We start from the raw sequence: 57671 nt of genomic DNA on the forward strand, positions 1-57671 counted from the left end.
TCAAAAGTAGAGTGGCGAAGTACAACATTGATTGTGATTTAAAATTTGGTCATATCCAGACGGCCTATCGCCCCACACATATGGCAGAGTTACAGCAAATGTTCGACGAGGCTAATCGCCGTGGCATGGGGGAGTTTATGACCTTAGTGCCTGAGCAGGAGATGCCCACCTATTTAGCCTCGCCCTTGTACCACGGCGGTTTAGTCAATCGGCGCAATATGCATCTGCATTCGGTAAATCTATGCCTTGGTGAGGCTCGAGCCGCGGCTTCATTGGGCGCTAAGATTTTTGAACATTCACAGGTGCTGGATATTCAGCAAGGAGAGCTTGCAACCGTGCTCACGCCAAAGGGAAGGGTAAAGGCAAACAGCGTGCTCATCGCGGGCAATGCCTACCACAAATTGGGCCGTCCCAAGCTACGGGGCATGTTATTTCCTGCCTCCCTTGGCAATTGTGCGACAGCCCAATTGCCGGCTGAGTTAGCTAAGCAACTTAATCCGCAGGATTTGGCCGTGTATGATTGCCGCTTCGTGCTGGATTATTACCGCTTAACTGCCGACAACCGTTTGATGTTTGGCGGTGGCACCAATTACAGCGGCCGCGATCCTAAAAACGTTGCCGCCGAGCTGCGCCCGGCGATTGAACGTACTTTCCCCCAGTTAAAGGGCGTCGACATTGAATTTGCCTGGGCTGGCATGGCGGGGATAGTGATTAACCGTATTCCCCAGTTGGGCAAAATTACTCCGAATATCTTCTATTGTCAGGGATATTCGGGCCATGGCGTGGCAACTTCCCATATCATGGCCGAGATCATGGGGCAGGCGATTGATGGTCAAATGCGAGAGTTCGATCTCTTCGCCGCCATGCGTCATATCCGGATCCCGCTGAATGAATGGTTTGGTAATCAGGCACTGGCCCTAGGTATGTTGTATTACACCCTCAGGGAAAACTGGCGCTAAACAGGTGGGGCGTCTGACGACAGCGAGATGATTGTCACTCATATTGGATTAATTGTTGTGAGTTAGCTGCTCGCCAGTTTTTCAGCTAAATAATCCACTAAAACCCGCACTTTGGCGCTCAGATGACGATTTTGGGGGTAGAGCGCCCAAATGCCTTCTTTGGCTTCGCGGTGTGCGTCGAGGAAGGAGATAAGTTTGCCTGCATGAATATCTTCTTCAATATAATAATCAGGGAGTTGTACTATCCCTATGCCCTTTAACGCCGCATCCCGCAGGGCATAGCCGCTGTTGCAGATAAGGTTGCCGCGTACCTTAATATTGCGCTCGCGGCCATGTTCAATAAAGCGCCAGTAATTGTGATTCCCGATCAGACAATTATGTTGATTTAACTCCGAAAGCGTATGGGGCTCACCGTATTTTTCAACATAACTGGGCGAGGCGGCCACATAATGGGTGCGGCTACTCAAGGGTTTGGCCATTAGGCTGGAGTCGGCGAGTTTGCCAAGGCGAATGGCTAAATCATAGCCGCCCTCAATCAAATCTAAGGTTCTGTTGGTCAAGTCAACATTACATTCCACACTGGGATACTGCACCATAAAGTCATTGAGTAACGGCATGATAAATTTTTCACCGTAGGCTACGGGCGCGGTGAGTTTTATCAGCCCTTGAGGCGAGTCTTTAAGATCGGTAATCGCTCGCTCAGCTTCCTCTAGTCCAGTTTGCAATTGGCGGCAATGGCGATAATAAATCGTGCCTTCTTCGGTGAGCGATACCTTGCGCGTCGTACGGTAAAACAGCTTAGTGCCGAGGCGATTTTCCAGCGCGCCGACTTGCCGACTCACGTGGGCGGTGGATACATTGAGGCGCTGTGCGGCCAAGGTAAAGTTCTCGGCCTCGGCCACTGCTACAAATTCTGATATGCCATCCCAAAGGTACATTGTTGCTTCTCAGTAAAAATGAATTGCCAAAATGCTAGATTATCAATCCTCAGGAAATAAATACAATCTAGTGACTGCATTACCGCACACTATTTTTAAGCTTATCCGTCCGCCTCAATCTATGCTTACAAGCGAGTAGGGCATGAGGTAAGCCGTAAATTGATAAGCCCATTGATTAAAAGAAGGAAAGACAAGCATGTCGAACGAAAAACCACAGTTTATCAAGTCAAAGGCCGCCGTGGCCTGGGGGCCGGGACAGCCGCTCAAGATTGAAGAAGTCGATGTGATGTTACCTAAAGCCGGCGAAGTATTAGTTCGCATCGTGGCGACTGGGGTGTGCCATACCGATGCGTTTACCTTAAGTGGTGACGATCCAGAAGGCGTGTTCCCAGCGATCCTCGGCCATGAGGGCGGTGGTATTGTTGAGCAAGTGGGCGAAGGCGTGACCAGCGTGCAGGTGGGCGACCATGTGATCCCTCTCTACACGCCTGAGTGTGGTGAATGTAAATTCTGTTTATCGGGTAAAACCAATCTGTGCCAGAAGATCCGCGCGACTCAAGGCAAAGGTTTAATGCCTGATGGCACCACGCGATTCTATAAAGATGGCCAGCCCATTTTCCATTACATGGGCTGTTCTACCTTCTCTGAATACACGGTATTACCTGAAATTTCATTGGCTAAGGTTAATAAAACTGCGCCATTGGAAGAGATCTGTCTGCTGGGTTGTGGTGTGACGACAGGTATGGGCGCCGTAATGAACACCGCTAAGGTGGAAGAAGGCGCGACTGTGGCGATATTCGGCCTAGGTGGTATCGGTCTTTCGGCCATTATTGGTGCGACCATGGCAAAAGCCAGCCGGATTATTGCCATTGATATCAACGAATCTAAATTCGAACTTGCCCGTAAATTAGGGGCAACCGATTGTATTAATCCGAAACATTTCGACAAACCCATTCAAGAGGTGATTGTCGAGATGACCGATGGCGGCGTGGATTACTCCTTCGAATGTATCGGTAATGTTAATGTGATGCGCAGCGCGCTTGAGTGTTGCCACAAGGGCTGGGGCGAATCAGTGATCATTGGTGTTGCGGGTGCAGGGCAGGAGATCTCCACCCGTCCGTTCCAACTGGTGACAGGTCGCGTATGGCGAGGTTCTGCCTTCGGTGGCGTGAAAGGACGTTCGCAATTACCTAAAATCGTTGAACAATACCTTGCAGGTGAGTTTAAGCTCGATGACTTTATCACCCACACTATGGGACTTGAACAAGTCAACGAAGCCTTCGACTTGATGCATGAAGGCAAGAGCATTCGCAGCGTGATCCATTTCGATAAATAATTGCGCTCTTTGTCATCACAGCAGCAGATAACCGCTAACGACTTATCTGCTGCTTATGTGTTTTAAGCTTGTGATAGGGTCTTGAACGGCAAGCTAACCACTGAAAGTGAACAGGAAAGGGATTGACATGACAATAGAAAATATCAGCTGTAATAAGAGTTTTGGTGGTTGGCACAAACAGTATCGCCATCAATCTCAGGCGCTGAACTGCGAGATGCGCTTTGCGATTTACCTGCCACCCGAGGCGGCCAACAAATCAGTGCCTGTGTTGTATTGGCTATCTGGACTCACCTGTACCGATGAAAACTTTATGCAGAAGGCGGGCGCGCAGCGTATTGCGGCGCAGTTGGGAATGGCTATCGTCGCTCCCGATACCAGTCCTCGTGGTGATGATGTTGCCGATGCACCGGATAAAGCCTATGACTTAGGTCTTGGCGCAGGGTTTTATGTGAATGCGACCAGAGCACCTTGGAATCGCCACTATAAAATGTACGACTATATCGTGCATGAGCTGCCAGCGCTGATTGAAGCGAATTTCCCCGTAACCGGACAGCGCGCCATCTCTGGCCACTCCATGGGCGGGCATGGCGCGTTAGTCATTGGATTAACCCATCCCCACAGATATAGCTCCATTTCGGCCTTTAGCCCTATCAGCAATCCAAGTAATGCGCCTTGGGGGATTAAAGCCTTTACCGAGTATTTAGGGGAAAATCGTGAGCACTGGCGCCAATATGATGCCTGTGAGTTACTCAAATTGGCGATCAGCGAAGTGCCTATTTTAGTCGACCAAGGCGATGCGGACAGTTTTTTAGAAACACAATTAATGCCACACACGCTCAGTGATATCGCCAAAACGAAAGGCTATCCCTTAGATTTGCGTATGCAGGCGGGCTACGATCATAGCTATTACTTTATTGCGAGCTTTATTGAAGAACACCTTAAATTCCATAGCTTGTATTTTAAATAAGGCTGTTTAGCGTTAGCCCCTCTTTGCATTCAACCTCAGAGTTAAAGCCTAGGGTTAAATATTAAAAAGCGCGGAGAACTCAAGTTTACCGCGATTTTATTTTCTATAGATTAATTGCGATGTCATTCAGGATGTCTTGTTGACCCATTGCGCCTGAATGATTTGAACGCCGCGGCTATATCTCAAAAGAAAAAAAGCTGTTAAGTTCTCGAAATTAAAGATGATTCATTCTCTATATTCTCATCACCCAATATTGGCGAATAAATATACGCAAGGATAGGAGTTCAATATGAAATGGATGTTCGTGCTGTTACTGGCGATAACGAGTACCGCCAATGCCATGATTATTAGGCATGATGTCGATGACGCGAAATATCAAGCGGCGGCGCAAAGCGATAATTCGACGGTCACCTTTTTAGGACTTTATAAAGGTGATGAAATCGTGCTTGGCACTGGCAGCCTTATCGATAAGCAATGGATTGTGACGGCGGCGCACGTGGCTAATGAGCTAACGGTCGGCAATAAGGTGCAATTTAAAACGCATTTTTACCCGATTAAAGACGTGATAAAACATCCACTTTGGAAAGAGAGGCACTTTCCCTACGATATTGCCTTGGTTCAATTGGCTTCTTCCATTGAGGATGCAACACTCGCTAAATTGAATCATGCCACAACCGAAACGGGCAAAATCGCCACCTTCGTCGGACGTGGCGATTATGGTAATGGGCTAGTGGGCGTTGCGGGGGCCGATAAACAGTTGCGTGCGGCACACAATGCCGTGGTCGGAGTGCAGGAGCAATGGCTGCAATTTATCTTTGACCGCGACGCGAATGCCTTACCATTGGAGGGGATAAGTGGCCCAGGAGATTCAGGTGGTCCAGCGTATCTCGTCTCCACCGATTCAGTTTGTCTTATCGGTGTCAGCTCATGGCAAAATGCTGAGTCAACCAATTGGGAAGAAGGCAAGTATGGCGTGATTGAGCATTACTCACGCATTTCCTATTTCAGGGATTGGATTGAGAAAACACTTTGGAAGATATCAGGGATATCGCCAGAAATCTGTCCTGATTAAGGTATTAGATTGTACTTTTGCGATAAATTGCCGCTATTTCACTACTCTCTATTGTTTGCTCTCATAAAAACGGATGTGTACATCGGTGAGTTTGGCCTAATTTAACCTGAGCTCGGGATAAGTAGAGCCGCTGAATAGGCATCTTTTCTGGCCTCTCTGCGTTGCTCTGTCTCACCATCGCTCGCTATGGCATACGACAGAGCGCCTTGATATACACAAAAAATCTGCGCATTCAGTCAGAAAAAATATTTTTCTTTCAAAAGAATCATTTATGGCATTGATTTAGTTAGGGCGTGTTGACGTTTCGAGATTAGATTTTGTTCGTTCTGGCAAGCATGTGCTCGGAGGAATGATGTGTAGTTTACTCAAATGACGAGCGGCTCTTATGACTGAAAGTAAGAGCAAGGGCTTGCCAGACGAACCCTTCGGGCAGCATTTGGCTGGCTTTTCTGCCGCGTTATCGTCCGTTTATGTAGAATAACTACACTGCACGGACTTTGCCTTGCATAAAAGCCAGCCACATTGCTGCAAAAATAACCCTGAAACGTCAACACGCCCTAGTTAAATTTAGATTTTTTCGACACTCGTTACCCCGAGTTCAGGTTAATTTACTTTTTGAAGAGCATCATATTTCGTTTATTTAATTGTTTGGATAAGTGAGCCTGTCGTGTTTTGAGGAATAATTTGAAACAATGTATTTTAGTGATTAGATAGTAAAAATTTATTTTAAACAGTAAGTTATTTTTCTATTCATGGGAATGAAGTGTGTTTAATGGAGGGATAATGAAAAAGATAAAGCTTGTGGCGTTTTTGAGTTTAATGTTGTTGGGCGGTTGTGCTTCTTACACTACGCCTGGTGGCAGTGTGGCTATCGGCAGCTTAGCAGATTCGGATATTAATGCGCTGATGTCGGTGCAAGCGGCTGCAACATTCCCTGCACATTTTGCCGTGGCACGTATTCAGGCGCCGGGTTATGCATCCTACCGTTTAAGCAGTTTTGGCACAGGCCGTTACAGCGTGGTCACTACTCGTGAAGTCGAAACCGAAGCCGATTTTGCTCAATTAGGTAAAATGCCGCAGGTGGCAGGGATTGCACCGTTAAATCGTATTTTGTTGCCGGAGCAGTTAGATTCCATCAAATCATTGCGGGAAGCTGCGGCAAGACTCAAAGCGGATATCTTACTGATTTATACCTTTGATACCTCTTTCCATGCGGGTGAGCAGCAATTTGCGCCACTGAATGTCATTTCCCTTGGGTTTTTAAAAAATAAAGAAGTGAGCGTGACGACAACCGTCTCGGCGGCTCTGTTTGATGTACGCACCGAATATTTGTATGGATTAGCGGAGTCGACGGCAAAGGAAAGTCGAAACGCATCGGTATGGAGCACCTCTGATGCAGTCGATGATTTGCGCCGAGAGACTGAAAAACAAGCGTTTTCGCAGCTTATTCCTGAAATTGAAAAAACATGGTCGGGAGTGATTTCGCAATATGTGAATTCATCAATGAAGGCGACGAACTAAACGTTGTACTCGTTTTAAGATAAACAAATGCCGCGCTTAATCGTTTAGGTTTGAACGGTTAAGTGCGGCATGACAGTGCTAAAGACTTAAGTTAATTAACAGCTTGAGTGGATTAACACTCAACAATGTTCACCGCAAGGCCGCCTTTGGCGGTTTCTTTGTATTTACTGCGCATATCTTTACCTGTATCCATCATGGTTTTAATCACTTTATCCAGTGATACCTTGTGGTTACCGTCGCCGCGCAGCGCCATACGTGAGGCGTTAATGGCCTTGATTGCGCCCATTGCATTACGTTCAATACAGGGCACTTGCACTAGACCGCCAACGGGATCGCAGGTCAAACCTAGGTTGTGTTCCATACCGATTTCGGCCGCGTTTTCAACATGTTCCACTGTGCCGCCCATAATTTCGGTTAAGGCGCCAGCCGCCATCGAGCAGGCTACGCCGACTTCACCTTGACAGCCAACTTCAGCGCCTGAGATCGAGGCATTTTTCTTATACAAGATACCAATTGCAGCGGCGGTTAACAGGTAACGGGCACAAACGTCGATATCGACTTCTTGCACGAAGGTATCGTAGTAACAAAGCACGGCAGGAATAATACCTGCGGCGCCGTTTGTTGGTGCAGTCACAACGCGATCGCCTGCTGCGTTTTGCTCGTTTACCGAGAGGGCGAATAAATCGACCCAATCCATTGCGGTTAATGGATCGACGTTGTTACGGCCTTCGGCTTTGAGGCGACGATAGAGTGCTGGCGCACGGCGACGAAGTTTTAAACCGCCTGGCAAAATGCCTTCTTTTTGGTAACCACGTTCAATACAGGTTTTCATGGTTTGCCAGATATTCCACAGCTTGGCTTTGACTTCTTCTTCACTGGCTAGGCTAAGTTCGTTGGCCATCATTAAGGATGAAATGCTTAAGCCATGTTCAGTACAAAGTTCGAGTAATTGGGCGCTGCTGTTAAAATCATAAGGTGCTGATTCAATTTGCGATGCTGGTGAGGCATTACGTTGGTTGATTTCATCTTCATCTAAGATAAATCCGCCACCGACAGAGTAGTAAGTGCGCTCAAAAATACATTCGCCTTTGCTGTAGGCATACAGTGTCATGGCGTTCGCATGGGCGGGAAGGGTTTTACGTCTGTGGTAGGTAATGCCGTCTTCACGGGTAAACTTGACTACTTTGCCGCAGCTGAGGGTAAGGGTCTCATTTTTAGACACTTGCTCAAGAATGCCATCGATGCTGTCGGTATCGACGGTTTCAGGATCTTCACCCATCAAGCCTAAGATGACCGCCTTACCTGTGCCGTGGCCTTTGCCGGTTTGGCCGAGGGAACCAAAGAGTTCGGCTCTTAATTCATCCACTTGGGCAATCTGGCCCGAATCAGCAAGGTGCTGCATAAAAATTTTGCCCGCTTTCATGGGGCCAACAGTGTGTGAACTCGAAGGGCCAATGCCGATCTTGAACATATCGAATACGCTAATCATGATTGAAGTCCTGTTGTGTCTCGATTTTTATTTTAGTGTGTGCGGATGAACTTTGCAGTTATCGTGTTAATACGCTGGTTTTTAGGGCATCAACTCTGGCAAACTGCAGGCATTATCCACGTAAAAATAGGCTTGTGTGATACGCTTATGTTCAGTATCCCATAAATCAGTATCAAGATTCACATTAGTTTTTTTTATTAGAAAGTCTTCGGATAAGCTGAGCTTAATTAGCGGATCATTAATGTCGATTTAATGGCCTACATTATCGGTTTTGGGTAAAATTTGACGGTAAATGGCTCGCTTTTTGGGGATTTTTGTGAACCCTGTAGCCAGTATCGCTATGGTTATTTTTTGAGTATGAATAAGAAATTTTAGGGAGAATTATGAGTTATCTAATGCTGGATCTGCTGTCTTTAGAGGTCAGTGAGGCTGAAGCTGAGATGCTGCGCCATCCGCAAGTGGGCGGTTTGATCCTGTTTTCCCGCAACTTTACTAGCCGTGAGCAATTAATTGCCTTGGTGCAGCTGATCCGCCAAATTCGTCCCGAGATTTTGATTGCCGTCGACCATGAGGGCGGACGAGTACAACGTTTTCGCGAAGGTTTTACGCTTATTCCGGCCATGGGGGATATTTTGCCAGCGGCTAAGGGCGAGATGGCATTGGCGAAACGTTGGGCCTGTGAGCTGGGTTTTTTAATGGCCATTGAGTTACTCGCCTGTGACATCGACTTAAGCTTTGCGCCTGTGCTCGATCTTAACGGCATTAGCCAAGTCATTGGCAAACGTAGTTTTAGTGCAAAGCCCGATGAAGTGATTGCGTTAGCGCAGAGTTTTATTGAGGGTATGGCCGAGGCGGGCATGGGTGCCGTGGGTAAGCATTTCCCAGGTCATGGCAGTGTGGCGGCAGATTCCCATATTGCGCAACCTATCGATGAACGTGAGGCTGAGGCGATTTTTAATCAAGATATTCTGCCGTTTAAGGAGTTGATCGCTCAAGGTAAATTATCAGGCATTATGCCTGCCCATGTGATCTACCCTAAAGTTGATCCCAATCCTGCGGGCTTTTCAACCTATTGGTTAAATCAGATCCTTCGCCAAGATCTGGGTTTTAATGGGGTGATTTTCTCCGACGATCTGGGGATGAAGGGCGCATCTTTTGCGGGAGATTATATAGGCCGCGCTCAAGCTGCGTTGGATGCGGGTTGCGATATGATTTTGGTTTGTAATGATAATCCAGGTGTTATGTCACTCTTAAACGGTTTTGTATGGCCTTCTGCTGCACCGAAACATCCGGCGAGTTTACTTAAACCTAATGCGGCGCAGACTGCTATCGCATTAGAAAATAGTGCTCGTTGGGAAAATGCTAAGCAGCTGGCCGAGCAAATACAGCTCGCACAACAGGCAAAAGTTTGATGTAGCGCAAGGTTCTGCAATGAATATTTGCTAGGGTTAGTGGCATGCGCCGTGTTTGGCAGATTGTTAAAAGGTCTCAATATGATTTTTTATCTTCATGGATTCGATGCGACTAGCCCTGGTAATCACGAAAAAATGCGTCAGTTGCAGTTTATTGACCCAGATGTAAGGCTTATCAGCTATAGCACTTTGCATCCCAAGCATGATATGCAGCATTTATTGAAAGAGGTCGCCAAGCAAATGCAGTATAGCGACGATCCCACGCCGTTAATGGTGGGCGTCGGTTTGGGGGCGTATTGGGCTGAGCGAATTGGCTTTTTAAATGGGTTAAAGTCGGTGTTGATCAATCCCAATCTTCATCCAGAAGAGACAATGCAAGGGAAAATTGATCGCCCGGAAGAGTATGCCGACATCGCCAATAAGTGTGTTTCAGAGTTTAGGTTGAAGAATACCAACAAAGCGATGTGCATTCTGTCTCGTCTTGATGAAGTGCTCGACAGTCAAGCAACGTCCAGTGAACTCAGTTGTTTTTACCCTATCGAATGGGATGAAACTCAACCCCATAAATTCCCCCAATTAGCGGCCCATTTGCCTAAAATCAAAGCTTTTAAGCTAAACGGTTAATACTCGTTTGCAGACTCATCATTAGACCGCGCATCGCTACTCATTTGTAGGGGAATAGGTTTGGTTTTCGTGTGATTGCCAGCCTTAGCCTTCGCTCATTTCCATATTTCAGTTCGTTATATGTACGGGGTTGCTGCTTATGCTACCGAGCGTCATGTATTGGTATATCGATATATTTCATATTTGGAATGGTTGACGGTATATATTATTGGTTTGGTTGGCTATTTCAGTAAAAAGCATTAAATAAGTACTGTAAGAGTGGATTTATCTATCATTTTGTTGAAATTTGTAATTAATTGTGTAAAGTAGCGCGTCTTAATAGTTTGTTACAAAATGCTACAAACTTTTATGCCATTAGTCCATTTATGGACAACCTTTTGCGTATGTCGCCCGACACAGCTAACAGCGGTCTTGTTAGCTGTTTTTTTATGCGTTTCATTTCATTTGTTTCACTCAGTAAATCCATCACTTAACACATTTATAACGTAACTAAGCTCAAATCTCGGCTATGCTTAAACTCGCATGAGAATAACAAGCTAACCTTGTTCAGGAGTCTTAAATGAAACGGGTGCTAATCAAATTAACGGGAACCGTACAGGGTGTGGGCTGTCGGCATGCGACACTGACAAAGGCTCGAGCCTTGGGCGTTACAGGTTATGTGACTAATTGCGTCGATGGAAGTGTCGAAGTGCTCGCACAGGGCAGTAATCCTGCTGTAGATAATCTTATTGCCTGGTGTGAGTTAGGCGTGCCTTGCACCGATGGATTAATGGTGCAGGTGGAAGAAGACCAAGGCGATGATATTTATTTGGATTTTTCAATAGTGCGCTGACTTGCTGCTAAATTCAGTCTGGGTGAGTCTTGAATGGTCATGGGGCTATTGGTGATAAAAAGCGGTAATTACACTCGTATTACCGCTTTTTATTTAGCATTGATCGGCTGGCGTTTTATGCGCTAGGTTGCGCCATTTTACGGATCTGGATCACCATGCCCATTTCGGGATGATCGAGATAATGAATTTCATCACTTTTCACTCGGCGATTCTGTTCCAGCGGAATAGACATCAGGTAAGGCGTCATCACTTTAACAGGCGTCGCATTAGTATTTGTGCTGGTTTCATCGGTCAGCACAGGCATTAACTTACGTCCTTCTTTGCGAAGATTTAAGGCCGTTTCGATATAGAGGTAGTGGCTGAGGTAAATATTCAGCGTGCCATCAAGTTGCCAAACAGGAGAGGGTAGCAATGGTGCCGAACTTTCTAAAGCCATTCCTTGGGAGCCTTGAGTATTTTGTATCGAACTGTTTAACGCTTGTTGCACAATTTGGCGGCCATCGAAGTGGTAGTTGGCGGAGAAATCCTTACCAGCAAATAGGCGAACAGGCACTGAGCCGCTTTTACCCGTCATAGGTTGCTGCCATGTCATGTGCAGTAGACTGCGATTACCACGTTCTCTGGATAAGCTATTAACGATACTTGCAAACTGACCTTGGTTGCTTGCGAGTAATACCGGGCCACTGCCAAGTTTGGCGTAGGTTTGGCTGCTACTGCCGATTTCCGATGGGATCATGCTTGGGTAACGGTACTGGGTGGTCGTTGTGCTTGGGCCTGTGATCCTTAAGCCGCCACTAGTGCTATTATCGGTGTTATTAGTGGCATTCGTATTTGTGTTTTCTGCGCAATGGCTATTGGCATCGGCATCATAAACAAGTGTGCAAGGCGCAGACTCATTACTCATGGAGACCACAGCCTGACCTACAACCGGTGAGATTAGGTCGATTGCACTATTGGTTTTCGTCTCAATTGGGGCCATAGGCCATTGTTCAGTTGACTGGCTTTGGCGTTCGAAAATATAGACTTCAACCTCGAACCACGCCTCAGCACGGGCAAGTGAACTGTGTGAAAGTGCAATAAGTGTAGCGATAGAGACCGCGAGTTGACGTAACACTATTTATCTCCAAGACGATGTTGCGATTGATGTTGAGATAGTTGTTCGAGCAAGAGCTTGACTAACGCGAGCCTCTCTTTTGCCGTTTCGGCGCTGAGCATGAACTTTAACTTATTCGGCCCGTCCATTCGATAGATTTGTGGCTGACTTTGCAGTAATCCAATGATAAAGCCTGGGTCGATATTATGATCTTGGCTAAATTCGATACTGCCACCCTTGGCGTGTACCTCAATTTTAGTCGCCCCTAGCCGAGTTGCCTGATGTTTATACAGAGTCATTTCCATCAAGTTTTTAGTGGCCTCGGGCAGCAAACCAAAGCGGTCGATAAGCTCAACTTTAAGTTCGTCTAAGGCTTCTTCGCTGTCACAACTGGCGATACGCTTGTAGAGCGACAGACGAATATTCACATCACCGACATAGTCTTCAGGTAATAGGGCCGGAATTCTGAGCTCCATTTCACATTGCTGATTGAGCATTTGCGCCAGAGATGGCTCTTTGCCTTGCTTAAGCGCTTTGACCGCCGATTCAAGCATTTCCATATAGAGGCTAAAGCCAATTTTTGAGATATGGCCGCTTTGCTCATCACCTAAGAGTTCGCCTGCGCCGCGGATCTCTAAATCTTGGGTGGCGAGCATAAAACCGGCACCTAAATCCTCAAGGGCATCGATGGCTTCGAGACGTTTGCGAGCATCGCTAGTCATACGTTTAGGATGTGGCGTCATCAAATACGCATAGGCTTGATGGTGAGAGCGACCCACACGGCCACGTAGCTGATGCAACTGGGCTAAACCAAAGGTGTCGGCGCGTTCGATAATAATGGTGTTTGCACTAGGGACGTCGATACCGGTTTCGATAATAGTGGTACAGACTAACACGTTGAATCTTTGGTGATAAAAGTCCGACATCACCCGCTCAAGATCCCGCTCACGCATTTGGCCATGGGCGACCACAACCCGCGCTTCAGGTAACAAGGTACTAATGTCTTGGGCACATTTTTCAATGGTTTCGACATTATTGTGCAGGTAATAGACTTGGCCACCACGGAGGATTTCACGCAATATAGCCTCGCGCACCGTCGCGGGATCGGATTCGCGTACAAAGGTCTTCACCGCCAAACGCTTAGCGGGAGGTGTGGCAATAATCGATAAGTCGCGCATTCCCGACATCGCCATATTTAAGGTGCGAGGGATAGGCGTAGCTGTGAGGGTCAAAATATCCACATTGGCCCGCAGTGCTTTAATTTTCTCTTTTTGTCTGACACCGAATCGGTGTTCTTCGTCGATGATAAGTAGGCCTAAATTCTCAAATTTAGCCTCGGATTGCAGCAGCTTATGGGTGCCAATCACGATGTCGACTTTGCCTTCTTCGAGCAGTTTCAGCACTTGAGTTTGCTCTTTGGCGGTTCTAAAGCGTGACATCACTTCAATCACCACCGGCCAGTCGGCAAATCTGTCCTTAAAGTTTTCGTAGTGCTGCTGGGCGAGTAACGTGGTGGGTACCAGCACAACCACTTGTTTACCCGCATTCACCGCCACAAAGGCGGCGCGCATCGCGACTTCGGTTTTCCCAAAGCCCACATCACCACAAACTAATCTGTCCATTGCGGTTGGCGATTGCATATCGGCGAGCACGGCATGTATTGCGCTTTCTTGATCGACGGTTTCTTCAAAGGGAAAACCTTGAGCGAATTGGGCGTATTCTTCGTCATTGATTTCGCAACTCTCACCCGGACGAGCTTGGCGACGTGCATAGACATCGAGAAGTTCTGCGGCCACATCGCGGATTTTTTCAATGGCTTTATTTTTTGCCTTAGCCCAAGTGTCGTTACCGAGTTTATTAAGATGCGTTTCCCCATCGGCGCCAACACTATAGCGGCTAATTAAATGTAAATTGGAAACGGGGACATAGAGCTTATCGCCGCCTGAGTACTCAAGTTGCAAATATTCAGCAACAATGCCGCCAGTATCGAGGGTGACTAAACCTTGGTAAAGGGCAACACCGTGCTCTAAGTGTACGATCGGCTGGCCAACTTTCAGCTCGGCTAAGTTTTTGATTAAGGTATCGTTACTGATCTGACGCTGTTTTTCGCGGCGACGCTGCTGTGAAATCCGCTGGCCGAAGAGCTCAGTTTCGCAGATGATGCTGACGGCAGTTTGTGCGCCGAGTCCCAGTACACAACCACGGGATAAGGGCGAAACGATCAAGCCAAGTTTGGTATCAGTTTTAATAAACTCATCAAAATGACTAAATACCGTAGGCTTTAACTGGATTTTACCTAAGAGTTCGAGCAGCGCTTCACGGCGACCTTCAGATTCTGCGCTAAATAATATGCGCGGCGCCTGCTCAGCATAATCCTGCAGTGCGATTAACGGCTGCTTTAATTTGTGATTGGCGCTTACCTCAGGCAAGGCTCTGGCATCAATTTGCGCCGCAGCACCATTGGTGTCAGGATTTGGGGCCACAAATTGATAGCGAGGTAGCGGCTTAAAGGCGGCAAATAATTCTTCTATCAGTAAATACAGTTCTTTAGGGGCAAGCAGTGGTCGTAGCGGATCGACCCGTCGGTCTTCATACCGTGTTTCCACTTCATGCAAATGGGCGCGAGCGGATTTTTCGATATCGCCCAAGGTGACTAACTGAGTGTCCTTCGGCAGGTAATCAAATAGCGTCGCGACCTCATCGAAAAACAGTGGCAGATAGTTTTCAATCCCAGCGGGCATCAAATTTCGGCTCACCAATTGATAAACTGACTCTGGCTCTTTAACGATCACCTCAAAACGGCGGCGATAGCGTTGTCTAAAGCCTTCGATGGCACTGCTATCGGTTGGAAATTCTTTTGCCGGTAATAATCGCACCGCATCGACGGGTGTAGAGGATCGCTGGGTCTCTGGGTCGAAATGGCGAATAGTTTCAACTTCATCATCGAAAAGCTCGATACGCAGCGGCATATTCACGCCGGTAGGGAAGATATCGAGAATTGAGCCCCGAATGGCAAACTCGCCATGTTCGTAAACTTGCTCAACTAAGTGATAACCCGTGTCGGTTAATTGCTGGCGCACATCATGGAGCTGATATTTATCGCCCTTTTTAAGCACAAATACATTGGAGCTTAAATAGGATTTCGGCGGCAAGCGCATCATCAGTGTCGTCACCGGCACGATAACCACGCTGTGCTCGGCATGGCTGATTTGTGACAGGGTTTCTAAACGCTGGGAGATCAAATCCTGATGGGGTGAAAAACTGTCGTAGGGCAGGGTTTCACGGTCAGGAAACAGCCGCACCTTAATGGTGGTGTTCGCTAATAAATAATTAAGCTCTAACTCGAGACTCAATGCCGTTGGTGTGTCACTGGTGACAATGAGCGTGGTGCCTGGGTGTTGGCGTATCAAGCTGGCGAGGGTGACCGCTTGACCCACTCCGGCGATACACGACAGAGTTTGCATTTGAGTGCCATTTTTTACAACGGGCGGTGTTAGGGCTGAAATATGTGTCATTGGCGTGGGATAAACGGATTCATTCACAAATAGTTGCATTTATTGTAGTGACTTGGGCGCGAGGGTGCTAGTGAAAACTCTCGTCTTTATTGGCGTTCGTCCCTAGCTTGTTTACGCAGTTTAAGTTGTTTTTGTTGAACATTTAGGCTCGCTTTGACCAGTTGCTCCACATCCGAATCCAGTATTTGGCTAAATTCGAGGTCGATTAGATAGGGCGACGAGGCGTTGTGCTGCTGTGCTTGCTGCGCAGTTGATAGGGCTTCCTGTGAGAGCATACAAGCGGTGACCTTGGCAAAACATAAAATAGCGACCAGTTCGTCATGGATAAATAAGGTAACTTTAAAATGGCGCCCTAGAGGTAATTTGGTCGTGCTGATTATGCGAATACCGCTACCACCAAACTGACAACCATCATATTTATCACCTTCTTGGACTTCTTTTTCGAGCACGTGTTGCAGGACTAAATCCACCTTGCGTGATTGTAGCTTGAGAAAATCCACCACAACCTTGGCTTCATTATCTAAATGCCGCAATTGTAACAAACAGCTCGCTTCGAGGGCTTTTACTTCACTCAATAGCTGGATCCCTAAGGATTGCATTGATCTTAAAGCCATTTCATTGGGTAGAGGTCGGTTTTCGTCCCAGAGGCTTAAGTAAGCGGTAAAGGGATGAGGCACACTAAAATACGGATTGGTGTCAGTGAACAAGGCTTGCCTCTTTATTTATAGAACCTAAACCCCTATTATCGTGCCCATCTTTATGATTTAGCAAGTTCAGCACACAGGACGCAGCCCTCTTTCAATGGATCTTCGATTCCCTCTCTACGTTGGTTACCGTTATTGGCGGGCCAGAAAAGCAAACGCATTTGCTTCTTTTATTACCTTATTTGCCGTTTCGGGCATTTTTTTAGGGGTTGCCGCCTTGATCGTGGTCAGTTCGGTGATGAATGGCCTCGAAGGGCAATTAAAGCAGCGCATCCTCGGCGCTGTACCGCAATTGACTGTTTATACTAAAGCTCCATTAAGCGATTGGACTATTGCGGCAGAAAAGCTAACTAAGCTGCCCGGCGTGCAAGGGGTGACGCCAAGTGTGTCGACGCAAGCCATGGTGCAGTCGGCGGCGAATATCCGCGCCGTGCAAGTGTTTGGGGTGTTTCCAGAGCTTGCCGAAAAACTGTCTATGGTGGCGCAACATACCTATTCCGGCGCGTTTAACGAGCTAACCAGTGGCCAGTATAAGGTCATTTTGGGCAGCGAGCTTGCCCGTCAATTAAAAGTCAGCCCTGGGGATTCGGTACGCTTATTAAGTGGCGATGGCGTGGTGTACTCGCCGCTTGGCCCTGTGCCCAGCCAACGTAAGTTTTTAGTGTCTGCGGTGTTCGAAATGGGTTCACAAGTGGATGCGGGCGTTGCATATATCCATTACCAAGATGCAAAGCGGTTAATGCGTCAGCCCAGTGATGAAATCAACCAGCTAAGGCTGTATTTAAACGATCCTTTTAACGCGCCTGCGCTTGCCAAGGATGTGCAGCAAATCTTAACAGAGCAGGGTATCGAGGCGACCACGAGCGATTGGCGTGACACCTATGGACATCTATTTAGCGCAGTGAAGATGGAAAAAAACATGATGTCGCTGATGCTCAGCCTGATTGTGGCGGTGGCGGCATTCAATATTGTCTCGGCGCTGGTAATGATGGTTGTCGATAAAACCACCGATGTCGCAGTGCTTAAAACCCAAGGTTTAAGAACCTCTGCTGTGATGGGCATTTTTGTGGTGCAAGGTTTATTGAATGCGGTGTTAGGTTTAGCACTGGGCTTAGTGGTGGGTATTCTAATTACCCTTAATTTGAATGGCATTATGGCAACCCTGGGTATTTCGATTTTAGGGACTGGACAAATGTTGCCGGTAAAACTGGCGCTTGGGCAATTGTCGCTGATTATTGTCGGTACCTTAGTGGTGACCCTAGTGGCAACTCTTTACCCTGCGCTACGGGCTGCAAGGGTGCAACCAGCCACAGCGCTGCGTTATGAATAACGGTGTTTTCAACGACTAAAATAATTGCTCCATCGTAAAAGTGGAGTGTAGACGTGGCACTTTGCCATGTCATATAGAATCAATAGCGAGAATCTCAATGCAAGATGTGTTACTGCAAGTGCAGGCGGTGAGTAAGAGTTATCACGACGGCGATGTAACCACGCAGGTGTTGTCTGATGTGGATTTACAGGTATTTAAGGGTGAACAGCTGGCGATTGTGGGCACTTCAGGCTCGGGCAAGAGTACGTTACTGCATATTATGGGGACGCTTGATAAACCGTCATCGGGAAAAGTGTTGTTGGCAGGTGAGGATTTATATCAAGTGAGCAGTGCGCGTCAGGCGCAGATCCGTAATCAGGATTTAGGCTTTATTTATCAATTTCATCATTTGTTGCCTGAATTTACCGCCCTTGAAAATGTGGCAATGCCGGCATTTATCCAAGGTCGTGATCGCAGCCAAGCGCAAGCCGATGCCAAGGTTTTGCTCGAGAGAGTGGGTCTTGGGCACAGAATGAGCCATATTCCTGCTGAGCTTTCGGGCGGTGAACGGCAACGGGTGGCAATCGCCCGTGCGCTTATCAACAAACCCAAACTCGTACTGGCCGATGAACCTACGGGAAATCTCGATGCGAAGAGCGGCGAGGCCGTGTATGAACTCATTCGCGAATTGGCCAATCAACTTGGTACCGCGTTTGTGGTGGTCACCCACGATCCTAAATTGGCAGCGCGGATGGACAGACAACTCACCATGAAAAATGGTTATCTGCAAGTACCGGAAAGCGCCCAATGAAAGGACCATTAGCCCTCTCAATTGGCTGGCGTTTTTACCGTGCGCGCCAATCCAATAGTTTTATTAGCTTTATTTCCTTTGCATCGACAGCGGGTATTGCTCTGGGCGTTGCCGTATTGATTATCGTGCTTTCAGCCATGAATGGTTTTGAGCGCGAGCTGGAGCAACGTTTACTCGGGGTGATCTCCCAAGCCGATGTGGTAGGCGTGAATGAGCCGATTGCTGACTGGCGCGCTGTTGAGCAAACCGCGTTGCAGATTGAAGGCGTTACGGCGGCGGCACCTTTTATCCGTATGCAGGGTTTAGTGCAAAAGCCCGGTGGTTTTCAGGGGCTTGCTGTTGTCGGTATTGATCCTGAACAAGAGGCAAAAGTCTCTACATTGTCGCAATTTATGACTCCCGAGACTTGGCAGAGTTTGAGTGAAGATGATAATCACATCGTCCTTGGTGAAAGTTTGCTGAAAAAATTAGGCCTCGAAGTCGGCGATACCCTCGCTTTGTATGTACAAGATCTTGACCCTGAACATGCGGGAAGTTTACGTGCGGCAAAAAGCCATCGCTTTGTGGTGTCAGGTGTGTATCGCTTAGGTGGAGAGCTTGAATTAACCACCGCGTATATTCCCATGCGTTATGCGGCAAATATCCTGAATTTACATCAAGGCGTGACGGGGGTTCGCATTAGTGTGGCACAGGTATTCGATGCGCCAGCGAAAATTCGCGAGTTAGGTTATGCGTTGAATCAGTCAGTGTATATTAGTGATTGGACTCGAACACAAGGTCATTTATATCAAGATATTCAATTGGTTCGCACCATAATGTACCTCGTATTAGTACTGGTGATTGGTGTGGCCTGTTTCAATATTGTCTCGACCTTGGTGATGGCGGTGCGCGATAAGGCCAGTGAAATTGCGATCCTGATGACCATGGGACTGAGCCGTTTATCGGTAATGGGCATTTTTATGGTGCAGGGGGCATTAAACGGTTTAGTGGGGTGTGTGCTCGGTGGGGTGATTGGTATTGCGACAGCCATTAATCTCAGTGCTATTGCTCGTGGCATTGAGCAATTACTTGGGATCCAATTGTTATCTGCGGATGTGTATTTTGTGGATTTTCTTCCCTCCGAACTGCATATGGCGGATGCCGGTTTAGTGATTGCCACCGCGTTTATAATGAGCCTGATTGCAACCCTGTATCCTGCATGGAAAGCAAGTCAAATTGGCCCTGCGCAGGCATTGGCGGGCAGATAACTGGCGCTACCGTTCTGCACTTAAAAGCTCAAAAACAAAAGGCCAGTGATAATATCACTGGCCTTTTTGGTCTTGTTTTGCGCTAAACGTGATTAACGCTTTAAGCCTTCATTTAGTAAAGGACGCATGGTTTTTACTAATTCGGTCGTCACTTTCGGAGAACCTGCAACGATATTGCCAGAGATCAGATAGTTATGACCGCCAGTAAAGTCAGTGACTGTGCCACCCGCTTCACGACATAACAGATCGCCAGCAGCGATATCCCATGGCTTTAAGCCAATTTCAAAGAAACCGTCTAAACGGCCTGCGGCTACATAGGCTAAATCTAATGCTGCAGAACCTGTGCGACGTAAGTCTGAACAATGACCAAACACTTCGCCGAAAATGGCCATATAGGTTTCGGTATGTTGACGAGCTTTAAATGGAAAACCTGTACCGATAATGGTTGGTGCTAGTTCGTTAACATTGGTCACGCGAATACGGAAATCGTTTAATTTGGCGCCTTTACCACGGATAGCGGTAAATAATTCTTCACGAACTGGATCATAAACAACGGCAACTTCAGTTTTGCCTTTGTATTGGAGTGCGATAGAAACCGCAAAATGGGGAATGCCTCTAACGAAGTTGTTAGTGCCATCCAGAGGATCGACTATCCAAATATAGTCTTTGTTTTCACCGCGGTTTTCGCCTTTTTCTTCACCCACGATAGTGTGATCTGGGTAAGATTTACGAATTTGATAGGTAATAGCGGCTTCTGCTTCCTTGTCTACACTGGTAACAAAATCGTTGATACCTTTAGCACTGACTTCAACTCGGTCAAGTTCAGTGTAGGCACGCATAATAGTTTGGCCGGCCGCGCGAGCAGCGCGAACAGCAATCGTCAGCATCGGATGCATTGCAATCCCCTGGATGTTAAAGAACGTTAAAAATAGCGGGCGGCATTATACTCGATTTGATTGTTATATCAAATACCGATTTTCATATAAGCATTCGCGCACGCCTGTGATAGTATTCGCTCCCTGTGTTTTGTGAATTAAATTAAGTCGTTTCATGCTAAGTAATATTCGGGTGATTTTAGTGGGGACATCGCACCCCGGCAATATTGGCTCAACCGCCAGAGCGATGAAGACGATGGGGTTATCAACCCTGTATCTTGCTGAACCAAGATGTGAAGTGGACGGTCAATCCATTGCCTTGGCCGCAGGCGCTTCGGACATTTTAAAACATCTGGTTAAAGTGGATTCCTTAGAAGAAGCCATCGCCGATTGCAGTTTGGTGATTGCCACCAGTGCCCGTAGCCGTACCTTAGATTGGCCTATGCTCGATCCGCGAGAAGCAGGACAAAAGCTGGTGACAGAAAGTTTAGCAGGGCCTGTCGCCATCGTCTTTGGTCGTGAAAATCATGGGTTAACTAATGAAGAATTACAGCAATGTACTTACCATGTGGCGATTCCTGCTAACCCTGAATACAGCTCATTGAACCTCGCGCAGGCTGTGCAGATCATTTGTTATGAGACGCGTGTGGCACATTTAGCCCAAACGGAGGTGTCACAAGAGGTTGAAGAATATCCACTCTCTGCCGATCTTGAGCGTTTCTTTGTACATCTTGAAAGTACCTTATCATCGACAGGCTTTATTATTAAAAACCATCCCGGCCAAGTGATGACAAAGTTACGCCGTCTATTCAGCCGTGCACGTATCGAAAGTCAAGAAATGAATATTCTTCGGGGAATTTTGACTTCGATTGATAAAGTGGTGGGTAATAAACAAAAATAGCCAAAGCAAATTTGGTAAATAACGGTAATCGCGAAGGATTGAGTAATGGGTGTGATAGCTAGGCTAAAAGAAGACATTGAATCTATATATCACCGTGATCCCGCGGCGCGTAGCGCCTTTGAGATCTTGGTTAATTATCCTGGCATGCACGCCATTTGGCTGCACCGGATAAGCCATAAATTATGGAAGCGTGATTGGCGCTTAATGGCTCGTTGTTTATCGACTTTTTCGCGTTGGTTGACCGGAGTGGAGATCCATCCTGGTGCTACTATTGGCGATCGTTTCTTTATCGACCATGGTATGGGCGTGGTGATCGGTGAAACCGCTGAAATTGGCGATGATTGCACCTTGTATCACGGCGTGACATTGGGCGGCACCACTTGGCAAGCAGGTAAGCGTCACCCAACACTGGGTAATAACGTCGTTGTTGGTGCTGGCGCCAAAATCTTAGGTCCTATCACCATGCATGATGGGGCGCGTGTCGGCTCAAATTCTGTTGTAGTAAAAGATGTGCCTAAGGATACGACAGTGGTTGGTATTCCTGGGCGTGTGGTAGCAACGCCCTCACCACAATCAAAAGAAAAATCCGAACGCCGTAGTGCTATGGCTAAGAAGTATGGTTTCGATGCTTACGCGGTCTCACCTGATAATCCCGATCCCGTTGCTAACGCGATTGGTCAAATGCTGGACCATATGCATTTAATGGACTCAAAGGTGCAGGAATTGTGTCAAGCTATCCAGCGTTTAGGTGGCGATGTCTGCACCGAAAGATTGCCAGAGCTGAATGTTGGCGATTTTAACGATGTCGAAAAGGCGGCTGCTGATAAGCGCCAAAGTGCGCTTGATGAGTTTGATCCAAGTATATAGTCCTGAAAATAGTAGAGTAGAAGCAATTTCATTAGAGTGTCACCACTCTGCTAACGCTTTTATTTCGATAGTGCAAATCCCATTGCATAGCTTTTGAACACTTTGGGCATGCGTGCTCTGCTTTCATTTCAAGATAGTGCGTTAGATCCCGATATCAGGCCAATTTGGGTGATTAATTGCCCCTTTGGCATTGAATCTTAGGGCAGAAAAAGGTTAAATACCCCACCAAGATGAAAGGGTATTGGTTAACGGCGCGCTTAAATACTTGAGTGTTTTACTCGGTTTTATACTTGACTGATTTACTCGGGTATGTTGAAATAGCTCCATACCTGTTCGGGAGCTATGGTAGTTATGAAACTTACATCTAAAGGTCGTTATGCAGTAACCGCAATGCTTGATGTGGCTATCCACTCAGCTTCAGGACCAGTTCCCTTGGCGGATATCTCTGAAAGACAAGGGATTTCGCTTTCCTATCTGGAACAACTCTTCGCAAAGTTACGCAAACATGGCCTAGTGGCAAGTGTCCGAGGTCCTGGTGGTGGTTACCGTTTAGGCCTAGAGGCAAATGATATTTCTGTTGGCATGGTGGTTCATGCCGTTGACGAGTCTGTCGATGCGACTCGTTGTCAAGGATTAGGCAATTGCCAGAGTGGAACTCGCTGCTTAACGCACTCGCTTTGGGGCGATTTAAGCAAACAAATTTCAGATTTTTTAGATGGTATCAGTCTTGCGGGCTTAATGCAGAAACGAGATGTGCAATTTATTTCGCTTAAGCAAGACACTATGCAAAAGGAGCAAAGAGTCAGCTTATAGGCTTTTTGTTATACGATAAAAATTATTTTTGTACGTTGTATGTAGCCTCGGCAGAGACTGCTAAGTACGGAGTGTGTTATGAAGCTTCCTATCTATTTAGATTATGCCGCCACCACGCCTGTTGATCCGCGAGTTGCGGAAAAAATGTTCCAATACATGACGATGGATGGCATTTTCGGTAACCCAGCATCACGTTCTCACCGTTATGGTTGGCAAGCTGAAGAAGCGGTAGATGTCGCTCGCAACCAAGTGGCTGATCTTATCAATGCAGATCACCGTGAAATCGTGTTTACCTCTGGTGCAACTGAGTCGAATAACCTCGCCATTAAAGGCGTTGCGCATTTCTACAATAAGAAAGGCAAGCACATTATCACCAGTAAGACTGAACACAAAGCTGTGTTAGATACTTGCCGTCAACTTGAACGTGAAGGTTTTGAAGTCACCTATTTAGAGCCAGAATCTAACGGCATTATTCCGATGGCGCGCTTAGAAGCGGCTATGCGTGACGACACTATTCTCGTCAGCATTATGCACGTCAACAACGAAATCGGTGTGATCCACGATATCGATGCAATTGGTGAGTTATGCCGTTCAAAAGGCATTATTTTCCATATGGATGCAGCGCAAAGTGCTGGTAAAGTACCGATTGATGTGCAACGCACTAAAGTAGATTTGATCTCCATTTCTGGCCACAAAATGTATGGTCCTAAAGGGATTGGTGCCTTGTATGTTCGTCGTAAACCCCGTATCCGCTTAGAAGCGCAAATGCACGGTGGTGGTCATGAGCGGGGTATGCGTAGTGGTACTCTGCCAACTCACCAAATTGTCGGTTTAGGTGAAGCTGCGGCGATTGCAAAAGCTGAAATGGCAACAGATGACGCGCGTATTGCTAAGCTGCGTGACAAATTATGGAATGGCATCAAACACATTGAAGAAACCTATATCAACGGTGATATGACTCAGCGTGTGAGTGGCAGTCTCAACGTTAGTTTCAACTATGTTGAAGGTGAGTCACTGATGATGGCATTAAAAGATTTAGCGGTTTCATCGGGTTCGGCTTGTACCTCAGCCAGTTTAGAACCGAGCTACGTGTTACGTGCACTGGGCTTAAATGATGAAATGGCGCATAGCTCGATTCGTTTCTCTATCGGCCGTTTTACCACCGAAGAAGAAATCGACCACGCTATTGAAGTTATTACTCAATCTATTGATAAATTAAGAGAAATGTCTCCATTGTGGGAAATGTTTAAAGATGGCATCGACCTGAATCAGGTGCAGTGGGCCCATCATTAATTCGACTAATGACAATAGATAATTTTGGAGCAGTATCATGGCTTACAGTGAAAAAGTGATAGATCATTACGAGAACCCACGTAACGTTGGTTCTTTCGATAAAAACGATCCTTCAGTCGTAACCGGTATGGTGGGTGCACCAGCTTGCGGTGACGTGATGAAGTTACAACTGAAAATCGGCGCTGATGGCATTATCGAAGATGCAAAGTTTAAAACCTATGGTTGTGGTAGTGCGATTGCATCAAGCTCACTGGTTACTGAGTGGGTTAAAGGCAAGACAATTGAGCAAGCTGCAGCGATCAAAAACACTGATATAGCTGAAGAGTTAGCTCTGCCACCCGTAAAAATCCACTGTTCTATTTTGGCTGAAGACGCCATTAAAGCGGCGATTGACGAGTACAAATCTAAACAAGCTAAGTAACATCTGGAGTTAAGATGGCAATTACAATGACCCCAGCGGCAACTGAACGCGTCAGGTCTTTCTTAGCAAATCGAGGCAAGGGCATTGGTCTGCGCCTCGGCTTAAAGACGTCAGGCTGTTCAGGTATGGCTTATGTGCTTGAGTTTGTTGATGCACTGAACGATGACGATGAAGTATATGATATTGATGGTGTAAAAATCATTATCGATGCGAAAAGCTTTATCTATCTTCAGGGCATTGAATTGGATTTTGTTAAAGAAGGACTGAACGAAGGTTTCCAATTTAACAACCCGAACGCAAAAGGTGAGTGCGGTTGCGGTGAGAGTTTCACTGTTTAATTGCCGAATTGACGCATGAATTATTTCGAGCTGTTTAAGTTTTCTCCTACCTTCGATATTGACACCGCATTGCTTGCAGAACGCTACCGCGACCTGCAACGTGCGGTTCATCCCGATAAGTTTGCCAATGATACTGAGCAACAACGGTTGTTGTCGGTGCAACGCACCGCACAAGTTAATGTCGGTTATCAAACCCTAAAAGATCCTATCCGCCGTGCTGAGCATATGCTCTCCCTGCGTGGTATTGATTTAAGTCATGAGACCACGACAGTGAAAGATACTGCATTTTTAATGCAGCAGATGGAATGGCGTGAAGCACTTGAAGATATTCGTGATAGCGCCGATCCCCAAGCCAGCATTGATGAACTGTACGATTCTTTTGCGACTTACCGCGCTCAGTTGAATAAAGCATTGGCTTCACAGCTGAGCAGTGGCAGTGACGAAGACGCCTTGTTAGCGGCAGATCAAGTTCGCAAACTTAAATTTATGGCAAAATTAAACGATGAACTGACGCGTATCGAAGACGCGTTGCTCGATTAATTTTCCTTATTGCAGTTATTTTGCCGATTCCAAGTGATTTGAGTCGGCGTTACTAAGTTGGATACATATGGCCCTTTTGCAGATTGCTGAGCCCGGACAAAGTGCCGCGCCGCACCAACATAGACTTGCCGTTGGCATCGATTTAGGTACAACCAATTCACTTGTGGCCGCTGTACGCAGTGGCGTAACGGCAACCTTGCCCGATGAAAACGGACAGCATTCTTTACCTTCGATAGTTCGTTATACTCATAATGGGATTGAAGTGGGTTATGTGGCGGCGTTAAGTTCAGCGCAGGATCCTAAAAACACTATCGTTTCCGTTAAACGTTTCATGGGGCGTAGTCTTGCGGACATCCAAGCTGGTGAGCAATCTTTCCCATATCAATTCGAAGCCAGTGAAAATGGTTTACCGCTGTTTGTGACGCCCCAAGGTCGAGTGAATCCGGTGCAAGTTTCTGCCGAAATTTTACGTCCCTTAATTGAGCGCGCCGAAAAGACCCTTGGCGGTGAGCTGCAAGGCGCAGTGATCACTGTGCCTGCGTATTTCGATGATGCCCAGCGTCAGGGAACTAAGGATGCAGCATCGTTATTGGGTATTAATGTTTTACGCCTATTAAATGAACCCACTGCGGCTGCGATTGCCTATGGTTTAGACTCTAAGCAAGAAGGTGTTATCGCCATTTACGATCTCGGTGGTGGCACCTTTGATATTTCTATTTTGCGCTTAAACCGTGGCGTATTTGAAGTACTGGCTACGGGCGGCGATTCTGCGCTCGGTGGTGATGATTTTGATCATCTTTTACAAGCACATATGCAGCAAGTGTGGCAGCTGACTGATATCGACTCTCAGTTAAGTCGCCAGCTATTGATTGAAGCGCGCCGGGTGAAAGAAGCCTTAACCGATTCGAGTGATACTGAGGCTAGTCTTACCCTTGCCGATGGTTCGGTGCTCAAACAAGTGGTTACTAAGGCGCAATTTGAGAGCCTCATTGCTGCGCTTGTGAAGAAAACCATCGCAAGTTGTCGCCGCACCCTACGTGATGCGGGCGTAACGGCTGATGAAGTGCTTGAAACCGTCATGGTTGGCGGCTCTACCCGCGTGCCATTAGTCCGTGAGCAAGTTGAAGCCTTTTTTGGTAAAGCGCCATTAACTTCAATCGATCCTGACCGTGTTGTCGCCATTGGCGCGGCCATTCAGGCTGATATTTTGGTCGGTAACAAACCCGAATCTGAATTATTACTGCTCGATGTGATCCCCTTGTCGTTAGGGATTGAAACCATGGGCGGTTTAGTGGAGAAAGTGGTGTCTCGTAACACGACTATCCCCGTGGCACGCGCCCAAGAGTTCACCACCTTCAAGGATGGACAAACGGCGATGGCGTTCCATGTCGTGCAGGGTGAGCGCGAGTTAGTTGACGATTGCCGCTCTCTAGCACGCTTTACCCTAAAAGGTATTCCACCGTTAGCGGCAGGTGCTGCCCATATCCGGGTGACCTTCCAAGTGGATGCTGATGGATTATTAAGTGTGACGGCCATGGAGAATTCCACTGGCGTGCAATCGAGCATTCAGGTCAAGCCTTCGTTTGGTTTATCGGATACTGAGATCGCGACTATGCTCAAAGACTCGATGAAGCATGCTAAAGAAGATATCAGCCGCCGTATGCTGGCTGAGCAGCAAGTTGAAGCGGCGAGGGTGCTTGAGTCCTTGAATACAGCGCTCTCAAAAGATGGTGACTTACTCACAAGCGATGAGCGTCAGCAGATTGATACTGTGATGGCTCAGCTAGTTCACGTCGCTGGCGGTGATGATGCTGATGCAATTAAAAATGCGATCGAAACTCTTGATGAACATACTCAAGATTTTGCCGCAAAACGTATGGATAATTCTATTCGAGTGGCCTTTAAAGGTCAGTCAATTGACAAGATATAGGTGATGTGATGCCCCAGTTAGTCTTTCTTCCCCATGCTGAGTTGTGTCCCGATGGCGCAGTGTTGGAAGCTGAAGTAGGTGAAACGATTCTCGATGTGGCGCTGCGCAATGGCATCAATATCGAACATGCCTGTGAAAAATCCTGTGCTTGCACTACGTGCCATTGCATTGTGCGTGAAGGATTTGATGAGCTAGAGCCAAGTGATGAACTTGAAGACGATATGCTTGATAAAGCTTGGGGACTCGAGCCTGAGAGCCGCTTATCCTGTCAGGCTAAAGTGGTTGATTGCGATTTGGTGATTGAAATGCCTAAATACACTGTCAATATGGTGAGCGAAGGCTAAGTCACTTTTGTGCTGAAATCGCCAAAAACCAGTCCTAGTGACTGGTTTTTGGCTTTTGTAGACTAGCATTTGCGCAAGCAATAATAGCCATGATTGATTTATCCTTAAGCAAGCGTATTATGCGCTCAAAATGAAATGGTTGTCGGAGACCAGAATGAGAATCGCGATCCTATCGCAAGGGCCTGAGCTATATTCCACAAAGCGACTCGTTGAGGCTGCGACATTACGTGGTCACGAAGTCAAAGTGATTAATCCGCTCGAATGCTATATGAACATCAATATGCGCCAATCGAGCATTCATATTGGTGGTGAAGAATTACCGCCCTTTGATGCGGTGATCCCACGTATCGGCGCATCAATTACCTTTTATGGCTCTGCGGTACTGCGCCAGTTTGAGATGATGGGCGTCTATGCGCTCAATGATTCTGTCGGCATTTCACGCTCCCGCGATAAGCTGCGTTCAATGCAGTTGATGTCACGTCGTGGTATTGGTTTGCCGATCACCGGCTTTGCCAATAAGCCAAGCGATATTCCTGATTTAATCGATATGGTTGGTGGCGCGCCGCTAGTGATTAAATTGCTTGAGGGCACTCAAGGTATTGGTGTTGTTTTGGCTGAAACCCGTAAAGCGGCCGAAAGCGTGATTGAAGCTTTTATGGGATTAAAGGCTAATATCATGGTACAAGAATATATCAAAGAAGCTAACGGTGCGGATATTCGTTGTTTTGTCCTTGGTGATAAAGTCGTCGCTGCGATGAAGCGCCAAGCCATGCCAGGGGAGTTTCGCTCAAACCTCCACCGTGGCGGTACGGCGAGTTTAGTTAAACTCACGCCAGAAGAACGCTCAGTGGCTATTCGTGCCGCTAAGACCATGGGCCTGAACGTTGCGGGTGTGGATTTATTGCGTTCCAACCATGGCCCATTAGTGATGGAAGTGAATTCTTCACCAGGCCTTGAAGGGATCGAAGGTGCTACAGCTAAGGATGTCGCTGGGGCGATAATCGAGTTTGTTGAGAAAAACGCAATTAAGACAAAAAAAACAACTCAAGCGTAAAGTGAGTGGTGATTAAGCTAAACTCAGGTGAAATGCGTTGAAATGTCCGTTTGCATAGGGGAAAGAGGATGTCATTAAAGTGGATTGATTCATTAGATATCGCCTTGGAATTACTGGAAAAACATTCAGATGTTGATCCCCGCAAACTGCATTTTACCGAGTTGTATGAGTGGGTGTTAGCGCTAGAGGATTTTGATGACGATCCTAAACATTGCAATGAAAAGGTATTAAAAGCTATTCAACAATGCTGGATCGAAGAAAAATAACATCAGTTACTCACCTTGTTGTTGCGGCAACTTGTCCACGAAAAAACTAATTGGTGTGACATCTATCACGCTTATTTGGCTGTGAAATGGGATTTTAGTCGGAGTTTGATCAGTATCAAATTCCTTTTTATTGAATAACGTACCTTGTTACTTATCGGTTAAGCAGTTAACCGCTTAATATTATTCTCGCAACGCAAGGATGTTCACATGAAACTTTTGTTTGCTATGTTATTCACACTGTTACCCGCGTTGGCATGGGCTCATCCTGGTCATGGCGGTGTCGGTTTATTCCATCATTTGCTCGATTTAGCGCCAGCGGTTATTTTGGTTGCTTTGATTGCTTGGGCAGGAATTTGGGCAAAAAATAGAAAGTAAGCTAATTTGATAATGCTTACTCCTGTATTCATCTCCTTAGAGATATCTCGATAATAAATTGCCAGTTGCCCTTAAATGACAACTGGCGTTTTTTTGTGTGATCAATCTGGTTACAAATCCAGCCAATGTGCGCAATATCTCAGACTTATGTGCTTTAAAGATAGGATTTACTTTTTAAATTTCGTATAATCCGCGCGAATTTTTTCAAACTTGCTGACAAAGGAAGCTTGTTATGGCGATCGAACGCACATTTTCTATCATTAAGCCTGATGCTGTTGCTAAAAACCACATCGGTGCAATCTACAACCGTTTTGAAACTGCTGGTCTGAAGATCGTTGCAGCTAAAATGTTACACCTGACTAAAGAACAAGCTGAAGGTTTCTATGCTGAGCATAGCGAGCGTGGCTTCTTCGGTGCTCTGGTTGCTTTCATGACTTCTGGCCCAATCATGGTTCAAGTATTAGAAGGCGAAAACGCTGTTTTAGCTCACCGCGAAATTTTAGGTGCAACTAACCCAGCTCAAGCAGCTCCAGGTACTATCCGTGCTGATTTCGCTCAAAGCATCGACGAAAACGCAGCTCACGGTTCAGATTCTTTAGCATCTGCAGAACGTGAAATTGCATACTTCTTCAGTGCTGAAGAACTGTGTCCACGTACTCGTTAATCTGAGTGAGAGACCGAAAAAGGGAGCCTTAGTGCTCCTTTTTTATTGGCTGGAATTGGCTAACGGAATCGCGTTGGCGTGTTTGTAATGCACTATTTTTATTTGGTTTTTAAATTTTTTTAAATTTCTTCCTTGAAATCCGCTTTCCTATCCTTATATCTATTGCAGGATCGCTCGATGAGGATCCCAATCGATTCTGTGCCGTTAGGACAGAAGTTAATTTAGGCGAAACAAATGTGTGTTTTCAAGCTGAAAACCGTTCGCCAATTTCCCATATTGCTTAAGATAAGGATATGAATATGCGTACTTATGATTTAACTCCTCTTTACCGTAGTGCTATTGGTTTTGATCGTTTAGCCCAGATGGCAGAACATGCTGCCGCCAATAATGGCAACTCAGGTTATCCTCCATATAACATTGAACTCCTCGGTGAAAATCGTTATCGCATTACTATGGCCGTTGCCGGGTTCTCGATGGAAGAGCTTGAGATCAGTAGCGAAGGTGAGAAATTACTGGTTAAAGGCAATAAAGCCGAAAGCCAAACCGAGCGTAAATACCTATACCAAGGTATTGCCGAGCGCGGGTTTGAACGTACCTTCCAACTGGCCGATTATGTGACCGTATTGGGTGCCAGTTTAGAGAATGGTTTATTGAACATTGATTTAGTGCGTGAGATCCCAGAAGCGTTAAAACCACGCAAGATTGAAATCACCACCTCGCGCTTATTAGATAGTCAATCCTAATCCAGCATCGCGCGGATAAAGAAGGGGAGCTAAATGCTCCCCTTCTTGTTATTTTTTGTCTGGCTCGAATTGGAGATGTTTTCTAAGCGTTATCTTTATAAAAGTTCTTTAGGCTTTCATCGCTTTTTCGCCGCGAGCTAAGCCGACAACGCCCGAGCGTGATACTTCAACGACTTTGGTCACTTCACCCATGGAATGAATAAAGGCATCGAGTTTTTCGGTCGTGCCCACCAATTGAATGGTGTAGAGATTGGCGGTGACATCGACAATTTGTCCACGGAAGATATCGGCGGTGCGCTTAATTTCTTCCCGTAATTCCCCTTGGGCGCGGACTTTAACCAGTGCCAACTCCCGCTCAATATAAGCTGATTCGGTAACATTCGACACCTTAAGCACATCGACTAACTTGTGCAGTTGTTTCTCGATTTGCTCAAGAACTTTCTCATCGGCGACAAGTGATATATTAAGACGTGACAAGGTATTATCATCGGTCGGCGCCACGGTTAAGCTTTCAATGTTATAACCGCGCTGGGAAAAGAGGCCGACAACACGGGATAGGGCGCCGGACTGGTTTTCGAGTAATACAGATATAATTCGACGCATTAGCATTTCTCCGTTTTGCTTAACCACATTTCATTCATCGCGCCGCCGCGGATAAGCATCGGATATACGTGCTCAGTCTCATCCACCATAATGTCGATAAATACCAGTCTGTCTTTCATGGCAAGGGCTTCTGCCATCTTAGACTCAAGCTCAGCAGGATCGCTAATCGTCATGCCAATATGGCCATAGGCTTCGGCAATTTTGGCGAAGTTGGGTACCGAATCCATATAGGAATGGGAATGGCGACCTGAGTAGATCATATCCTGCCACTGTTTGACCATGCCGAGGAAACGGTTGTTTAAGTTGATAATTTTAACCGGCGTATCGTATTGCAGAGCGGTTGAAAGCTCTTGAATATTCATCTGAATCGAACCATCGCCCGTTACGCACACGACGGCTTCGTCTGGCATTGCCATTTTTACCCCCATGGCTGCGGGTAAACCAAAGCCCATGGTGCCAAGGCCACCTGAGTTAATCCAACGACGGGGTTTATCAAAGGGATAATAGAGTGCGGCAAACATTTGATGCTGGCCCACATCCGAGGCGACATAGGCCTCACCATTAGTGAGTTTGTAGAGAGTTTCAATCACTTGCTGTGGTTTGATCCGATGACTTTCCTTATCGTATGCCAAGCAGTTACGCTCGCGCCACACAGTGATTTCTTGCCACCATTGATTGAGCGCCTCGCTATCGTTGCTCTCCTTCGATTCTTCAAGCAGGGCTAACATGCTGTCTAATACAATATCGGCCGAGCCAACGATCGGGATATCCACTCGTACGGTTTTTGAAATCGATGAGGGGTCGATATCAATATGTAAGATGGTGGCGTTAGGGCAGTATTTTTCGATGTTGTTAGTGGTTCTGTCATCGAAACGCACGCCAATTCCGAAGATAAGATCGCAGTTATGCATGGTCATGTTAGCTTCATAGCGACCGTGCATCCCCAACATACCTAAGCTGTTTTTATGGGTGCCAGGGAAGGCGCCAAGGCCCATTAAGGTGCTGACAACGGGGATATTTAACTTTTCTGCTAGGGTTAAGATCTGCTTTTCACTGCTAGAAATAATCGCACCTCCACCCACATAGAGCACGGGTTTTTTCGCTGCTAATAATGCCTGTAATCCTCGACGAATTTGACCTTTATGGCCCGATGTCGTTGGATTATAGGAGCGCATTTTTATGCTCTCGGGGTAAATATAGTCGTGCAGTAATGCCGGATTGAGGCAATCCTTGGGTAAGTCTACCACGACGGGGCCAGGACGACCCGTAGAGGCAATATAAAAGGCTTTTTTAATGATCTCAGGAATTTGAGTGGGATCTTGGACTAAAAAGCTGTGTTTGACGACTGGGCGTGAAATCCCAATCATGTCGCATTCTTGGAACGCATCGTTACCGATTAGATTGCTCGGCACTTGGCCAGATAACACCACCAATGGAATCGAATCCATATAGGCGGTGGCGATGCCAGTAATGGCATTGGTGGCACCTGGGCCTGAGGTCACGAGTACTACGCCTACTTTTCCCGTAGCACGTGCATAACCATCGGCCATATGCACGGCGGCCTGTTCGTGGCGAACCAGAATATGTTCAATACCGGGGATAAGGTGCAGGGCGTCGTAGATATCCAACACTGAGCCGCCAGGATAACCAAATATGTGCTTTACCCCTTCATCAATAAGGGAACGCACAATCATGCTGGCGCCGGATAACTTCTCCATGTGAAACTCCTATTGCATAGTACCGTTACGGTAAACAGTATCTTGTTACAGCGACGGTAATCGCTCTAAAAATAAGCCTGAAGGGTAATTCAGACTACGTTTGCTGAACTTGAAATCATCGATTTCAAGTGCTCATCCCTTTGGATGCAGCAGCTGTTGCAATGAACAGAATTTCATCATATTCAAAAAAGAACACATTTCAAGGGTTTTCTGTAAAAAATAACCAACTTGAGACAATTTCATGTTTAGGCGCGATAAATGCTCATGAAACGGGAGTTTTTGTATGGGGTAATTTTATTTAATCACTTTAATTAGAATGGGTTAAGTGGTTTATAATGAAAAACGGCACCTGAGCGCCGTTTGTTTAGGGAAGGCTTAATTTGTTACAAATCAACCACAAAAGCGATGAAAACTATGATTGCTTCGCTTACGCGGCATAAAGGCGCAGATTATTGCTTTGGTTTGGCTTGATGAGTCTGTCGGTTAAATTGACAGAATCCCACCAATAATACCGCCGTCAACATTAATGCCGAGAAGGGCACTGCGGTGCCATTGTAAAACAGCGCGAGTAATGGTCCTGCAAGGGCGCCAAAGCCGAATCTTAAGGTGCCAATTACCGCCGTTGCCGTGCCGGTTTCCTGCTTAAATTTCATTAACACAATGGCATCAGCATTAACTGACATAATGCCAAGAGAACCCATCAGTGGAATAAGCATTAATACCGTAAAGTGGTAACTGAGACCCAATAAATTCACTCCCAGTAAACCTGCAGCTGCGAGCGCTCCTAAGAAAGTCGACACGTGCAACATCCTTAACGAGCCATAGCGACCAACAATTCGGGTATTGATGATATTTGCCAGCATCAGAGCGCCCACATTGGTACTAAAGAGTAGGGCAAATAAGGATTTATCTAATGAAAAAACCTCCATATAGACAAAGGGCGATGCCGTTAAATAACAGAAAAAGGCAAAGGAGGTGAGCACACCGCTGGCAATATTCATTTTGACGCCTGGGCGTGAAAACACAGTGGCATAGGCGCCCAAAAAAGATTTTTGGCTGCGGCTACTTTGATCTTTATCGCTGGGCATTCTCAGCAGCGTAATGACCAACATCAGTAATAACAGGGCATAGGCTGATTGGATAAAGAAGATCAAATGCCATTCGCCAAGTTCGAGGATAAGACTACCAATACTAGGGGCTAATAATGGCGCTAACATCATGATTAAACTGACATAAGACATACCTTTAGCCGTGTTTTCACCATAGACTTCTTTGATATAGCCAGGGACAACCACAGTGGCCGCTGCGCCGATAAAAGCTTGTAAAAAGCGCAGGCCCAAAAACACTTCAATCTGCTCGGCTAAGCCTAACAACAGGCTAGCTAACATAAAACCTGATAGCCCCATAATCACCATGGGACGACGGCCAATACGGTCAGCAAGCGGCCCAAAGCACAGCATGCCGAGGGCGTAGCCGCCTAAGTAAACACTCAAGGATTGTTGCACTAAGGTGATATCGGTATGAAAGCTATGGGCGAGTGTTGCCATAGCGGGCAAATACATGTCAATCGCGAGCGGTGTGATCGCGACAATGGCGGCAAGCATTGGGATAAGCAAGGCCAAATGGGGAATATTACGCTGTGTGGTTGAATTACTTGACGATTGTAGGTCCACAGTTACCTCGAGTGGCGAAAGAAGGCGATATAAAGTGTTATGTCACTCGAAAATCAAAATTGTAGGGTAACAATTTTGCCTATTGGCGACTCATTTCGCCTCGATTGACATAGCATATCGTGCCATGAGCATTGGAGGAGTATAGGGGAGAAATGAGTGACCAGCGTAGACCCAACCAACAGTTGAACTGAGTGATTGGTCTTGTCATCGAGTATAAGGATATTAAGCCATAACATAGTAAAACGCTCAGCCGAATAAGCCAATCTCGATGACGATATCTTTACACTTAAATTGTAACCAAAATCGATTTACTGCCTTTTTATTGCATTGATGTACCAATGTACGCCTGAGCGTCATTCATTCGACTGGGATTGTCACGTCACCGTCATCTATATGTCATCTAACCGTCTTGAATGCGAATTAGTTTATTGGGCTTTAGCTTAACCCTACGACTAATAACAACACATTCAGGAATGAAGCAATGAACACAAAACGACTGCCGCTGGCTGGTGCGATACTGGCAAGTTTACTCCTTAGTGCCTGTAATGGTGATGACGGTACCAATGGTGAGCAGGGGGATGACGGCTTAAATTCATTAGTTAAAGTAACCCCACTCTCTATTGGTGATGCAAACTGTCCCGCCGGTGGTCAACGTATCGATACCGGTCTTGATGCGAATCGTAATGGTAAGTTGGAAGAGACTGAAATCGATGCGGCGCAAACGCAATTTATTTGCCAACCCCAAGCAGTTGGAGTCAAGGCGGAGCTTATTGGTCGTCATCAAACGGGCGTTTATGGCCTGAGCGCTGCTGAGATTGTTGAATATCACAGTGCATCTCAGCGTATTTTTGTGGTCAATGCGAGAAGCGGTAAAGTCGACATTATCGATGCCAACTTACTTGACAATGCTGCTGAGGCAACTGCGCCATTAGCCTTGAATAATCTTGATAAGCTCGGCGAGCTGGATGTCGCTAAAGATGTGGACTTGAGTTTTATGGGCAGCGTTAACAGTGTCAGTATTTATGGTAACTTGTTAGCGGCGGCCATTGAGCGCGGCGATGCGGCGGGTAATAAGACCCAAGCCAATGGCTATGTGGCTTTCTACCAACTCAATGACAATGAGACACCGCAGTATCTCAGCGCGGTTGAAGTCGGTGCATTACCAGATAACGTAGTCTTTAGTCATGATGGCAAAACGGTACTCGTTGCGAATGAAGGTGAACCAAATCAAGATTATAGTATCGATCCTGAGGGTAGTGTAGCCATTATCGCCATTGCGGATGGTAAACCCGCAGCAACGGCGACGCTAGTGACATTCACCGAGTTTAATCAGGGCAATGCTCGCTATAATGAAATCACCAAGGACATTAAAATCAATGGCCCTATGGCCACTGTCGCGCAAGATTTGGAGCCTGAGTATATCAGTGTCAGCCCCGATAACAGCCGAGCCTTTGTGAGTCTGCAGGAGAACAATGCCATCGCGGTGATTGATATCGCCAATGCCAAAGTAGCGAAGATTTTACCCTTAGGACTGAAGGATTATGGTTTTGATGTGAATAAAATTGATGCTAGCGACAAGGACGATATGGTCAACCTTCAGGCCTATGCGGGCGTGTATGGCATGTATCAACCCGATACCATTGCGAGTTACCGTTGGAATAATGCTGATTTTATTGTTACCGCAAACGAAGGGGATTCCCGTGATTATGCTGGGTTTTCGGAGGAAGCCCGTGCCGGTGACTTAACTTTAGATCCTAATCATCCACAATTGGCCGCCGCGAAAGATAAGACCCAATTAGCCCGTTTGAAAGTGACTAAGAGTATGGGTGATGACGATAACGACGGCGATTATGACAAAATTGTGAGCTTCGGCGCGCGTTCTTTCTCAATCTGGACCGCCGATGGTCAACAGGTGTTTGACAGTGGCAGCGATTTTGAGCGGATCACCGCAGCCTTGTTAGGCAATAACTTCAACAATAACAATGAAGAAAACAAAGGCGATAGCCGCAGTGATGATAAAGGACCCGAGCCAGAAGCCTTAGTTCTAGGCAAAATTGGCCAAAAACGCTATGCCTTTATCGGGCTTGAACGTACCTCTGGTTTTATGATGTACGACGTGACAAATCCTTTTGACGTGCATTTTGTGGATTATGTGGTAAACCGTGATTTTGACGCGAGTTTCAGCATTAATACAGATACAGGTGAAGTGAAAGGTGATGCCAGTTTAGCGGGAGATTTAGGGCCAGAAGGCATGAAGTTTGTGAGTGCCGAGAAGAGTCCTAATGGCCAGCCTCTGTTGATCATTGGTAATGAAGTCAGTGGCACAACCAGCGTGTACCAGATCAAGGTGCAATAGCCAAAGCTTGTGTTCAAGGTGCGATAACTTTAGATCTCAACATCTTAAATGCTTGCTTAAGCAAGCTTAAAACGCCAGAGCATCACTCTGGCGTTTCCTTTTGCTTCTTTCTAGCGATAAAAATACAAGGTTAAACGACTGAATAGGCGTTTTGCTTGAGGGCGTTAAAGGTGGATTCGATGCATTCGAGCGCAATCTGGAATTGGGTATCGTTTTCGGCGCCACCTAAACTTAAACGGATAAAGTTATCATGACAGTTAAAGTCATCCCCATTGCGGATCAGTACACCTTTAGCTGCTAAGGCGGTCACCAGATGATGGGCTTTAATGTCTTCGGGTAACTGGATCCAGCCATTTAAACCCCGCCAGCGCTGAGTTAACCCCAGCTTGTCGCCCAATGCTATGCATTGCTGCTGACGCGCGCGAATAATTGCATCGCGATTGGCCGTGATGTGCCCGCGCTTAATCAGCTGACAGGCTAACTCCACATTGAGCGGTGAAACCATCCAGCATTGGCTATGAATGGCGAGGCGCAATGGCGCGATGAGCGGCTCGGGTACGAGGATAAAACCTTGCCTTAAGCCCCCTGAAAACAGCTTAGAAAGGCTTGAAATGTAAATGACCCTCGGCATATTCAGCGTCTGTGCTAACTGCCAAAGCGGAGGGTGCCACTCTTCAGGGAGACAATAATTCACATCATCTTCAATGATATAAAACTGGTACTGCTCCGCGAGTGCCAACAGTTTTTCTCTCTGTTGCTCACTGTATTGAATGCAGGTGGGGTTTTGATTGTTGAGGGTTAAGTACACCAATTTAGGTTGATGGATTTGTACTAAGGCCTCGAATCTTGCCAGATCGACCCCGTCAGCGGTTAACGGCACGCCAATGCTATTGATACCCAATTGTTTCGCGCAAATACGCACACCGGGATAGCTGTACTGCTCGTGCAGGAGCACCTCGCCCTTGGCTAGGAAGGCACTAAGGCAGGCAAAAATGGCCTGTTGCCCACCATGGGTAAAGATTAGTTGCTCGGGTTGCTGTTCAATACCGCGTTGTAAAAGCCAGTGGTGAAATATCTGTTGATGTTGATCTAACGGGCTGGCGCGATAGCCAAGGAGTTGACTCAGTTTCGCCGGATCCTTAGCCAGTTGGCTTAGGCAATCACTCAGCGTACTTATTTGATCCGTCAGCGGTTGCTGACAAGTCGCCATATTGAGCTGCAAATGACTGAGCTCTGGCACGGGAGAGGCGTTGACATAGGTACCATCACCGATACGCGCTTCCACATAACCGCGTTGCTCCGCTAGAGCATAGGCCCGAGTGACAGTGCCTATGGTCACTCCAAGTGCATCGGCTAAACGCCGCTGTGGTGGGAGTTTTGTGCCATGGGGCAGGGTCTTACACAAAATGCCTTGTTCGATCGCACTGACGAGACGTTGATATTTAGGACCTGTAAATGCCTCTAGATCCGGCGTCCAAATTGTACTCATGACAATAAATCCATTGATCTCCGCTAATCTCCCTATATTATTTATTGTATCTTTTTTGTCAAACATTGTATGCGTACAATTTGGGTGTTTATGGATATTAAACTTTTTAATGATCCACAACTCTGGACATTAATGGCTTCTGCGGCACTTTTTTGTGCAACCATGACCATGACTCCGGGGCCAAATAATATTTTACTCGCCAGCTCCGGCGCTCATTTCGGGGTGATGCGTACCATTCCACATATTGCAGGGATCCGCTTAGGTTCGACCTTTTTGCATCTGTCGGTGTTATTGGGTCTTGGCGCTTTATTCGAGGCGTTTCCCGTGTTGCATCAAGTGCTAAAGTACGCAGCGATATTGTATTTGTTGCACCTTGCCTATCGATTAGTCACCTCTCCTGTTAAGGCGGCGCATTTGGATGACGGTCGTCAGCCGATGAGTGTGATGGAGGCGGCGCTGTTTCAGTGGATTAATCCTAAATCTTGGATGTCGACCATTACCCTTTGTAGTGCGTTTACCTTAGGGGGCGATGGTTTTTGGCTCAGTGCATTACTAGGCGTGTTAGTGTTTAATCTGGTGGGATTTCCGGCTTCATTTACTTGGGTGTTTGTTGGTGCAGCAATCAGTAAAAAACTGAATACGGATAAACGTCGACGCCATTTTAACTGGTTTATGGGCAGTTTATTGTTAGTTTCATTGCCGATGATCCTGCGGTAAGCAGAGCTCATTAGGCTAAAAGCTTAAATATTCTGGGATACTGACTCGCTTAATGATTGGCTTTATGCCATAACCAACATAATATTGATGGCTTTTTTAGATAACGGTTTTATATACCTAAATAAACTGAAGAAGTTGGTGCCGTGGGTATTGCACCGATAGTAAGGTGAGTTATCTAACCATAACAAGTTAGCAATTGACTTGGGAGTATATGGAGGTTAGCGCGTGAAGTTTCCCAGTTTAGTATCATTTATGCCTGGTTTGGCGCAGATGCTGCAGTACGAGAAGCAATGGCTCAGGGATGATGTTCGAGCCGGATTATCCGTGTCGGCGGTCGCTTTACCTGTAGCCATTGCCTATGCACAACTTACAGGGGTCAATGCCGCTGTAGGTTTATACTCCTGTGTGCTGCCAATGTTAGTGTATGCATTGTTTGGTACTTCCAGACAATTAATCGTTGGTCCCGATGCCGCGACTTGCGCCGTGATTGCCGCCGTTGTGACGCCACTTGCTGCTGGCGACAGCATGAAGCACTGGCAACTCGTGATGACCATGACGGCTATGACCGGTTTTTGGTGTTTAATCGCCAGCCGTTTTCGCCTTGGCGTCTTGGCGGACTTTCTCTCAAAACCGATTTTAATGGGGTTACTTAATGGTGTGGCGATCACTATTATCGTCGGTCAATTCTCAAAGATTTTTGGTTTCACCTTCGATGAGCGTTATTTGATTGAGCGCTTATCCGGTGCGCCTTCCTATCTCACCAAAACACACTGGCCCACCTTATTGATGGGACTGGTGACCTTAGCCACCTATGCCTTAATAAAACGTTATCGTCCACAATGGCCTGCTTCAATGTGTGCAATGGCAATGGCTGCATTTTTGGTGTGGGCCTTTAACTTAACCAGCTTCGATATCAATGTGGTGGGCGAGGTGAGTGCAGGCTTGCCTTCGTTTCAAGCGCCGGTTTTTAATATTGGTATTGCCCGTGAACTAGTTGTGCCTGCGCTTAACTTAGCCATGGTGAGCTTTGTGAGTATGATGCTTACTGCACGCAGTTTTGCGGCTAAAAATGGCTATGATATCGATGCGGACAAGGAGTTTCGCGCCCTCGGTATTGCCAATATTGCTTCAGCTTTATCACAAGGTTTTGCGGTCAGCGGTGCTGATTCGCGTACAGCTGTCAATGATGCTAACGGCGGTAAAAGTCAGCTTGTTTCAATCATCGCGGCGTTATTGATTGCGATCGTCGCGTTGTTTTTTACTGCACCATTGAAATATATCCCCAGTTCAGCTCTTGGTGTGGTCTTAGTGATTGCCTCAATTTCGTTGATTGATTTAAAGGCGCTATGGAATCTGCGCGTCAGAGACCGCTCAGCCTTCTTGCTTGCTTGTACCACATTGTTTTCAGTACTGTTTATTGGCGTTATCCCTGGGATTACCTTGGCGGTGTTACTGGGGTTATTCCAGTTTTTAGCGACTGTGATGCGACCAACGGATCAAGTGTTAGGGCTTGATCATAAAGGGGTTATCCGCAGTGTAGATGATTCAGGCAAGGCTAAGTCTGTGCCTGGCGTGTTTATCTACCGTTTTAATTCACCCTTAACCTACTTCAATGCCACTTACTTTAAACGTCGGTTACTGGAGAAGTTTATCCGTGAGCCCGACCCCGTCGATTGCATCATTATTGATGCCGTGCCGTGTTTTACCCACTTGGATTTAAGTGTGATGGCCATGCTTGCAGATCTCCATCAATTATTGAAGAAGCGTGGTATACGTTTAGTCTTGGCGGGGCGAAAAAGGCAGATGCTTGGCTGGTTTGAACAGGCGGGGATCCCGTCAGGCGAAGGCGGCATTTTAATTCGGCCAGATTTATATCTTGCTCTGAAAATGAACCAAAGTTACAAGCAAGCGCTAGCAGAAGGCCAAGCTCCTGTTATCAAAAAAGCGCCTGAGGATGATGTGCTACTTCATAGTCATTTATAGGATGCTATTTTAACGAAAAGCGCGGACATTACCGCGCTTTTCGGTTTATTGTTCAAGTGCATAGAGATATGCACTTTATACTTGATGCCTCGAAAGTATGATGGTTGTGGCGTAAAGAGCCGCTCGTCATTTGAGTATAATAACTATGCGTCATTCATCGTTTCGCGAGCTTGCGCAACATCTAACGCTTAAACATCAACCCGTTCTAGTCATTTTGCAGTTTATCTAAAGGGATTAAACCATGATAGGCATAGTAGCCTATGGGTCCTAGAAATAAGCTTAGCAGGCACCATAAACATTTTTTGTTAGTGCTGAGGTTAACTTGGCTCTTAAATACTCGAGCTGCGAATAAGCAATGCAGTAGGGCTAAACCGATGAGCATCGCTATGATTATAATATCCGTATTATCCAAGTACTTTATCCCTGTAATTCATCGTGATGATTTAGCATAAAATGTTAAAAAGGATTTACTCACTTTACCTAAGTGAGAGCTACTTTACGTGAACATTTTACCGATTGCTATGGGGTATATAAAAATAAACGTTAATTCTTATTTACTTATAGACGTTCCTAACAAGTAATTTGGGGTATTACCAGTCTGCCAGATCACATATTTAGTCATGGCATGTTGAAATATGTCAGTGCTTGTTAGCTCAATTAACCATGCCATAAGCCGTGGGAAATCACCGTTCAAATCCCGTTTGGCATCCACCGTAGTAAATTGGCGGATAAAAGGCATAATGGCAAAATCAGCAAGGCTTAACGCAGGGCTGATAAGATAAGGATGTTGCTGAAGCTGTGCTTCGAGTCGTACCAGAAAAGTGCTGGCCTTGGCGAAATAATCCGCCTGCGAGTATTCAGGATACCGGTCTGCATATTTGTACTTATCCAGCCAAGGTTTAAATTCAACATCATTTTGCACAATAAGCTCATTAATCAGGCTTTGCGCTGAGGTGGTTTGCCCGAGTAACTGCTGTGCGGCTGGCGAGTCAGCCTTATGCAGTCCCCAGAGCATAATATCCAAGCTCTCAGCAATCACCTCTCCAGTAGGGAGCTGCAATACGGGCACTGTGCCCTTGGGGGAGATGGCTAACATCTCCGCGGGTTTCGCTTTAAGGGTGATTTCTCTCACTTCCACTTGGCATTGGCCGAGCAATAGCCCAAGTCTAGCGCGCATAGCATAAGGACAGCGGCGAAAACTGTAGAGTATGGGTAAGGGCATAGTCTTATTCCTTAATGCAATGATAAAAACGATTTAGTCACGACTGTGGGTTAAAAGTTGGCAATAGTAGTGACTTTAAAACAGAAATACTGCGTTTATTACTGATTTTTCCACCGTTTGCCTGTAAATAAGCAATGACCTTGGTTTTTGTCTGTGTTTATCCGACTGTGATTCAGGTATAATTTCGCCCTATTTTTGCGACCTAGCTTAGGCTTGGGTGATTATTGGTTAATGCACTGGAAATTAAGTTCCAGCCAGCAGTTGAGGGTGTTATGTCTAACGTTGTTGTTTGTGCTTTATATAAGTTTGTTTCATTACCGCATTTTGAGTCGCTGCGTGAGCCACTCCTGTCCATGATGGAACAGGCTGAGATTAAAGGCACATTGTTGCTGGCAAGTGAGGGGATTAACGGCACAGTGGCCGGCACTCAAGCGGCTATCGACGCACTGCTGGCTTGGCTGAATAACCAAAATGGCCTTGAAAACATCGTTTACAAGTTATCCTTTGACGACGAAATGCCTTTCTACCGCACTAAGGTGAAGCTCAAAAAAGAAATCGTCACCATGGGCGTCGAGGGTATCGATCCGCTTAAAGTGGTGGGCACTTACGTTAAGCCACAGGACTGGAACGCGCTGATTTCCAATCCTGAAGTCATCCTAGTGGATACCCGTAACGACTATGAGGTGCAAATCGGCACCTTTAAAAATGCCATTAACCCCGTGACCGAAACCTTCAGAGAATTCCCTGAGTATGTTAAGCAGAATCTCGATCCTGCCAAGCATAAAAAAGTGGCGATGTTCTGCACTGGTGGTATTCGCTGTGAAAAATCAACCGCTTATTTAAAAGAGCAAGGCTTTGAAGAAGTGTATCACCTCGAAGGTGGCATCCTTAAATACTTGGAAGAAGTCAAACAGGAAGAAAGCCTGTGGGAAGGCGAATGTTTTGTCTTCGATAATCGTGTAGCGGTCGACCATGATTTAAAGAAAGGGCAATACGATCAATGCAATGCTTGTCGTATGCCAATCACTGAAGCGGAAAAATTATCCCCAGCTTATGTACAAGGTGTGAGTTGCCCACATTGTATTGATAAGATTTCTGAGGAGCAGCGAAAGCGTTTTGTTGAACGTGAACGCCAAGTGAATTTAGCTAAATCCCGTAATGAGGTTCATATCGGTAGTGATGTGAATCATGTGATTGAAGCCCGTCGACAAAAGAAAGAAGCACTGCGCAAACAAGCTGCAGAGAAAAACAAAACCAAGCAAGCTAATACTTAACGCCCGCACAGCTAAGGTGATGCTGTTCAATTATGGACAGCCTCACTTTTTTTACCGGACGATTATGCAGCAGAAATGGCAAGCTAAAGGCTGTCAAAAGGAAGGGCAGGCAAGCTCTGGCCCTTACTTTCTGTCGTGATAGCCGCTTGTCACCTCAGTCAAATGGCGACATGTCACTCTTCGTTTCGTAAGCACGAGCTTGTTAGAACGATCAAAATTTAATTCTGAATGTCTTAAAGAATGCCGTATATGGCAAAATCGATTGGTCGCGCTAATGATAAAAATGACCACTGGTTATCTTTAATGAACATCCGCCCCATTAACGGGGCGGTAAAGCATTTACCAATGGACTTCACTGATATTTAAGAGTGTTCAACGTAATATTAAACGTTATGACGTTTGCCAGAGCGTTTCAGTTTTTCAGCTTCTAGCTTAGCGGCTTTCTCGGCGGCTTTTTCAGCCAGAATGCGTTCCACTTCGGCTTTTTCGATTTCAGCCATCGCAGGCGTTTCAAGGGATAACAGGCCAATTCGACCTGAGCGGTAATCGTGTAATACGACTTCCGAGGCTTTATGCAAATCGATGCGACCACCGGGACGGAGGGCGCCACGTTTACGGCCGATTTCTTCGAGTAACGCCATATCATCCTTAGGTAACTCGCTGATGTTATAACGCTCGCAAATTTCCTTCGGGTAGGCCTTTAAGAAATAACCTGCGGCAAACAGCGCCACATCTTCGTATTCCATGGCGGTATCTTTAATGGCACCCGTGACGGCAAGACGATAGCTACTAGCTTCGTTATCAACCTTAGGCCATAAAATCCCTGGTGTGTCCGAGAGCACAATACCGTTGCGCAGGTTAATGCGCTGCTGGGTTTTGGTGACGGCGGGTTCGTTACCGGTTTTGGCGATAACGCGACCGGCTAAGGTATTGATAATGGTGGACTTACCCACGTTTGGGATCCCCATGATCATAGTGCGAATATCTTTTTCAGTTTTATCGCGACTCGGTACTAACTTACGACAAAGATCCGGCAGCATTTTTAACATACCCGGTTGCAGTGTGGTAATCGCAGTGGCTTTTACCCCTTGTTCACGCTCAAGATATTCAATCCACTGGGCGGTAATGTCGGGATCGGCTAAGTCGGATTTATTCAGTAGTTTAATACAAGGTTTGTCGCCACGAAGCTTTGACACCATGGGGTTTTCACTACTGTAGGGAATACGGGCGTCCAGCACCTCAATGACTAGATCGACCTGAGGCATAGCCTCTTCGATCTCTTTGCGTGCCTTGTGCATGTGCCCCGGATACCATTGAATTGCCATGATAGCGCCTTGTTCTAAGTGACCTAAAGACGGCTATTCTACCTTGAAGGCGACGAATGTCATAAAAAAAGCGCCCGAAGGCGCTTAATTGCTTAATCCTGATGCGAATTTGAGCATGTATTGCTTAAAGTACGCCTAGCTCGCGTAATCTTTCCATTAGGTAGCTGTCGGCGGTATAACGCTCAGATAGCACGACCGAAGGTTTAGGGTGTAAGAATAAGGGCAGTGAAATACGCGACTTAGTCTTATCCGTGCCTTCTGGGTTAATCACGCGGTGTGAGGTCGATGGGAAGTAACCACCCGAGGCTTCCTGCAACATATCACCAATGTTGATGATAATATTGCCAAAATCACTTGGCACATCTAACCAAGAGCCATCTTTCGCTTTGACTTGCAACCCTGGCTCGTTGGCCGCGGGCAGCACAGTGATAAGGTTAATATCTTCGTGGGCCGCTGCGCGAATAGCGCCCATTTCTTCATCGCCTGTCATCGGTGGGTAATGCAGAATGCGCAGCAGGGTTTTGTGGCTGTCGGCAATCATTTCAGGCAGCGGAATCGAGAACTTAGCTTTAACCTCGTCTGGCGAGTAGGTTTCAATCCACTCTAACAGTTCAGCGGCCAGCGCATTGGCTTTTTCATAGTAAGCCAGAATATTGGCACGCAAAGAATCTGGAATACGACCCCAAGGGTACACGTGGTAATACTCTTTGATGTCTTTAACCGTGTGGCCTTTTGCGGTTTCTGAAATCGACGCGGGGAAAAAGCCATCGTGGGTTTCACGATTGAACATAAAATCGTTCTTAGCGTCAGAATTGAAAAAGGCTTGCCACTCAGTGTAAATACTTTCGACCAGTTCCTTATCGATAGGGTGGTTAGAGAGCACACCAAAGCCCGTTTCACGTAGGGATTCGACGAAGTGTTTGGCGCTATCGGCTGCGCGATAATCAATGGTTTCTAATTTCATATTGTTTCTACTTGTTATATATGGTTGTTAACCAAACACTTTCTAAGGATAACGGTAAGGAGTCGTTGCCACTTATCTCATTATCAGTATGGTGCGCTAAGCCCTAGTGCAAAAGCGGCCCAAATAGAAAGGATTTGGGTAGAGAATTGACCCGCAGCAAGTGTAGCTTTGCACTGTGCGCGGTGCAAACATTGAAAACGATAGGCGTAGAGCATTGCTGAATTTTCCTCCAGTTATTTAAGCATTGGCTCAATCAACAGGATTTTATCGACTAAAGCGGCTACTATGCCAAAAAGCCAATTCAAGCCGAGGCGTAATAAACCTGAGGAACAAACGGTCTTATGCAGGCGAATACCTTAGGAGCTAAAGGAGACTTTTATGAACAAACTGACTGATTTTGAACGCTATGTCATAGAAGAAAAGGGCACTGAACGTCCCTTTAGCGGTGAGTACTATAAACATGACGCCAAAGGCGTGTATTTGTGCAAAAAATGCCATGCACCTTTGTATCGCTCAGAAGATAAGTTTAATGCCCACTGTGGTTGGCCAGCCTTCGATGATGAAATTCCGGGCGCTGTGAGTCGTCATGTTGACGCCGATGGTCGCCGTACCGAAATTGTCTGTAGTCAGTGTGGCGGTCATTTAGGCCATGTGTTTGAAGGGGAATATTTAACGCCAAAGAATATTCGTCATTGCGTTAATTCTGTCTCCATGGTGTTTCAAGCGGCCGATGAGGTGACAACATCGACGCATAAAACGGCCTTTGCCACCTTTGGTGCGGGCTGTTTTTGGTGTGTTGAAGCGATTTTTAAGAGCCTGAAGGGCGTGCTGAATGTCAGCTCTGGTTACTCAGGTGGGGATGCTAGCGATGCCGATTATAAGTCGGTGTGTTCGGGATTAACTGGGCATGCCGAAGTAGTGCACATCGAGTTTGACCCCGCGCAAATCAGCTTTGCAACGCTGCTGCAGGTGTTATTTGAGAGTCACGATCCCACCACGTTTAATCGCCAAGGTAATGATAAAGGGCCGCAGTATCGCTCCGTCGTCTTTGCCCACGATGCAGCGCAGATTGAAGAGACCAATGCCATGATTGCAAAATTAACCGAGGCAAGGGTATTTGATGCGCCGATCGTCACCCAAGTGGTGGCCTTTGAGTCTTTTTATCCCGCAGAGGATTATCACAATGATTACTTCGCCCTGCATGGCGAGCAGCCCTATTGCCAAATTGTGGTGCGGCCAAAGGTTGAAAAGACCAGAGCCCTCTTTGCCGAGCTACAAGCATAGGCTTAATGTGCGAGCAAATTGACGGATAAAAAACGCCACCGATAGGGTGGCGTTTTCGTTGATGGCTTGGCTGATAGACTGAAGACTCAGCGCATTAGCGGGATTGCGCTAACCACTCGGCATATTGTTTCGCGTAATAGCTGACGATTAAATCGGCGCCAGCCCGCTTTAACCCGATAAAGGTTTCGGTGACGACGGCGCGCTCATCGAGGGCGCCCGCCAGTGCAGCAAATTTAATACCGGCATATTCGCCGCCAACCTGATAAGCCGCTAAGGGAAGGTGGGTTTGCTGCCTTAGGCGACTTAACACATCCAAATAGGGCGTGCCGGGCTTTACCATCAAAATATCCGCGCCTTCCTCTTCATCGAGCAACGCTTCGAGCAAGGCTTGGCGACCATTGGCGTAATCGAGCTGGTAGCCTTTACGGTTTCCGCTAAGTTCACAATCCACCGCGGCCCTAAAAGGCCCATAGAAGGAAGAGGCGAACTTGGCAGCATGGGCTAAAATGGCAATGTGCTCAAAGCCTGCCTCATCCAGCCCTTGGCGGATAGCTTTAATTTGGCCGTCCATCATGGCCGATGGCGCCAGTATATCGGCTCCCGCTTTGGCGGCGGTAATGGATTGTTTGACTAAGTTAGCCACGGTTTGATCGTTACAGACTTCACCATGGTGCAATACGCCGCAGTGTCCATGGTCGGTATATTCACAAAAACAAATATCGGGGATCACCATCATCTCTGGCTTAGTGGTTTTGATGGTGCGGATCATCCGTGCGAGTAAGCCATTGTCATCCCAACTGTCGCTGCCCTGTGCATCTTTGGTGTGGGAAATCCCAAAGGGCATCACATAGCGGATCCCTAGGGCGTAAAGCCTTTGGATCTCATCGGCAAGCGCACTCTCGGGCAGACGGCTGATCCCCGGCAAGGTTGAAATGGGCACGGCTTGGCTGATGTGCTCTTCGATGAAGAGTGGGTGAACCAAGTCGCTTAGGGAAATCTGAGTTTCACGCACGAGATCACGCATGGCCTCGGTGCGGCGTAGGCGTCTTAAACGGCGAAGGGGTTTGAGGGATTTTTCTTGTGTACTGCTCATTGAATTTCCTTATTAACAGTGTGAAAGCATCACGCGAAGCTTCGCGTCAAAGGGAGAGAGTAAAAACGATGCTTAGGTTGTGCTTGTTGCTTTGGTGAACTTGATTTAGTGAAACAAAAGCAACAGCACTGTTTGCTCAGACCTAAAATCGGGCAAAAGTTTCCTAGTATTTGGACCAAGGCCGAAGAGGTTTTTGAGTTAGTGATGGCGATCACAAACCCAGCGCTAAGCCAATCGAGCCATTAGCCGCCGTTTTAAAGCCTTTGCTTTCGATTATTTGATGTTATCATTTGCGCCAATTTACACTTGGTATAGTGCAGGGCTTTAATAAGTCGCTATTCTTCTGCCCAACTATACCCACAGCGCGGTTTTTATATGACAACACCCCAAGACTCTGTTTGTATTCTCGCCCTCGACACTTGTACCGAAGCTTGTTCGGCTGCCCTGTATTATCAAGGACAGGTTTTTGCTGAGTTAGCCGATGCGCCTCGGGAGCATAGTCAGCGTTTATTGCCCATGGTGGAAGCAGTATTAAAACAAGCCAATGTCGGCTTAGATAAACTGGATGCGATTGCCTACGGCCGTGGGCCAGGCAGTTTTACGGGGATCCGTATTTGCACCAGCATGACTCAAGGTTTAGCCCTAGGGTTAGACTTACCCGTTATCGGCATTTCCACCTTAGCGGCCATGGCACAAATGGCGATTGCTGAGCACGCTGCCGAGCAAGTGCTCTGTTGTATCGATGCGCGCATGGGAGAAGTGTATTGGGGCCAATTTGTTGCCGTCGATGGCATTGCTACATTAGTCGGTAAAGAGGTAGTGAGCGCGCCAGAGCAGGTCGAGCTGGTATTCGATCTTAATAAAGCCATTGTCGGCTGTGGCTCTGGGTTTGATGCTTATCCCGAGTTATTAGCTCTAGGCAGCGGCATTACCTCCTTAGCGGCGGTGAAGTATCCCGATGCCCGAGCCATGTTAGCGCTGGCCGAAGCGGGTATCAAAGCGGGATTAACCACCAGTGTCGATGAACTCGAGCCTGTATATCTTCGTGATACTGTGACATGGAAAAAGTTACCGGGACGTGAATAAACTGTTCATTCTTCCCCGTGATACGTTAGAATCTAGATTGTCTGCATGGGTTCTCGATGCAGACATCAATTCTTAGTTAGGCACTCGTCACAACCGCCTAACAAGGTTAACCAGGGCAAATAGGATATAAACTGGGCATTTTGATGCAGGTAAATTCGCTTCAAACGAGTTTGACACAAGCGGTTGCGAGTAATCGCCCCGCAGTCATACAGGGAATGTCGCCCACGGAGGCGCCGCGCCCTGTGATTGAGCTCGATGCGGTTTCTGCCTTAGCCTTTGATGATACCGCTGATAGTTCATCACAAAACCTACAATCCAGACTCGGTGCCCAGCTCGAATACGAACAAAGTACCCGAGGTCATCAAGGGGCTATCGCCCAATACCTACAAACACAACATGCCGCCAAACGTGAAGAGATTCAGCAGATGGTGGGTGTGGATATTTATGCCTGATAGTGCGTCCGTGTCTTCTCAATCCCGTTTTACACCTCGTTTAACTGGCGGCCTTCCGAGCCGTGGTTTGTTTATCATCGAGCTGATGCTGGCCCTCATTTTGACGCGCATTCCTTATCTGAGTGTGCCTTTTAAGTGGTTAGAGAGCTATTTCCACGAGTTGTCCCATGGGATCGCGACTGTGCTCAGTGGCGGCATAGTGAGTCATATTCAACTCTTTCCCAATGGTGCGGGTTTTTGCTTTAGCCAAGGTGGCTCGCCACTGGTGATTGGATTTGCGGGCTATTTTGGCGCAGCCTGTTGGGGATACCTTATTTATCTGTTGGCGACTTGGCCTAAGGGCATTCGCCTAAGCTTTGCGTTTTTAGGCGGTTTAGTGGTGCTAAGTGGCCTGCTGTGGGGGCGAGATTTGCTCACCTTAGCCATTTTTGCTGTACTGACGATAGTGTTGTTACTGCCGTTAAAACTCAGCAAAAATAAAATCCTCACGCAATTTTTACGCATTATTGGTTTGATGATCATGCTCAATGCGCTGGCAAGCCCAACGGTATTGCTCGGACTCGAAGGGCAGGGCGATGCGGTGCTGCTGGCTGATCGTTCATGGATACCAGCGTGGATTTGGGTCGCCATTTGGTTGTTTTGCAGTATCTGCGCCTTGTATATGGCTTGGCGGCGGGTGGATTCCGCCATCTCTCGTTAATACATCGCACATTAATGCTCCTATGGCATCACAAATATTTACAGCCTAAATGGTCAACTTATGCGGCTAATTCTTGGATTTTTTTATATAGACTGCTAGCTTAAGTCTTCGGTATCCAAGGAGAATTATTATGAAAAAAGTCACACTCATCGCCAGTATGCTGATTGCTGGTCTCTGTTCAGGTATGGCCAATGCAGATGAAGCATTAGATAAAGCCATTAAAAGTGATTTTCGCCAAGCCAAAAACGCTAGCCGCGATATTTATCGTCACCCCGCAGAAACCCTTACATTTTTTGGTATAACCCCAACACAAACCGTGATTGAACTTTGGCCAGGTAATGGCTGGTACACTGAAATCCTTGCCCCTTATCTTGCGCCTAAGGGACAATATATTGCCGCCAGTTTCGAAACTACCCCCAGCACGGACACCCCTGGTAATCGCTATCGCGCCAATGCGGGCGTGAAATTCGATACTTGGATGACGGCCAATAAAGCCTTATTTGGTAATGCGAAAATGGTGGTTCTCGACCCTCCAGCCAAAATGAATTTAGGTGCCGATGGCAGTGCTGACTTGGTATTAACTTTCCGTAACTTACATAATTGGGCTTCAAGCGACCAGCTCGAAAACGTGTTTGCCGCTTCTTACAAAGTGCTTAAAGATGGCGGTGTATTTGGCGTCGTCGAACATAGAGCCAATAAAGGCATGAATATGAGTACGGGCTATATGGATCAAGACGAGATGATCGCGCTAGCCAAAAAGGTCGGTTTTACCTTAGCCGAAAGCTCTGAAATCAACGCCAATCCAAAAGACACTAAGGACTATGCCAAGGGAGTATGGACGTTGCCACCTTCGTTTGCATTAGGTGATACAGATAAAGAAAAATACCAAGCAATTGGTGAGAGTGATCGCATGACGCTCAAATTTGTCAAAAAATCCCGCTAATCACCTGACATTAGAGGCAATATGTGGCAATCTTTCGCCCCCAAAAATCAAGTCGAGTTTGTGTTACCCCATATCAAGCTGAGTGGTCGATTATGGGGAGCGAAAGATAAGCCATTATTGCTCGCGTTACATGGCTGGTTAGACAATGCCAACAGCTTTGAGCCTCTCGCTGAGTATTTGTCAGATTACCAAATTCTTGCCATAGATTGGCCCGGTCATGGTTTTTCGGCGCATCGGCCGGGACATTACCCATTACACTGGATTGACTATTTATACGATCTCGATGCGTTACTGGCGATTTTGCCACAAAAGCCACTGGCTATTATTGGGCATTCATTAGGGGGGATTATCGCCTCTGCGTATACGGCAGCATTTCCAGAAAAGGTTAATAAGCTGATTTTAATTGAGGCCTTAAGTCCCTTATATGAGTCAGCAACCCAAGCCAAATCGCGGCTGAGGAAAAGCTTTTACCAACATGAGAAATTTTTAGCGCAAAAACACAAACGGATGAGAGTCTACGATAGTCTGGAAACGGCAGTTAAGGCTAGAGTGCATTTAACCGGATTGGCCGAACCGTGGTGTCGACTATTACTTGACCGCAATATGCAAGCGACTTCTGATGGAGTTGTTTGGCGAAGTGATCCAAGATTAAGGCTCGACTCGCCAATGCGACTGACCTTTGAGCAGGTTGATGCTTTAATGCAAAATATTTCGGTGGTTACCTTACTCATCTGCGGCAAACAAGGTTTTAGCCAATTACATACGGCGCTACCTAAAGCAAGGAAATGGTTCAGCAATTTGTCTGAACATATGCTTGAGGGGGACCATCATGTGCATATGGATAATGCGCAAGCGGTTAGTCAGTTAATCCAACGTTTTGTCGAATAATGGCTTTTACTAACATAAAAAAGACACTAGGTTTTTTGTTTCTTTTATGTGATGATGATCAAAATTAAAACGCCCGTATGATTTATCCGGGTAAATCAATAACAATAAAATGTAAGTCGGTATTTTAACTCGGTATTTGTCGAGTATTGGCGGTAGTAAGGGTACCGTATCCGCAGTTGTGGGGATTTAGGAGAAAGTAGTGGATCAGCCTTGGATTAAACATTTACCAAAAGATGTGCCTGCTGAGATTAATGTGGATCAGTATTCATCGCTTATCGATATGTTCGAGACCGCGGTGGCTAAGTATGCGGATCAACCTGCATTTATCAACATGGGGGCCACGCTAACTTACCGTAAACTTGAAGAAAGTAGCCGTGCTTTTGCTGCTTATTTACAAAATGAATTGAAGCTACAAAAGGGCGATCGTGTCGCACTGATGATGCCCAATCTGTTGCAATATCCTATTGCGTTATTTGGGGTATTACGTGCTGGTATGGTGGTGGTTAACGTTAACCCACTTTATACCCCGCGAGAGCTCAAACATCAGTTGATTGACTCGGGCGCCAAAGCCATTGTTGTGGTGTCTAACTTCGCCCGCACCTTAGAAGAAGTGGTCGATCAAACGCCCGTGAAAAGTGTCATTATCACTAGTTTAGGTGATCAACTAAGTGCGCCAAAACGCACCTTAGTTAACTTTGTTGTTAAATATATTAAAAAACTGGTGCCGAAATACGATCTACCCCATGCCCTTTCGATGCGCGAAACCTTGTCAAGAGGTCGTAGAATGCAGTATGTCAAACCCGTAATCACTGGGGGTGACCTTGCCTTTTTGCAATATACTGGTGGTACGACTGGGGTTTCAAAGGGCGCCATGTTAACCCACAGTAATGTGGTGGCAAACGTGTTGCAGGCTAACGGTGCTTATTCTCCAGCGCTGCGGGATGGTACTGAATTTGTTGTAACTGCATTACCGCTTTACCATATTTTTGCATTAACAGTGAATTGCTTACTGTTTTTACATAAGGGCAGTCAGAATCTGTTAATCACTAACCCTCGGGATATTCCAGGGTTTGTGGCTGAACTCAAGAAATATCCTTTTACCGCCCTGACAGGTGTTAACACCCTGTTTAATGCCTTAGTGAATAGTAGTGATTTTGCTGAGCTGGATTTTTCTCGCCTCAAATTATCCATTGGTGGCGGTATGGCCGTGCAAAAAGCCGTGGCCGATAAATGGCAGAGCATCACTAAAACCCGTTTACTTGAAGGTTATGGGTTAACTGAAGCCTCGCCCCTGTTAACGTGCTGTCCCTATAACTTAGACGGTTATAACGGTTCTATCGGTTTCCCTGCGCCATCTACACTCATTCAAGTGCGTGATGATGCGGGTAATGTGTTGCCCCAAGGCGAGACGGGTGAGCTATTTGGTAAAGGCCCACAGATCATGAAAGGCTATTGGCAGCGTCCAGAAGAGACAGCCAAAGTGATTGATAAAGACGGCTGGCTCGCCACGGGCGATATCGGTTATATGGATGAACAGGGTTTCTTCTATATTGTTGATCGTAAGAAAGACATGATTTTAGTTTCTGGCTTTAACGTCTTCCCCAATGAAGTGGAAGAGGTTGTTGCTTTACATCCTAAGGTGATAGAAGTCGCGGCAGTAGGGGTTCCTAATGATGCGAGTGGCGAGTTAGTGAAGGTGTTTGTGGTGGCGAAAGATAAATCTTTAACCGCTGAAGACATCATTAAGCATTGCCGAGTGCATTTAACGGGATATAAAGTGCCGAAGCTGGTAGAATTTAGGGACGAGTTACCTAAAACCAATGTGGGTAAGATCTTGCGACGAGAACTGAGAGACGAAGTCAAGCGCGCGTAAGATTGAAGCCGGCAATAAGCCGGCTTTTGTTTTTATGGATGTGATTATCCCACAGGAACTGGAGAAGAATTTGTCAGTGTTTCACTATGTGAGCGACGAAGCGAGCCTCAATGCCCTCGTCGCTCAATATCAACAGAGCGCAGTACTGGTATTAGATACCGAGTTTGTGCGCACACGTACGTATTACGCTAAGCTTGGCCTGATCCAAGCTTATGATGGTAACACCTTAGCTTTGATTGACCCTGTGGCTTTACCCAATCTCGGTGCATTTTGGGCTTTGTTAGATAATCCAAACATTATCAAGCTAGTACATTCCTGCAGTGAGGATTTAGAAGTCTTCGCCCATTATGGCCAGCGCCAACCTACGCCCTTATTTGATAGCCAAATTGCGGCTTCATTATGCGGTATGGGCCATGGCTTAGGTTATGCCAAGTTAGTCGAAACCTGCTTAGGTGAAGTGATTGATAAGGGCGAGTCACGCACCGACTGGATACGTCGTCCCTTAACCGAGGCGCAACTTAGCTACGCCGCCAATGATGTGTTGTATCTTTATCAACTTTATCCGCAACTCGCCGACAAGCTTAAAGCGCAAGGCCGTTTAGATTGGCTTTATGAAGAAGGTGAGCGGATGACTGAAGGGCGTTTAGCTCCTCCCGATGTCGAGACTGCATACCTTAAAGTAAAAAACGCATTTCAATTAACCGAGCCTCAATTGGCTTACCTTAAAGTGCTGGCTAAATGGCGTTTAGAAAAAGCTTTGGCACGGGATTTAGCCTTAGGCTTTGTGATTAAAGATCATGGCTTGATTGCGCTAGCGAAAAAACAGCCTAAAAGCATAAGTGATTTGTTTAAATTGAACGATTTAACTGAGCAGGAAAAACGCATCCACGGTAAAGATATTTTACGGGTAATGCAGACTGCTGACTTAAACAATCCGCCGGAGCTAGTTGATGTTTTAGCGCTTAAACCGGGTTATAAATCCGCCTTTAAGACCATTAAAACCTGTTTAACCGAACTGTGCGAACAGCATGCTATTCCGATGGAAATGCTGGGCTCCAAACGTCATATTCATGAGTATTTACAATGGCGTTGGGATAAACAACAAGGGGAATTACCGACAGTATTAAGCGGTTGGCGCGGAGACATTGCGGCCGAGTCATTGGCAAAGCTTGAAGTTTAAGTTTTACAGATTAGGCGCCAATATTTTGCTTTTAACATTTCGGTTTTGATCTAAGATTTGATGCCTAAATTTGCATTTAAGATGTTAGGCCTTGATTTTACCCCAGCTAAAGCATGGGGGTAGGAGAAAGGCGCAGCAGAAAGCGTCATCCCCATTTGAGGATGACGCCAACGCTCGACTTATCTGTCTGGCAACGTCACGTTAAGTTCGAGTACCGACAAGTTATCGTCATTCTGATCTAATTGCACTGAAACTTGATCATCCGAAATCTGCACATACTTGCGGATCACGGCGATGATTTCTTGCTTCATCTGCGGGAAATAGTCAGGTGTATCGCGTTGTCCACGCTGATGGGCCACAATAATTTGTAGTCGCTCTTTTGCCATTACCGCGGTGCTAGGCTTTTTCTTGCTTTTGAAATAGTCGAGTAAAGACATAATTAGCTACCAAATATCCGTTGTAAGAAACCTTTTTTCTCTTCCGTAATAAAGCGTACTGGGACATCTTCACCCAATAAACGCGCGACAGTGTCACTATAAGCGGCGCCTGCATCACTTTCTTGATCGATAATCACAGGTACTCCGGAGTTTGATGCCTTGAGTACGGATTGTGATTCAGGGATAACGCCAAGCAAATCAATGGCAAGGATTTCTTTTACATCGTCAACACTTAACATTTCGCCCGATTTTACCCGACTTGGAGAATAACGAGTCAACAGTAAGTACTCTTTTATCGGCTCTAAACTGAGTTCTGCGCGGCGTGACTTACTTTGCAGCATTCCTAGAATACGGTCAGAGTCGCGAACCGAGCTTACTTCAGGGTTGGTCGTCACAATGGCGATATCGGCAAAATACAATGCCATCATCGCGCCTTGCTCAATACCTGCAGGGGAATCACAGATAATAAATTCAAATTCTTTGGCTAAATCGTCAAGCACACGGCCCACGCCTTCTTTTGTTAGGGCGTCTTTATCACGAGTTTGCGAGGCTGGCAGTACAAACAGTTTTTCACAGCGTTTATCTTTGATAAGTGCCTGATTTAAATTCGCTTCACCGTTGATGACATTGACAAAGTCATAGACGACGCGGCGCTCGCAGCCCATGATCAGATCCAAGTTACGCAAGCCTATATCGAAATCGATAACAACAGTTTTATGCCCTTGTAGTGCAAGTCCAGTTGCAATCGCCGCACTGGATGTGGTTTTACCAACACCACCTTTACCTGAAGTGACAACAATAATTTGTGCCATGTTTCTCTCTATCCTTTTTTGTGCCATTTAGAGGGGCAATGATTCAACGATAAGCGACTCGCCATTTAAGCGAATGCAGCCGCCTTTATCTGAGCTATGTTGTTGTAGATTTTCAGCGAGCCAATATTGCCCTGCTATTGAAACTAATTCTGCCTCGAGGGAATGAGCAATGATTACCGCGCTGCTGTCGCCAGCTGCGCCCGCCATGGCCTTTCCTCGTAACGCACCATAAATATGAATGCTACCATCGGCGATGACTTCTGCGCCATTACCTACCGCACCAAATATGATTAAATCGCCATTTTTTGCATAGACCTGCTGACCTGAGCGGATATTTTGCTTCAAA

54 protein-coding genes (2 of these 54 cut by a window edge) are annotated in these 57671 nt (G+C 46.5%); 37 read left to right on the forward strand and 17 right to left on the reverse strand.

Annotated elements, in window-relative coordinates:
* Positions 1-959, forward strand: the 3' portion of a protein-coding gene (locus HG547_RS12080) for an FAD-binding oxidoreductase (protein WP_169547969.1). The gene continues 331 nt to the left of window position 1, outside the view; 959 of the gene's 1290 nt are visible here — the last part of the coding sequence; its start codon lies off the left edge, out of view; it ends in the stop codon at positions 957-959.
* A 62-nt stretch (positions 960-1021) separates the two neighbouring features.
* Here the strand turns inward: HG547_RS12080 and HG547_RS12085 are convergent, their stop codons facing one another.
* Complete coding sequence (locus tag HG547_RS12085; RefSeq protein WP_037417872.1) at positions 1022-1897, reverse strand: LysR substrate-binding domain-containing protein; 876 nt, start codon at positions 1895-1897, stop codon at positions 1022-1024.
* 196 nt (positions 1898-2093) lie between these two features.
* Here HG547_RS12085 and HG547_RS12090 point away from each other — a divergent pair, with 196 nt between their 5' ends.
* The 4 genes from HG547_RS12090 to HG547_RS12105 all read left to right on the forward strand — a co-directional run bounded on the left by HG547_RS12090 (position 2094) and on the right by HG547_RS12105 (position 6793).
* Positions 2094-3233 carry an S-(hydroxymethyl)glutathione dehydrogenase/class III alcohol dehydrogenase gene (locus HG547_RS12090; RefSeq protein WP_011622557.1) on the forward strand — a complete coding sequence of 380 codons (1140 nt, stop codon included), beginning with the start codon at positions 2094-2096 and terminating at the stop codon, positions 3231-3233.
* 127 nt (positions 3234-3360) lie between these two features.
* Positions 3361-4200, forward strand: a complete 840-nt coding sequence (gene fghA / locus HG547_RS12095) for an S-formylglutathione hydrolase (RefSeq protein ID WP_140907035.1) — start codon at positions 3361-3363, stop codon at positions 4198-4200.
* Positions 4201-4489: 289 nt separating this feature from the next.
* Positions 4490-5272: a S1 family peptidase gene (locus HG547_RS12100; protein WP_169547970.1), complete on the forward strand. Its 783-nt coding sequence runs from the start codon at positions 4490-4492 to the stop codon at positions 5270-5272.
* 783 nt (positions 5273-6055) lie between these two features.
* The gene (locus HG547_RS12105; protein ID WP_140907033.1) at positions 6056-6793 is read left to right on the forward strand and encodes a hypothetical protein; all 738 of its coding nucleotides are present in this window, start codon (positions 6056-6058) and stop codon (positions 6791-6793) included.
* A 112-nt stretch (positions 6794-6905) separates the two neighbouring features.
* On the opposite strand, the gene HG547_RS12110 is transcribed toward HG547_RS12105, so the two are convergent.
* On the reverse strand, positions 6906-8282 hold the full coding sequence (locus tag HG547_RS12110; protein WP_037429797.1) for an L-serine ammonia-lyase: 1377 nt from the start codon (positions 8280-8282) through the stop codon (positions 6906-6908).
* Positions 8283-8665: 383 nt separating this feature from the next.
* On the opposite strand from HG547_RS12110, the gene nagZ reads away from it, so the two are divergent.
* From nagZ to HG547_RS12125, 3 genes are all read left to right on the forward strand, one after another.
* A complete protein-coding gene (nagZ, locus tag HG547_RS12115) occupies positions 8666-9694 on the forward strand; it encodes a beta-N-acetylhexosaminidase (RefSeq protein WP_140907032.1) in 1029 nt (342 codons plus the stop codon).
* A gap of 81 nt (positions 9695-9775) precedes the next feature.
* Positions 9776-10318, forward strand: a complete 543-nt coding sequence (ycfP, locus tag HG547_RS12120; protein ID WP_169547971.1) for an alpha/beta hydrolase YcfP — start codon at positions 9776-9778, stop codon at positions 10316-10318.
* Between the two features lie 559 nt (positions 10319-10877).
* The gene (locus HG547_RS12125) at positions 10878-11150 is read left to right on the forward strand and encodes an acylphosphatase (protein ID WP_037418308.1); all 273 of its coding nucleotides are present in this window, start codon (positions 10878-10880) and stop codon (positions 11148-11150) included.
* 115 nt (positions 11151-11265) lie between these two features.
* Here the strand turns inward: HG547_RS12125 and HG547_RS12130 are convergent, their stop codons facing one another.
* The 3 genes from HG547_RS12130 to HG547_RS12140 all read right to left on the reverse strand — a co-directional run bounded on the left by HG547_RS12130 (position 11266) and on the right by HG547_RS12140 (position 16465).
* On the reverse strand, positions 11266-12264 hold the full coding sequence (locus HG547_RS12130; protein WP_140907029.1) for a peptidoglycan binding protein CsiV: 999 nt from the start codon (positions 12262-12264) through the stop codon (positions 11266-11268).
* Positions 12264-15758 carry a transcription-repair coupling factor gene (gene mfd, locus HG547_RS12135; RefSeq protein WP_169548037.1) on the reverse strand — a complete coding sequence of 1165 codons (3495 nt, stop codon included), beginning with the start codon at positions 15756-15758 and terminating at the stop codon, positions 12264-12266. The genes HG547_RS12130 and mfd overlap by 1 nt, the downstream gene beginning before the upstream one ends.
* An 86-nt stretch (positions 15759-15844) precedes the next feature.
* Entirely contained in the window at positions 15845-16465 is a 621-nt protein-coding gene (locus tag HG547_RS12140; protein WP_169547972.1) for a hypothetical protein, read from the reverse strand.
* Between the two features lie 94 nt (positions 16466-16559).
* Between HG547_RS12140 and HG547_RS12145 the strand changes: the two genes are divergently transcribed.
* The 3 genes from HG547_RS12145 (at position 16560) to lolE (ending at position 19829) form a co-directional block, all read left to right on the forward strand.
* Positions 16560-17792, forward strand: a complete 1233-nt coding sequence (locus HG547_RS12145; RefSeq protein ID WP_169547973.1) for a lipoprotein-releasing ABC transporter permease subunit — start codon at positions 16560-16562, stop codon at positions 17790-17792.
* A gap of 97 nt (positions 17793-17889) precedes the next feature.
* Positions 17890-18582 carry a lipoprotein-releasing ABC transporter ATP-binding protein LolD gene (lolD, locus tag HG547_RS12150; protein ID WP_047535973.1) on the forward strand — a complete coding sequence of 231 codons (693 nt, stop codon included), beginning with the start codon at positions 17890-17892 and terminating at the stop codon, positions 18580-18582.
* Positions 18579-19829 (forward strand): lipoprotein-releasing ABC transporter permease subunit LolE, encoded by a 1251-nt coding sequence (lolE, locus tag HG547_RS12155; RefSeq protein ID WP_169547974.1) that lies wholly within the window; start codon positions 18579-18581, stop codon positions 19827-19829. The genes lolD and lolE overlap by 4 nt, the downstream gene beginning before the upstream one ends.
* A 92-nt stretch (positions 19830-19921) precedes the next feature.
* Here the strand turns inward: lolE and suhB are convergent, their stop codons facing one another.
* Entirely contained in the window at positions 19922-20725 is an 804-nt protein-coding gene (suhB, locus tag HG547_RS12160; RefSeq protein ID WP_011072272.1) for an inositol-1-monophosphatase, read from the reverse strand.
* Between the two features lie 154 nt (positions 20726-20879).
* Here suhB and trmJ point away from each other — a divergent pair, with 154 nt between their 5' ends.
* The 14 genes from trmJ to HG547_RS12230 all read left to right on the forward strand — a co-directional run bounded on the left by trmJ (position 20880) and on the right by HG547_RS12230 (position 31253).
* The gene (trmJ, locus tag HG547_RS12165; protein WP_169547975.1) at positions 20880-21605 is read left to right on the forward strand and encodes a tRNA (cytosine(32)/uridine(32)-2'-O)-methyltransferase TrmJ; all 726 of its coding nucleotides are present in this window, start codon (positions 20880-20882) and stop codon (positions 21603-21605) included.
* Positions 21606-21650: 45 nt separating this feature from the next.
* Positions 21651-22472: a serine O-acetyltransferase gene (gene cysE / locus HG547_RS12170; RefSeq protein ID WP_037418369.1), complete on the forward strand. Its 822-nt coding sequence runs from the start codon at positions 21651-21653 to the stop codon at positions 22470-22472.
* A gap of 351 nt (positions 22473-22823) precedes the next feature.
* Complete coding sequence (gene iscR / locus HG547_RS12175; RefSeq protein ID WP_006081858.1) at positions 22824-23285, forward strand: Fe-S cluster assembly transcriptional regulator IscR; 462 nt, start codon at positions 22824-22826, stop codon at positions 23283-23285.
* 78 nt (positions 23286-23363) lie between these two features.
* Positions 23364-24578 (forward strand): IscS subfamily cysteine desulfurase, encoded by a 1215-nt coding sequence (locus tag HG547_RS12180; protein WP_037418361.1) that lies wholly within the window; start codon positions 23364-23366, stop codon positions 24576-24578.
* 37 nt (positions 24579-24615) lie between these two features.
* Positions 24616-24999: a Fe-S cluster assembly scaffold IscU gene (iscU, locus tag HG547_RS12185; protein ID WP_011072277.1), complete on the forward strand. Its 384-nt coding sequence runs from the start codon at positions 24616-24618 to the stop codon at positions 24997-24999.
* A gap of 14 nt (positions 25000-25013) precedes the next feature.
* Positions 25014-25337 carry an iron-sulfur cluster assembly protein IscA gene (gene iscA, locus HG547_RS12190; protein ID WP_011072278.1) on the forward strand — a complete coding sequence of 108 codons (324 nt, stop codon included), beginning with the start codon at positions 25014-25016 and terminating at the stop codon, positions 25335-25337.
* Between the two features lie 15 nt (positions 25338-25352).
* The gene (hscB, locus tag HG547_RS12195; RefSeq protein ID WP_169547976.1) at positions 25353-25877 is read left to right on the forward strand and encodes a co-chaperone HscB; all 525 of its coding nucleotides are present in this window, start codon (positions 25353-25355) and stop codon (positions 25875-25877) included.
* Between the two features lie 67 nt (positions 25878-25944).
* Positions 25945-27807, forward strand: coding sequence for a Fe-S protein assembly chaperone HscA (hscA, locus tag HG547_RS12200; RefSeq protein WP_169547977.1), 1863 nt, complete (start codon positions 25945-25947; stop codon positions 27805-27807).
* A gap of 8 nt (positions 27808-27815) precedes the next feature.
* Positions 27816-28151 (forward strand): ISC system 2Fe-2S type ferredoxin, encoded by a 336-nt coding sequence (fdx, locus tag HG547_RS12205; RefSeq protein WP_037418353.1) that lies wholly within the window; start codon positions 27816-27818, stop codon positions 28149-28151.
* Positions 28152-28305: 154 nt separating this feature from the next.
* Positions 28306-29205 (forward strand): 30S ribosomal protein S6--L-glutamate ligase, encoded by a 900-nt coding sequence (rimK, locus tag HG547_RS12210; protein WP_037418350.1) that lies wholly within the window; start codon positions 28306-28308, stop codon positions 29203-29205.
* A gap of 68 nt (positions 29206-29273) precedes the next feature.
* Complete coding sequence (iscX, locus tag HG547_RS12215; protein ID WP_169547978.1) at positions 29274-29471, forward strand: Fe-S cluster assembly protein IscX; 198 nt, start codon at positions 29274-29276, stop codon at positions 29469-29471.
* Positions 29472-29678: 207 nt separating this feature from the next.
* Complete coding sequence (locus HG547_RS12220; protein ID WP_037418345.1) at positions 29679-29846, forward strand: hypothetical protein; 168 nt, start codon at positions 29679-29681, stop codon at positions 29844-29846.
* A gap of 232 nt (positions 29847-30078) precedes the next feature.
* Positions 30079-30510: a nucleoside-diphosphate kinase gene (ndk, locus tag HG547_RS12225; RefSeq protein ID WP_011072285.1), complete on the forward strand. Its 432-nt coding sequence runs from the start codon at positions 30079-30081 to the stop codon at positions 30508-30510.
* A 299-nt stretch (positions 30511-30809) separates the two neighbouring features.
* Positions 30810-31253: an Hsp20 family protein gene (locus HG547_RS12230; protein WP_037430809.1), complete on the forward strand. Its 444-nt coding sequence runs from the start codon at positions 30810-30812 to the stop codon at positions 31251-31253.
* 108 nt (positions 31254-31361) lie between these two features.
* Here HG547_RS12230 and ilvN read toward each other — a convergent pair whose 3' ends face one another.
* The 3 genes from ilvN to HG547_RS12245 form a co-directional block, all read right to left on the reverse strand.
* Positions 31362-31856: an acetolactate synthase small subunit gene (gene ilvN, locus HG547_RS12235; RefSeq protein WP_011072288.1), complete on the reverse strand. Its 495-nt coding sequence runs from the start codon at positions 31854-31856 to the stop codon at positions 31362-31364.
* On the reverse strand, positions 31856-33574 hold the full coding sequence (locus HG547_RS12240; protein ID WP_169547979.1) for an acetolactate synthase 3 large subunit: 1719 nt from the start codon (positions 33572-33574) through the stop codon (positions 31856-31858). The genes ilvN and HG547_RS12240 overlap by 1 nt, the downstream gene beginning before the upstream one ends.
* Positions 33575-34023: 449 nt before the next feature.
* The gene (locus HG547_RS12245; protein WP_224022150.1) at positions 34024-35178 is read right to left on the reverse strand and encodes a multidrug effflux MFS transporter; all 1155 of its coding nucleotides are present in this window, start codon (positions 35176-35178) and stop codon (positions 34024-34026) included.
* A 550-nt stretch (positions 35179-35728) separates the two neighbouring features.
* Between HG547_RS12245 and HG547_RS12250 the strand changes: the two genes are divergently transcribed.
* Complete coding sequence (locus HG547_RS12250; RefSeq protein WP_169547981.1) at positions 35729-37603, forward strand: choice-of-anchor I family protein; 1875 nt, start codon at positions 35729-35731, stop codon at positions 37601-37603.
* Positions 37604-37733: 130 nt separating this feature from the next.
* Here HG547_RS12250 and HG547_RS12255 read toward each other — a convergent pair whose 3' ends face one another.
* Positions 37734-39092, reverse strand: coding sequence for a PLP-dependent aminotransferase family protein (locus HG547_RS12255; RefSeq protein WP_169547982.1), 1359 nt, complete (start codon positions 39090-39092; stop codon positions 37734-37736).
* A 90-nt stretch (positions 39093-39182) separates the two neighbouring features.
* Here HG547_RS12255 and HG547_RS12260 point away from each other — a divergent pair, with 90 nt between their 5' ends.
* Together HG547_RS12260 and HG547_RS12265 are read left to right on the forward strand one after the other, a co-directional pair.
* On the forward strand, positions 39183-39809 hold the full coding sequence (locus HG547_RS12260) for a LysE family translocator (RefSeq protein ID WP_169547983.1): 627 nt from the start codon (positions 39183-39185) through the stop codon (positions 39807-39809).
* 225 nt (positions 39810-40034) lie between these two features.
* The gene (locus HG547_RS12265) at positions 40035-41792 is read left to right on the forward strand and encodes a SulP family inorganic anion transporter (RefSeq protein WP_169547984.1); all 1758 of its coding nucleotides are present in this window, start codon (positions 40035-40037) and stop codon (positions 41790-41792) included.
* 550 nt (positions 41793-42342) lie between these two features.
* On the opposite strand, the gene HG547_RS12270 is transcribed toward HG547_RS12265, so the two are convergent.
* A complete protein-coding gene (locus tag HG547_RS12270; protein ID WP_169547985.1) occupies positions 42343-43014 on the reverse strand; it encodes a glutathione S-transferase in 672 nt (223 codons plus the stop codon).
* Positions 43015-43286: 272 nt separating this feature from the next.
* Here HG547_RS12270 and HG547_RS12275 point away from each other — a divergent pair, with 272 nt between their 5' ends.
* On the forward strand, positions 43287-44288 hold the full coding sequence (locus HG547_RS12275) for a rhodanese-related sulfurtransferase (RefSeq protein WP_169547986.1): 1002 nt from the start codon (positions 43287-43289) through the stop codon (positions 44286-44288).
* Between the two features lie 383 nt (positions 44289-44671).
* Here HG547_RS12275 and ylqF read toward each other — a convergent pair whose 3' ends face one another.
* Entirely contained in the window at positions 44672-45613 is a 942-nt protein-coding gene (gene ylqF, locus HG547_RS12280) for a ribosome biogenesis GTPase YlqF (RefSeq protein ID WP_037419203.1), read from the reverse strand.
* 124 nt (positions 45614-45737) lie between these two features.
* The gene (locus HG547_RS12285; RefSeq protein ID WP_169547987.1) at positions 45738-46577 is read right to left on the reverse strand and encodes an isopenicillin N synthase family oxygenase; all 840 of its coding nucleotides are present in this window, start codon (positions 46575-46577) and stop codon (positions 45738-45740) included.
* 378 nt (positions 46578-46955) lie between these two features.
* Between HG547_RS12285 and HG547_RS12290 the strand changes: the two genes are divergently transcribed.
* A complete protein-coding gene (locus tag HG547_RS12290) occupies positions 46956-47861 on the forward strand; it encodes a bifunctional methionine sulfoxide reductase B/A protein (protein ID WP_169547988.1) in 906 nt (301 codons plus the stop codon).
* 94 nt (positions 47862-47955) lie between these two features.
* Here HG547_RS12290 and hemB read toward each other — a convergent pair whose 3' ends face one another.
* Positions 47956-48954: a porphobilinogen synthase gene (hemB, locus tag HG547_RS12295; protein ID WP_169547989.1), complete on the reverse strand. Its 999-nt coding sequence runs from the start codon at positions 48952-48954 to the stop codon at positions 47956-47958.
* A 375-nt stretch (positions 48955-49329) separates the two neighbouring features.
* Between hemB and tsaB the strand changes: the two genes are divergently transcribed.
* The 7 genes from tsaB to rnd all read left to right on the forward strand — a co-directional run bounded on the left by tsaB (position 49330) and on the right by rnd (position 56076).
* Positions 49330-50040, forward strand: a complete 711-nt coding sequence (gene tsaB / locus HG547_RS12300) for a tRNA (adenosine(37)-N6)-threonylcarbamoyltransferase complex dimerization subunit type 1 TsaB (protein WP_140907015.1) — start codon at positions 49330-49332, stop codon at positions 50038-50040.
* A gap of 143 nt (positions 50041-50183) precedes the next feature.
* Entirely contained in the window at positions 50184-50492 is a 309-nt protein-coding gene (locus tag HG547_RS12305; protein ID WP_023265576.1) for a hypothetical protein, read from the forward strand.
* Positions 50485-51192, forward strand: coding sequence for a M50 family metallopeptidase (locus HG547_RS12310; RefSeq protein ID WP_169547990.1), 708 nt, complete (start codon positions 50485-50487; stop codon positions 51190-51192). The genes HG547_RS12305 and HG547_RS12310 overlap by 8 nt, the downstream gene beginning before the upstream one ends.
* Before the next feature lie 130 nt (positions 51193-51322).
* Complete coding sequence (locus HG547_RS12315) at positions 51323-52135, forward strand: class I SAM-dependent methyltransferase (RefSeq protein ID WP_037430429.1); 813 nt, start codon at positions 51323-51325, stop codon at positions 52133-52135.
* Positions 52136-52156: 21 nt separating this feature from the next.
* Positions 52157-53023, forward strand: a complete 867-nt coding sequence (locus HG547_RS12320) for an alpha/beta hydrolase (RefSeq protein ID WP_144346188.1) — start codon at positions 52157-52159, stop codon at positions 53021-53023.
* A gap of 199 nt (positions 53024-53222) precedes the next feature.
* On the forward strand, positions 53223-54896 hold the full coding sequence (gene fadD / locus HG547_RS12325) for a long-chain-fatty-acid--CoA ligase FadD (protein ID WP_037430423.1): 1674 nt from the start codon (positions 53223-53225) through the stop codon (positions 54894-54896).
* A gap of 70 nt (positions 54897-54966) precedes the next feature.
* The gene (rnd, locus tag HG547_RS12330; protein WP_169548038.1) at positions 54967-56076 is read left to right on the forward strand and encodes a ribonuclease D; all 1110 of its coding nucleotides are present in this window, start codon (positions 54967-54969) and stop codon (positions 56074-56076) included.
* Positions 56077-56255: 179 nt separating this feature from the next.
* Here rnd and minE read toward each other — a convergent pair whose 3' ends face one another.
* The 3 genes in view from minE to minC are tightly spaced (at most 27 nt apart) and all read right to left on the reverse strand, a layout consistent with a single transcriptional unit that may run on beyond the window.
* Positions 56256-56513: a cell division topological specificity factor MinE gene (minE, locus tag HG547_RS12335; RefSeq protein ID WP_007648439.1), complete on the reverse strand. Its 258-nt coding sequence runs from the start codon at positions 56511-56513 to the stop codon at positions 56256-56258.
* Positions 56514-56515: 2 nt separating this feature from the next.
* Positions 56516-57325: a septum site-determining protein MinD gene (gene minD, locus HG547_RS12340; RefSeq protein ID WP_037419172.1), complete on the reverse strand. Its 810-nt coding sequence runs from the start codon at positions 57323-57325 to the stop codon at positions 56516-56518.
* A gap of 27 nt (positions 57326-57352) precedes the next feature.
* A protein-coding gene (gene minC, locus HG547_RS12345) for a septum site-determining protein MinC (protein ID WP_037419169.1) crosses the window boundary here: on the reverse strand, positions 57353-57671 show its end. 347 nt of this gene lie beyond the right edge of the window; the window shows 319 of its 666 coding nt (coding positions 348-666); its start codon lies off the right edge, out of view; the stop codon is at positions 57353-57355.

This window comes from Shewanella sp. DNRA4 (assembly GCF_012843185.1).
In the GTDB taxonomy this organism is placed as follows: Bacteria; Pseudomonadota; Gammaproteobacteria; order Enterobacterales; family Shewanellaceae; genus Shewanella; species Shewanella xiamenensis.

What these genes read in the sequence shown, in the direction of transcription:
- minE (WP_007648439.1), bottom strand. Translation starts at nt 56,513, where the DNA reads ATGTCTTTACTCGACTATTTCAAAAGCAAGAAAAAGCCTAGCACCGCG.
- lolE (WP_169547974.1), top strand. Translation starts at nt 18,579, where the DNA reads ATGAAAGGACCATTAGCCCTCTCAATTGGCTGGCGTTTTTACCGTGCG.
- ylqF (WP_037419203.1), bottom strand. Translation starts at nt 45,613, where the DNA reads ATGGCAATTCAATGGTATCCGGGGCACATGCACAAGGCACGCAAAGAG.
- ndk (WP_011072285.1), top strand. Translation starts at nt 30,079, where the DNA reads ATGGCGATCGAACGCACATTTTCTATCATTAAGCCTGATGCTGTTGCT.
- HG547_RS12245 (WP_224022150.1), bottom strand. Translation starts at nt 35,178, where the DNA reads ATGCTTGCCGCCATTGTCGCGATCACACCGCTCGCGATTGACATGTAT.
- ycfP (WP_169547971.1), top strand. Translation starts at nt 9,776, where the DNA reads ATGATTTTTTATCTTCATGGATTCGATGCGACTAGCCCTGGTAATCAC.
- HG547_RS12180 (WP_037418361.1), top strand. Translation starts at nt 23,364, where the DNA reads ATGAAGCTTCCTATCTATTTAGATTATGCCGCCACCACGCCTGTTGAT.
- HG547_RS12240 (WP_169547979.1), bottom strand. Translation starts at nt 33,574, where the DNA reads ATGGAGAAGTTATCCGGCGCCAGCATGATTGTGCGTTCCCTTATTGAT.
- HG547_RS12315 (WP_037430429.1), top strand. Translation starts at nt 51,323, where the DNA reads ATGAAAAAAGTCACACTCATCGCCAGTATGCTGATTGCTGGTCTCTGT.
- HG547_RS12270 (WP_169547985.1), bottom strand. Translation starts at nt 43,014, where the DNA reads ATGCCCTTACCCATACTCTACAGTTTTCGCCGCTGTCCTTATGCTATG.
- HG547_RS12285 (WP_169547987.1), bottom strand. Translation starts at nt 46,577, where the DNA reads ATGAAATTAGAAACCATTGATTATCGCGCAGCCGATAGCGCCAAACAC.
- fghA (WP_140907035.1), top strand. Translation starts at nt 3,361, where the DNA reads ATGACAATAGAAAATATCAGCTGTAATAAGAGTTTTGGTGGTTGGCAC.
- HG547_RS12305 (WP_023265576.1), top strand. Translation starts at nt 50,184, where the DNA reads ATGCAGGTAAATTCGCTTCAAACGAGTTTGACACAAGCGGTTGCGAGT.
- hemB (WP_169547989.1), bottom strand. Translation starts at nt 48,954, where the DNA reads ATGAGCAGTACACAAGAAAAATCCCTCAAACCCCTTCGCCGTTTAAGA.
- HG547_RS12220 (WP_037418345.1), top strand. Translation starts at nt 29,679, where the DNA reads ATGAAACTTTTGTTTGCTATGTTATTCACACTGTTACCCGCGTTGGCA.
- HG547_RS12255 (WP_169547982.1), bottom strand. Translation starts at nt 39,092, where the DNA reads ATGAGTACAATTTGGACGCCGGATCTAGAGGCATTTACAGGTCCTAAA.
- iscU (WP_011072277.1), top strand. Translation starts at nt 24,616, where the DNA reads ATGGCTTACAGTGAAAAAGTGATAGATCATTACGAGAACCCACGTAAC.
- HG547_RS12110 (WP_037429797.1), bottom strand. Translation starts at nt 8,282, where the DNA reads ATGATTAGCGTATTCGATATGTTCAAGATCGGCATTGGCCCTTCGAGT.
- mfd (WP_169548037.1), bottom strand. Translation starts at nt 15,758, where the DNA reads ATGACACATATTTCAGCCCTAACACCGCCCGTTGTAAAAAATGGCACT.
- HG547_RS12090 (WP_011622557.1), top strand. Translation starts at nt 2,094, where the DNA reads ATGTCGAACGAAAAACCACAGTTTATCAAGTCAAAGGCCGCCGTGGCC.
- lolD (WP_047535973.1), top strand. Translation starts at nt 17,890, where the DNA reads ATGCAAGATGTGTTACTGCAAGTGCAGGCGGTGAGTAAGAGTTATCAC.
- HG547_RS12310 (WP_169547990.1), top strand. Translation starts at nt 50,485, where the DNA reads ATGCCTGATAGTGCGTCCGTGTCTTCTCAATCCCGTTTTACACCTCGT.
- HG547_RS12145 (WP_169547973.1), top strand. Translation starts at nt 16,560, where the DNA reads ATGGATCTTCGATTCCCTCTCTACGTTGGTTACCGTTATTGGCGGGCC.
- fdx (WP_037418353.1), top strand. Translation starts at nt 27,816, where the DNA reads ATGCCCCAGTTAGTCTTTCTTCCCCATGCTGAGTTGTGTCCCGATGGC.
- tsaB (WP_140907015.1), top strand. Translation starts at nt 49,330, where the DNA reads ATGACAACACCCCAAGACTCTGTTTGTATTCTCGCCCTCGACACTTGT.
- HG547_RS12320 (WP_144346188.1), top strand. Translation starts at nt 52,157, where the DNA reads ATGTGGCAATCTTTCGCCCCCAAAAATCAAGTCGAGTTTGTGTTACCC.
- HG547_RS12260 (WP_169547983.1), top strand. Translation starts at nt 39,183, where the DNA reads ATGGATATTAAACTTTTTAATGATCCACAACTCTGGACATTAATGGCT.
- rimK (WP_037418350.1), top strand. Translation starts at nt 28,306, where the DNA reads ATGAGAATCGCGATCCTATCGCAAGGGCCTGAGCTATATTCCACAAAG.
- cysE (WP_037418369.1), top strand. Translation starts at nt 21,651, where the DNA reads ATGGGTGTGATAGCTAGGCTAAAAGAAGACATTGAATCTATATATCAC.
- HG547_RS12105 (WP_140907033.1), top strand. Translation starts at nt 6,056, where the DNA reads ATGAAAAAGATAAAGCTTGTGGCGTTTTTGAGTTTAATGTTGTTGGGC.
- iscA (WP_011072278.1), top strand. Translation starts at nt 25,014, where the DNA reads ATGGCAATTACAATGACCCCAGCGGCAACTGAACGCGTCAGGTCTTTC.
- HG547_RS12100 (WP_169547970.1), top strand. Translation starts at nt 4,490, where the DNA reads ATGAAATGGATGTTCGTGCTGTTACTGGCGATAACGAGTACCGCCAAT.
- iscX (WP_169547978.1), top strand. Translation starts at nt 29,274, where the DNA reads ATGTCATTAAAGTGGATTGATTCATTAGATATCGCCTTGGAATTACTG.
- HG547_RS12250 (WP_169547981.1), top strand. Translation starts at nt 35,729, where the DNA reads ATGAACACAAAACGACTGCCGCTGGCTGGTGCGATACTGGCAAGTTTA.
- HG547_RS12230 (WP_037430809.1), top strand. Translation starts at nt 30,810, where the DNA reads ATGCGTACTTATGATTTAACTCCTCTTTACCGTAGTGCTATTGGTTTT.
- HG547_RS12290 (WP_169547988.1), top strand. Translation starts at nt 46,956, where the DNA reads ATGAACAAACTGACTGATTTTGAACGCTATGTCATAGAAGAAAAGGGC.
- hscA (WP_169547977.1), top strand. Translation starts at nt 25,945, where the DNA reads ATGGCCCTTTTGCAGATTGCTGAGCCCGGACAAAGTGCCGCGCCGCAC.
- hscB (WP_169547976.1), top strand. Translation starts at nt 25,353, where the DNA reads ATGAATTATTTCGAGCTGTTTAAGTTTTCTCCTACCTTCGATATTGAC.
- iscR (WP_006081858.1), top strand. Translation starts at nt 22,824, where the DNA reads ATGAAACTTACATCTAAAGGTCGTTATGCAGTAACCGCAATGCTTGAT.
- HG547_RS12125 (WP_037418308.1), top strand. Translation starts at nt 10,878, where the DNA reads ATGAAACGGGTGCTAATCAAATTAACGGGAACCGTACAGGGTGTGGGC.
- HG547_RS12275 (WP_169547986.1), top strand. Translation starts at nt 43,287, where the DNA reads ATGTCTAACGTTGTTGTTTGTGCTTTATATAAGTTTGTTTCATTACCG.
- minD (WP_037419172.1), bottom strand. Translation starts at nt 57,325, where the DNA reads ATGGCACAAATTATTGTTGTCACTTCAGGTAAAGGTGGTGTTGGTAAA.
- HG547_RS12085 (WP_037417872.1), bottom strand. Translation starts at nt 1,897, where the DNA reads ATGTACCTTTGGGATGGCATATCAGAATTTGTAGCAGTGGCCGAGGCC.
- nagZ (WP_140907032.1), top strand. Translation starts at nt 8,666, where the DNA reads ATGAGTTATCTAATGCTGGATCTGCTGTCTTTAGAGGTCAGTGAGGCT.
- trmJ (WP_169547975.1), top strand. Translation starts at nt 20,880, where the DNA reads ATGCTAAGTAATATTCGGGTGATTTTAGTGGGGACATCGCACCCCGGC.
- ilvN (WP_011072288.1), bottom strand. Translation starts at nt 31,856, where the DNA reads ATGCGTCGAATTATATCTGTATTACTCGAAAACCAGTCCGGCGCCCTA.
- suhB (WP_011072272.1), bottom strand. Translation starts at nt 20,725, where the DNA reads ATGCATCCGATGCTGACGATTGCTGTTCGCGCTGCTCGCGCGGCCGGC.